General features: G+C 72.7%; 38 protein-coding genes (1 of these 38 only partly in view). 14 read left to right on the forward strand and 24 right to left on the reverse strand.

Features of this window, described 5'->3' with window-relative positions; all coding sequences use genetic code 11:
- From ACF09K_RS33070 to ACF09K_RS33090, 5 genes are all read right to left on the reverse strand, one after another.
- A protein-coding gene (locus ACF09K_RS33070) for a gamma-glutamyltransferase family protein (protein ID WP_392249028.1) crosses the window boundary here: on the reverse strand, positions 1-1,421 show its 5' portion. It extends 373 nt beyond the left edge of the window; the window shows 1,421 of its 1,794 coding nt (coding positions 1-1,421); the start codon lies at positions 1,419-1,421; the stop codon falls past the left edge of the window.
- A gap of 105 nt (positions 1,422-1,526) precedes the next feature.
- The gene (locus ACF09K_RS33075) at positions 1,527-2,402 is read right to left on the reverse strand and encodes a PhzF family phenazine biosynthesis protein (RefSeq protein WP_392249029.1); all 876 of its coding nucleotides are present in this window, start codon (positions 2,400-2,402) and stop codon (positions 1,527-1,529) included.
- Positions 2,399-3,298 (reverse strand): LLM class flavin-dependent oxidoreductase, encoded by a 900-nt coding sequence (locus tag ACF09K_RS33080; RefSeq protein ID WP_392249030.1) that lies wholly within the window; start codon positions 3,296-3,298, stop codon positions 2,399-2,401. Before ACF09K_RS33080 ends, ACF09K_RS33075 begins: the two co-directional genes overlap by 4 nt.
- 44 nt (positions 3,299-3,342) lie before the next feature.
- On the reverse strand, positions 3,343-4,293 hold the full coding sequence (locus tag ACF09K_RS33085; RefSeq protein ID WP_392249031.1) for a hypothetical protein: 951 nt from the start codon (positions 4,291-4,293) through the stop codon (positions 3,343-3,345).
- Positions 4,290-4,790: a VOC family protein gene (locus ACF09K_RS33090; RefSeq protein WP_392249032.1), complete on the reverse strand. Its 501-nt coding sequence runs from the start codon at positions 4,788-4,790 to the stop codon at positions 4,290-4,292. Before ACF09K_RS33090 ends, ACF09K_RS33085 begins: the two co-directional genes overlap by 4 nt.
- 254 nt (positions 4,791-5,044) lie before the next feature.
- Here ACF09K_RS33090 and ACF09K_RS33095 point away from each other — a divergent pair, with 254 nt between their 5' ends.
- Positions 5,045-5,713: an O-methyltransferase gene (locus ACF09K_RS33095; RefSeq protein ID WP_392249033.1), complete on the forward strand. Its 669-nt coding sequence runs from the start codon at positions 5,045-5,047 to the stop codon at positions 5,711-5,713.
- Between the two features lie 87 nt (positions 5,714-5,800).
- On the opposite strand, the gene ACF09K_RS33100 is transcribed toward ACF09K_RS33095, so the two are convergent.
- The 6 genes from ACF09K_RS33100 to ACF09K_RS33125 all read right to left on the reverse strand — a co-directional run bounded on the left by ACF09K_RS33100 (position 5,801) and on the right by ACF09K_RS33125 (position 17,820).
- Positions 5,801-7,372 (reverse strand): 4-hydroxyphenylacetate 3-hydroxylase N-terminal domain-containing protein, encoded by a 1,572-nt coding sequence (locus tag ACF09K_RS33100; RefSeq protein WP_392249034.1) that lies wholly within the window; start codon positions 7,370-7,372, stop codon positions 5,801-5,803.
- Positions 7,373-7,376: 4 nt separating this feature from the next.
- Entirely contained in the window at positions 7,377-7,979 is a 603-nt protein-coding gene (locus tag ACF09K_RS33105; protein ID WP_392249035.1) for a flavin reductase family protein, read from the reverse strand.
- Positions 7,976-9,976 (reverse strand): anthranilate synthase family protein, encoded by a 2,001-nt coding sequence (locus tag ACF09K_RS33110; protein ID WP_392249036.1) that lies wholly within the window; start codon positions 9,974-9,976, stop codon positions 7,976-7,978. The genes ACF09K_RS33105 and ACF09K_RS33110 overlap by 4 nt, the downstream gene beginning before the upstream one ends.
- Positions 9,973-11,196 carry a 3-deoxy-7-phosphoheptulonate synthase gene (locus ACF09K_RS33115; RefSeq protein WP_392249037.1) on the reverse strand — a complete coding sequence of 408 codons (1,224 nt, stop codon included), beginning with the start codon at positions 11,194-11,196 and terminating at the stop codon, positions 9,973-9,975. Before ACF09K_RS33115 ends, ACF09K_RS33110 begins: the two co-directional genes overlap by 4 nt.
- Before the next feature lie 117 nt (positions 11,197-11,313).
- Complete coding sequence (locus ACF09K_RS33120; RefSeq protein WP_392249038.1) at positions 11,314-15,918, reverse strand: amino acid adenylation domain-containing protein; 4,605 nt, start codon at positions 15,916-15,918, stop codon at positions 11,314-11,316.
- Positions 15,919-15,990: 72 nt separating this feature from the next.
- Positions 15,991-17,820 (reverse strand): amino acid adenylation domain-containing protein, encoded by a 1,830-nt coding sequence (locus tag ACF09K_RS33125; protein ID WP_392249039.1) that lies wholly within the window; start codon positions 17,818-17,820, stop codon positions 15,991-15,993.
- 651 nt (positions 17,821-18,471) lie between these two features.
- Here ACF09K_RS33125 and ACF09K_RS33130 point away from each other — a divergent pair.
- A complete protein-coding gene (locus ACF09K_RS33130) occupies positions 18,472-18,957 on the forward strand; it encodes a MarR family winged helix-turn-helix transcriptional regulator (RefSeq protein WP_392249040.1) in 486 nt (161 codons plus the stop codon).
- A 591-nt stretch (positions 18,958-19,548) separates the two neighbouring features.
- Here the strand turns inward: ACF09K_RS33130 and ACF09K_RS33135 are convergent.
- Positions 19,549-19,680 carry a hypothetical protein gene (locus tag ACF09K_RS33135; protein ID WP_392249041.1) on the reverse strand — a complete coding sequence of 44 codons (132 nt, stop codon included), beginning with the start codon at positions 19,678-19,680 and terminating at the stop codon, positions 19,549-19,551.
- Positions 19,681-20,026: 346 nt separating this feature from the next.
- Between ACF09K_RS33135 and ACF09K_RS33140 the strand changes: the two genes are divergently transcribed.
- Positions 20,027-21,070: an SGNH/GDSL hydrolase family protein gene (locus tag ACF09K_RS33140; protein WP_392249042.1), complete on the forward strand. Its 1,044-nt coding sequence runs from the start codon at positions 20,027-20,029 to the stop codon at positions 21,068-21,070.
- Between the two features lie 314 nt (positions 21,071-21,384).
- On the opposite strand, the gene ACF09K_RS33145 is transcribed toward ACF09K_RS33140, so the two are convergent.
- From ACF09K_RS33145 to ACF09K_RS33155, 3 genes are all read right to left on the reverse strand, one after another.
- Positions 21,385-21,873, reverse strand: a complete 489-nt coding sequence (locus tag ACF09K_RS33145) for a glutathione peroxidase (RefSeq protein ID WP_392249043.1) — start codon at positions 21,871-21,873, stop codon at positions 21,385-21,387.
- A 99-nt stretch (positions 21,874-21,972) separates the two neighbouring features.
- The gene (locus tag ACF09K_RS33150) at positions 21,973-23,172 is read right to left on the reverse strand and encodes a DegT/DnrJ/EryC1/StrS family aminotransferase (RefSeq protein WP_392249044.1); all 1,200 of its coding nucleotides are present in this window, start codon (positions 23,170-23,172) and stop codon (positions 21,973-21,975) included.
- A complete protein-coding gene (locus tag ACF09K_RS33155; RefSeq protein WP_392249045.1) occupies positions 23,169-24,875 on the reverse strand; it encodes a carbamoyltransferase in 1,707 nt (568 codons plus the stop codon). Before ACF09K_RS33155 ends, ACF09K_RS33150 begins: the two co-directional genes overlap by 4 nt.
- A gap of 274 nt (positions 24,876-25,149) precedes the next feature.
- Here ACF09K_RS33155 and ACF09K_RS33160 point away from each other — a divergent pair, with 274 nt between their 5' ends.
- Both ACF09K_RS33160 and ACF09K_RS33165 read left to right on the forward strand, forming a co-directional pair.
- Entirely contained in the window at positions 25,150-26,268 is a 1,119-nt protein-coding gene (locus tag ACF09K_RS33160) for a radical SAM protein (protein WP_392249046.1), read from the forward strand.
- 67 nt (positions 26,269-26,335) lie between these two features.
- Positions 26,336-27,406, forward strand: a complete 1,071-nt coding sequence (locus ACF09K_RS33165; protein WP_392249047.1) for a methyltransferase — start codon at positions 26,336-26,338, stop codon at positions 27,404-27,406.
- 43 nt (positions 27,407-27,449) lie between these two features.
- Here the strand turns inward: ACF09K_RS33165 and ACF09K_RS33170 are convergent, their stop codons facing one another.
- Genes ACF09K_RS33170 through ACF09K_RS33180 form a run of 3 tightly spaced genes read right to left on the reverse strand, consistent with a single transcriptional unit; the run spans position 27,450 to position 29,606 of the window.
- Positions 27,450-27,995: a hypothetical protein gene (locus tag ACF09K_RS33170; RefSeq protein ID WP_392249048.1), complete on the reverse strand. Its 546-nt coding sequence runs from the start codon at positions 27,993-27,995 to the stop codon at positions 27,450-27,452.
- On the reverse strand, positions 27,995-28,627 hold the full coding sequence (locus ACF09K_RS33175) for a transcriptional regulator (protein ID WP_392249049.1): 633 nt from the start codon (positions 28,625-28,627) through the stop codon (positions 27,995-27,997). Before ACF09K_RS33175 ends, ACF09K_RS33170 begins: the two co-directional genes overlap by 1 nt.
- A 55-nt stretch (positions 28,628-28,682) precedes the next feature.
- Positions 28,683-29,606, reverse strand: a complete 924-nt coding sequence (locus tag ACF09K_RS33180; RefSeq protein ID WP_392249050.1) for a PIG-L deacetylase family protein — start codon at positions 29,604-29,606, stop codon at positions 28,683-28,685.
- A 564-nt stretch (positions 29,607-30,170) separates the two neighbouring features.
- On the opposite strand from ACF09K_RS33180, the gene ACF09K_RS33185 reads away from it, so the two are divergent.
- Genes ACF09K_RS33185 through ACF09K_RS33215 form a run of 7 tightly spaced genes read left to right on the forward strand, consistent with a single transcriptional unit; the run spans position 30,171 to position 39,544 of the window.
- The gene (locus ACF09K_RS33185) at positions 30,171-32,072 is read left to right on the forward strand and encodes a KedN5 family methylcobalamin-dependent radical SAM C-methyltransferase (protein WP_392249051.1); all 1,902 of its coding nucleotides are present in this window, start codon (positions 30,171-30,173) and stop codon (positions 32,070-32,072) included.
- Positions 32,069-32,380, forward strand: a complete 312-nt coding sequence (locus tag ACF09K_RS33190) for an acyl carrier protein (protein WP_392249052.1) — start codon at positions 32,069-32,071, stop codon at positions 32,378-32,380. The genes ACF09K_RS33185 and ACF09K_RS33190 overlap by 4 nt, the downstream gene beginning before the upstream one ends.
- A 59-nt stretch (positions 32,381-32,439) precedes the next feature.
- Positions 32,440-33,342: a glycosyltransferase gene (locus tag ACF09K_RS33195; protein WP_392249053.1), complete on the forward strand. Its 903-nt coding sequence runs from the start codon at positions 32,440-32,442 to the stop codon at positions 33,340-33,342.
- Positions 33,339-35,069, forward strand: a complete 1,731-nt coding sequence (locus tag ACF09K_RS33200; protein ID WP_392249054.1) for a beta-ketoacyl synthase N-terminal-like domain-containing protein — start codon at positions 33,339-33,341, stop codon at positions 35,067-35,069. The genes ACF09K_RS33195 and ACF09K_RS33200 overlap by 4 nt, the downstream gene beginning before the upstream one ends.
- Positions 35,062-36,789: a B12-binding domain-containing radical SAM protein gene (locus tag ACF09K_RS33205; RefSeq protein WP_392249055.1), complete on the forward strand. Its 1,728-nt coding sequence runs from the start codon at positions 35,062-35,064 to the stop codon at positions 36,787-36,789. Before ACF09K_RS33200 ends, ACF09K_RS33205 begins: the two co-directional genes overlap by 8 nt.
- A gap of 48 nt (positions 36,790-36,837) precedes the next feature.
- Entirely contained in the window at positions 36,838-38,574 is a 1,737-nt protein-coding gene (locus tag ACF09K_RS33210) for a B12-binding domain-containing radical SAM protein (RefSeq protein WP_392249056.1), read from the forward strand.
- A gap of 4 nt (positions 38,575-38,578) precedes the next feature.
- A complete protein-coding gene (locus ACF09K_RS33215) occupies positions 38,579-39,544 on the forward strand; it encodes a Gfo/Idh/MocA family protein (RefSeq protein WP_392249057.1) in 966 nt (321 codons plus the stop codon).
- A 7-nt stretch (positions 39,545-39,551) separates the two neighbouring features.
- Here ACF09K_RS33215 and ACF09K_RS33220 read toward each other — a convergent pair whose 3' ends face one another.
- The 5 genes from ACF09K_RS33220 to ACF09K_RS33240 form a co-directional block, all read right to left on the reverse strand.
- Complete coding sequence (locus ACF09K_RS33220; RefSeq protein ID WP_392249058.1) at positions 39,552-40,322, reverse strand: alpha/beta fold hydrolase; 771 nt, start codon at positions 40,320-40,322, stop codon at positions 39,552-39,554.
- Positions 40,323-40,440: 118 nt separating this feature from the next.
- The gene (locus ACF09K_RS33225; protein ID WP_392249059.1) at positions 40,441-45,846 is read right to left on the reverse strand and encodes a type I polyketide synthase; all 5,406 of its coding nucleotides are present in this window, start codon (positions 45,844-45,846) and stop codon (positions 40,441-40,443) included.
- A complete protein-coding gene (locus ACF09K_RS33230; protein WP_392249060.1) occupies positions 45,843-46,904 on the reverse strand; it encodes a ketoacyl-ACP synthase III family protein in 1,062 nt (353 codons plus the stop codon). Before ACF09K_RS33230 ends, ACF09K_RS33225 begins: the two co-directional genes overlap by 4 nt.
- Positions 46,905-46,916: 12 nt before the next feature.
- Positions 46,917-48,374, reverse strand: coding sequence for a class I adenylate-forming enzyme family protein (locus ACF09K_RS33235; RefSeq protein ID WP_392249061.1), 1,458 nt, complete (start codon positions 48,372-48,374; stop codon positions 46,917-46,919).
- Positions 48,371-49,687, reverse strand: a complete 1,317-nt coding sequence (locus ACF09K_RS33240) for an aspartate aminotransferase family protein (RefSeq protein ID WP_392249062.1) — start codon at positions 49,685-49,687, stop codon at positions 48,371-48,373. Before ACF09K_RS33240 ends, ACF09K_RS33235 begins: the two co-directional genes overlap by 4 nt.
- Positions 49,688-49,864: 177 nt before the next feature.
- Between ACF09K_RS33240 and ACF09K_RS33245 the strand changes: the two genes are divergently transcribed.
- A complete protein-coding gene (locus ACF09K_RS33245) occupies positions 49,865-50,617 on the forward strand; it encodes an SDR family NAD(P)-dependent oxidoreductase (RefSeq protein WP_392249063.1) in 753 nt (250 codons plus the stop codon).
- Between the two features lie 38 nt (positions 50,618-50,655).
- On the forward strand, positions 50,656-51,336 hold the full coding sequence (locus ACF09K_RS33250; RefSeq protein ID WP_392249064.1) for a histidine phosphatase family protein: 681 nt from the start codon (positions 50,656-50,658) through the stop codon (positions 51,334-51,336).
- 138 nt (positions 51,337-51,474) lie between these two features.
- On the opposite strand, the gene rsgA is transcribed toward ACF09K_RS33250, so the two are convergent.
- Positions 51,475-52,572, reverse strand: coding sequence for a ribosome small subunit-dependent GTPase A (gene rsgA / locus ACF09K_RS33255; RefSeq protein WP_392249065.1), 1,098 nt, complete (start codon positions 52,570-52,572; stop codon positions 51,475-51,477).
- Positions 52,573-52,742: the final 170 nt, after the last annotated feature.

Below are 52,742 nucleotides of genomic sequence, written 5' to 3' on the forward strand. Positions count from 1 at the left end.
ACCAGGGTCGGGCTGAGGGTGGTGCGCGGCCGTTTGCCGGGAGCCAGCGCGTTGGCGTGCCCCCGGGTCAGCGTGGCCATCTGCCCCCGGGTGCCGAGCGGGAACCCGAGGCCCGGCACCACCGGCGAGCTCTTCAGCCAGCCTCCGCTGGGGGTCGCGACGACCATGTTCCCGCGGGCGTCGGCGGCCGTGACGCAGCAGGTGTCGCCCCGGGCGGCCGTGGAGCGCACCACGGCCGGGATGCCTTCCTCCAGCTCACCGAGCCATGCGGGACCGGCGGGGCCCGCGGACTCGTCGTGGACCGGGGGCAGCACCGGCGTCCGGCCGCCGGGCGAGCCCGGTCGCAGTGCGGTGGAGGCCTCCCGGCCGATCAGTTCGCGGCGGGCCGCGGTGTAGGCGGGGTCGAGCAGGTCGTCGACCGGCACGTCCGCGTGGGCGGGGTCGCCGTACCAGGCCTCGCGGTCGGCGAAGGCCAGTTTGGCCGCCTCGGTGACCGTGTGCAGGAACTCGGCGCTCACCGGTCCCATGGCGGCGAGGTCCAGGCCCTGGAGCAGCGCGAGCTGCTGGAGGAAGACCGGGCCCTGCGACCAGGGACCGGGCTTGTGCACCGACAGGCCGCGGTGGTCCAGGCTCAGCGAGGGCTCGACCGTGGCCCGCCAGCCGGCCAGGTCCGCCCCGGTGAGCAGGCCGCGGTGGCGGCGGCCGGTGGCGTCGATCTCCTCCGCCGTGGCGAGGTAGCGGTCGACGGCCTCGGCCACGAAGCCCTCGTAGAAGGCGCGCAGGGCCGCGTCGATCTGCTTGCCGCGGTCGGCGCCGGCCGCCCTGGCCTCGTCGAGGAGGCGCCGGTAGGTCCGGGCCAGGTCGGGGTTGGTCATGCGCTGACCGGGCCGGGGCGCGGCCCCGCGGACCAGGTAGGTGCGACCGGACTCGGTCCACTCCTCGCGGAAGAGCTCCTGCAGCGCCCCGATCATCGCCGCCGCCTTGGGGAGCAGCGGGTACCCGTGTTCGGCGTAGCCGATGGCCGGCTCCAGGACGTCCTCCAGGTGCAGGGTGCCGTACTCGGCGAGGACGCGCAGCCACGCGCCGAAGGCACCGGGCACCACCGCGGGCAGCAGTCCCGAGCCGGGCACCACGGAGAGGCCGAGCTGCTCGAACCTCTCGATGGTCGCCGCCCGGGGCATGGGGCCCTGGCCGCAGACGACGTCGACCCGGCCGGACCCGGCCCGGTGGGCGAGGACGGGGACGTCTCCGCCGGGCCCGTTGAGGTGGGGTTCCACGACCTGGACGACGAACGCGGCGGCGACGGCCGCGTCGAACGCGTTGCCGCCCTTGTCGTACATGCGGAAGCCCGCGGCCGAGGCCAGCCAGTGGGTCGAGGCGACCGCGCCCCGGGTGCCGCGCAGCTCTGGACGGAACAACACAGTCGGGTTCCTCTCCTCTTCGTACCGGTTCTTCTTCGGAGGGTTCTTCTTCGCCGAGCTCTCCGCGGCGAGCCCTCCGTACCGTGCGGTGCGTGGAGCGGTGGTTCAGCGGGCGACGGCCGCCGTGCGGGGCAGGTGCATGCGGCCGGCGCCGGTGGCCGCGACCTCTCCGGTCACCTCGGCCGCCGCCGCCCGGCCCCCGCGCACGGTCACGGCGCAGTCGAGCCGGGCCGGACGGCCCAGTCCCGCCCCCTGCCGGACCTGGTACGCGCTGGTGCCGTCCGCCGCCGGCACCAGGCCCGCACGGACGAGCCAGGCGCCCAGGCCCAGGGCCGCGGAGGCGCACGCCGGGTCCTCCGGCATGCCGTACCCGGGAGCGAACACCCGCACGTCGGCCCGCTGCCGACGGCTGTCGTAGGCGACGAGCACCGCGTCGGGGCAGTCGGCCCACACCGGGTGCGCCGGCCGGTGCACGGCGCGGGCGACCGCCCCGCTCGTGACGGGCAGCACGTGGAACGCCGGCCCGAAGCCGGTCACGCACGGCTCGGCCACCAGGTCGTCCCCGGTCAGTCCGCACGCCTCCAGCAGCGGTCCCGCGTCCCAGGCGGCGGGCGGTGCCGGCTCACCGCGCACGGCGAGCGTGGCCCGGTGGGCGCTCGCGCGCACCGCCATCAGCCGCCCGCCGCACTCCTGGACCAGCTCCCCCGCCCGCAGCCGGCCCAGGCGGACCAGGGTGGCGGCCGTGCCGACGGCGGAGTGCCCGCCGTACGGCGACTCCCGCCACGGGGTGAAGACCCGGACCCGGTGGGTGGCACCGGCCCTCCCGGGGGGCAGGACGAACGCGGTCTCCGTGAGACCGACCTCGCGGGCGACGGCCTGCATGCCGGCGTCGTCGAGTGCGCTCGCGTCCGGGACGACCCCGAGCGCGCAGCCCTCGAACGGGGTGCCGGTGAACATGTCGACGATCTCGTAGTCGATCACGGCTGCTCCTGGCTCCGGACGGTCAGCACGTCGCGTGCGATCCGCTCCAGCACCCGCACGCTGCCCCGGTAGGGGAAGGACGGCCGGGGCCAGTGCACGACGAAGTCGGTGATGCCGAGCTCGCCGAAGCGGCCGACGGCGTCGCGGTACGCCTCGACGGAGTCGAGGGTGCCGCCCACCGTGGCACCGGTGAGCAGCAGCCGGCGCAAGGTGGCGGGGTCGCGTCCGGTCCGCTCGCACGCCTCGTCCAGGCGGGCCAGCTGCTCCTTGATCTCCGGCAGCGTCTCCTCGTACGGCCGGGCGTCGAAGTCGCCGGGCCGCCCCGCGGTGACCCACAGGTCGGCGTGGCGGGCCGCCAGCCGCATGCCGCGCGGTCCGGTCGCCGCGATGGCGAACGGCACCCGGGGCGTGGTCAGGCAGCCCGGGTGCATGGGCACCTCCCGGACGTCGTAGTGGGTGCCCGTGTACGTGGTGCTGCGCCGGGTCAGCAGCTCGTCGAGCAGCTCCACGAACTCGGCGAAACGGTCGGCACGTTGCCGTGGGGAGTAGGCGGTCGGGTCCACGACGCGGTCGTCGAGGCCGCCGGCCCCGGCTCCCAGCCCGCAGACGAAGCGGCCGCCGGCGATGTCCTCGAGCGTCATCACGTCCTTGGCCAGCGTCACCGGGTGCCGGTAGGTGGGGGTGGCCACCATGGTGCCCACGGTGAGGGTGGAGGTGGCCCCGGCCGCCGCCGCCAGGGTGGGCACGGCACCGAACCAGGGTTCGTCGCGCAGCCACCGCCACATCAGCTGGTCGTAGGTCCAGGCGTGGTCGAATCCGAACTCCTCGGCGCGGACCCACTGTTCGCGGGCCCGTGACCAGCGCTGTTCGGGCAGGACGACGACTCCGTGCCGCACGGTCCGTCAGCTCCTCTCCTGTCGTGTGTCCGGGGGGGGCGGGCTCAGCGGGCGATGCTGCCGTGGAGCAACCGCTCGTCGAGCGCGGCGGCCAGGGCGTCGACGCGGGCGAGCACGGCGTCGAAGTCGCGTTCGCAGGCCCGGGCGTCCTCGCTGCGCAGTTCCTCGGGGAGCGCGGCGTCCTCGGGCTCGGTCAGTCCGGGGTACAGGCCGTTGACCGAGACGTCCAGGCGCACCGCGGTCAGCCGGCGCCGGAGCTGGTCGAGGATCTCGGCGGTCGGCACGTCGGCGCGCAGGGTGAGGAAGTAGTTGTCGTAGACCAGCGCCTGGAGCCGGGGGTCGTGGGGCCGGGCCGCCGGGACGGTGTCCTGGAGCAGGGACCTGCCGCCGGGCACGAGCTTCGCGGCGACGCCCGAGTGCACCAGGTGGTAGAGGCGGACCTCGTCGGCCAGCCGTCCGCCCTCGGGGGTGTCGTGCCACGGTGTCCTCCTGCCGCGCAGCAGCCGGCGGACGGGGGCGAAGTCCGGTGCCCAGGTGCCGCTGAAGCCGCGGTGCTGCAGGAACATGCTGGGCCGGATGACGTCGCCGTAGACGTCCTTGGGGCAGGAGCTGGTGTAGAGCAGCATCGCCGTGTAGGCCCGGGTGAGTTCCGTCATGGCCTTCAGCGAGGGGGCGGGGTCCGGCCGTTCGTGCGCCTGGTGCAGCGCGTGGCCGAGCAGCTGCCAGACGGCGAAGGTCACCTGGTGCCCGGTGATCCAGCGGAACCAGAAGAGCTGGTGGGCCAGTTCGGGGAGACCGGGAGCCGGTCCGGTGCGCGGGCAGGGCGGCCCGGCCGCACCGGCGGGCTCGGCGCACAGCACGTCCGGGACGTCGGCCGCGGGCCGGTGCGGGGGTTCGGGCAGGGTCAGCGGCTCCAGGCCGTAGGGGAAGTCCCCGAAGTCCCAGCCCTCGGCCACCGGCAGTTCGGTGACGGTCCTGCGCGGCCCGGCGCTCATGCGGCACCTCCCGGGACGTGGGTGAACTCGAACTCCAGGCCATTGGGGTCGAACAGGTAGCAGCTGTGCACCCCGTCGGCGTCGACCACGATGTCCGTGGGCTGCTCGTCGGTCGCGAAGTGGTAGCGGCCCGAGCGGTACAGGTCCAGCCAGCGGTCGCGCCAGGCCCGCAGCTCCTCGGGGGAGCCGGCGGCGAGGCAGACGTGCTGGAACTGGGCCTTGTTGCCGCCGGGCAGCACCGGCTCGTGCCCGGTGCGTTCGAACAGGTGGAAGCGGACGTCGGCGACGCCGACCTCGGTGAGCCGGGTGATGCCCGGGAGCCTGCTGCGGGTGAGGTCCGAGAAGGTGGTGAGCGTCCACGTCTCGGCGCAGCCGAAGAAGTCCTTGTACCAGGCCAGGCAGTTGTCCAGGTCGCCGGTCTGGACGCCCAGGTGGTGCATCGTCGGCACCAGTTTCGCGGGAGGTGCCTCCAGTGTGGAGGCCGAGCTTTCTCGCACGGTGTGACACTCCTTGGGGAGGGATGGTTTGCCGCAAGGTTCCGAAAAGAGAGGCTAGGGAGCGGAGAGGACCTCAGTCAATGTCGTACCCAGGGAATTGGCGGATACCCTCAAGAAACATTTCGAATTCACTGATCCGAAATCAAAGACAGCATTGATCAGGCCGTTGACCTGCTTTTTCGACAGATCAGCGACAGCATTGCAGCCGAATTTCACTCTTGCCATCCGCGGCGCTCTCGTGAATTATTGCGGTCATGGAACAAGAGCGATGGAACAGTGTCGACGCCTATTTCAGCTCCCTTCTCGTGAAGGAGGACGAAGCACTTTCGAAAGCCGCCAGGGCCCATGAGGACTTCGATCTGCCGGACCTGGCCGTCAGTGCCCCGCAGGGCAAACTGCTGCATCTGCTCGCGCGTGTCGGCCGGGCGCGGCGCATCCTGGAGATCGGCACCTTCGGCGGCTACAGCAGCATCTGGCTGGCCCGCGCGCTGCCGCCGGACGGCCGTCTGGTCACCATCGAGTGGGAGCGGTCCTTCGCCGACGCGGCAGCGTCCCGCCTCGCCGAGGCGGGGGTCGCCCACCTCGTCGAACAGCACGTCGGCCGGGCGCTGGACATCCTGCCCGCCCTGGACCGGCCCGGTACCGCCCCCTTCGACATGGTGTTCGTGGACGCCAACAAGCCCGACATCCCCGAGTACTTCACCTGGGCGCTGAAGCTGTCCCGGCCGGGCGCGGTGGTCGTCGTCGACAACGTCGTCCTGGGCGGCGCGGTGACCGACCCGGACCACCCGGACGCCGGTGTCCAGGGAGTGCGCCGGTTCCACGAGCTGCTGGCCGATCGCACGGACGTCACCGCCACCTCGATCCAGACCGTCGGCACCAAGGGGTACGACGGCTTCACGCTGGCCCTGATCACCGGTTGAGCCGGGGGGAGCGGCACGGGGCGGGCGGCCCTCCCCCGCCCCGTGCCGCACCGTCCGGCTCGCCCGGCGACCGGCGGACGGCGCCGCTCAGTCGATGTCGGGCGGCACCAGGTCCGGGGCCGTCCAGCCGTCCAGGTCGTACTCCGCCATGCACTGTTCGGCGAACCCCTTGTACCGGTCGACGAGGCCGGAGGCCGTCTGGGCGTGCAGCAGTTCGATGCGGACGCTCTCGTGGTTGCCGGAGTAGTTCCGCTCGTACAGCTCGTGCCGTCCGGCGAACTCCGTGCCCACCGAGTCCCAGATGAGCTTCATGAGCTTGGCGCGCTCCACCGCCTCGTAGCCGCCCGAGCCCCGCATGAAGCGGTCCAGGTGGGGCCGGAGTTCGGGTTCCTGGAAGTCCTTGGCGGACGAGGTGAGGTAGATCAGACCGCTGCTGAGGTCCTGCATGATGATCTCCCGCACCCTCGGGTAGCCGACGGTCATGAACCACCGGTACGCCATGCCGTAGTCGAGGTTGGGCAGCAGGGCGCCGTCGTGCCAGGGGTCCGGATGGTGCGCCATCGCGTCGCTCAGCGCCCAGAACATGTTCCGCCAGGCGAGCACCTCGCCGACCCGGGTCTGGACGCCCCGGAAGTCCTTGGTGCCGGTCACCTCCAGGCCCTTGAGCAACAGGCCCGCGAGGAAGTCGAGTTTGACGGCCAGCCGGGTCACGCCGTGGAAGGTGAGCCGGTGGGTGAAACCGGACGTCTGCAGGAACGTGCCGGCCCGCGCGGTGTCCCCGTAGATGAGGACGTTCTCCCAGGGGATCTTGACCTTGTCCAGGATGAAGATGGTGTCGTTCTCGTCGAGCCGGCTCGACAGCGGGTAGTCGAACGGGCTGCCCGTGCGGCTCGCGGCCAGCTCGTAGGACTGGCGGCAGACCAGCTTCACGCCGGGCGCCCCCAGGGGCAGGGTGGCGACGAGGGCGAACTCCTTCTTCTTCACGGGCAGGCCGTAGTGCGCCACGAAGTTGAAGTGGGTGAGCGCCGACCCGGTCGCCACCACCTTGGCCCCGCTGACCACCAGGCCGTCGTCGCACTCCTTCTCGACGTGCACGAAGACGTCGTCGACCTCGTCCGCGGGCCGGTGCCGGTCGACCGGCGGGTTGATCACCGCGTGGTTCCAGAACAGCACCTGCTCCTGGGCGGTGGCGTACCAGCGGCGGGCGTTGTCCGCGAAGTCGCCGTAGTACTCCGGGTTCGCGCCCAGGGTGACCAGGAAGCTGGCCTTGTAGTCGGGGCTGCGCCCCATCCAGCCGTAGGTCAGCCGGGCCCACTCGGCGATGGCGTCCCGGTCCCCCACCAGGTCCTGCACGCTGCGCGGCACCCGGTAGAACTTGTGGGTGAAGCCGTCGCTGCCGGTGTCGGTGGGCGCGGTGAGGGCGTCGTGGTGCTCGGGGTCGTGCAGGGCGTCGTACAGGCGGGCCGTCATCCGGACGGTGTTGCGGAACGCCGGATGCTTGGTGACGTCGTCGACCTTCTCGCCGTACGCCCAGACCTCCCGCCCGTCGCGGATGCTCTCGATGTACTCGTCCCCCGTCAGCGGCCGGGTGACCCGGGCGCCGCCGGCGGGCTCCCCGGCCGTGCCGGGTGCTGCGGACTGTCCGTTGTCGGGTGCCATGTCCCTACTTCCGTATCTCGTGATCGGTGACGAACTGCTCCATGGCCGGTCCGGGGCCGTCCAGACAGAGCGACCACACCGCGGCGGGCCCCTCCGGCTGCGGCTCCTCCGGCATCAGACGGGGGAAGAGACCGCGGTGGAACAGCAGCGGCCGGCCCCCGGCCGCGGCGAACTCCTCGACGCGGCCGACGTGCAGCGTGTGGTCGCCGCCGTCGTAGGTGCGCCACGGGCGGCACACCAGGTGGCCGAGCGTGCCGTCCAGCCGGGGCCGGTCGCCGTCGCCGTCCACCCAGGGCACGGCGTGCGCCGAGGGGCGGCCGGCGAAGTGCAGCGCCAGGTCCTGCTGGTGCTCGCCGAGCAGGTTGACGACGAAGGGGCCGTCGTCCAGCAGGGCCGCCAGGCGGGTGCGGCGGTCCAGGGCGACCAGGGCGAGCGGCGGGTCGAGCGACACGGAGGTGAAGGAGTTCACCGTCGCCCCGTGCAGCAGGGTGCCGCGCCGGCAGGTCACGACCGTCACACCGGTCGCGAAGTGGCCGAGGGTGCGGCGCAGTTCCCGCGGGTCGACGGCGGGGCCGGCCGCGGCGGGGGCGGTTCGGGTCGGGCTCACGCGTGCTCCTCCGTTCGGTGGGACGTCAGGACGCCGGTGCGCCGCCCGGTCCGGCGGGCCCGGTCCACCAGTTCGCGCAGGAGGTCCGGACCGTCCTCGGTGAGCAGCGACTCGGCGTGGAACTGGACGGTGGCCAGCCCCGGGCCGTCCAGCGCGACCACCTCTCCCCCGTCCTCGCGCCACACGCGGGCCGCGGCGTCCGGCCCGGGCAGCGTGCACCGGTCGGTGTCGCAGCGCGCGGTGAAGCTGTTGTAGAAGCCGACGTGCCGCTCGCGCCCCCACAGGCCGACCCGCATCCGCGCTCCCTGGCGGGGCCGTGCGAGCCGCACCAGGCGCAGTCCCAGCACCCCGCAGACGGCCTGGTGGCCGAGGCACACCGCGGCCAGGGGCAGCCGCCGGGCGAGGCGCCGGGCGGCCAGCGAGCGCAGCCGCGCCACCCGGGGGTCGGCCACGTCCCGGGGGTCGCCGGGCCCCGGCCCCAGGAGCAGGACGGTGCCGGGGTCGTCGGCCGCTTCCAGGGCGGACCACCAGGGGTGGAGGTCGACCCGGCAGCCCACCGCGCCGAGCTGCTGGGCGAGCATGCTGGTGAACCGGTCCTCCGCGTCGACCACCGCCACCCGCGGGCCGGGGCGGCGGGGCCGGGGCGGGCGCGCCCGGTCGCCGAGCCAGAAGGCGGCGACGGCGTCGTTGCGGGCGCGCAGTGCCGCGCGCACCGCGGGGTCCGCGTCCAGCGAGCCGCCCGGGCCCGCGGCGGCGGGGGCCGGGAGGCGGGCGCGGTCGTCGCGGGTCAGCGCGGTGAGCAGTCCGGCGGCCTTCGCCGTGGTCTCCGCGGCCTCCTCGGCGGGTACCGAGTCGCGCACCACGGTCGCACCGGTGGTCAGGCGTACGGCGCCGTCCGCGGTGATGTCGGCGGTGCGCAGCAGGATGACCGCGTCCAGGGCGCGCCGTCCGTCCTCCCGGCCGGCCAGGGCGAGCACGCCGCTGTGGTAGCCCCGGCCCGCGGGTTCGTGCCGGGCGATGACCCGGCAGGCGTTCTCCACCGGGCTGCCCGTCACCGTGGGCGCGGGCAGTGTGGCGCGCAGGATGTCGGTCAGCGGCAGCGCGGACTCGCCGTGCAGGTGGTACTGGGTGTGAGCGAGGCGCGACATCCAGGCGAGCGTGGGACCGCAGACGCGCACCCGGGGGCCGCACAGCTCGGTCATCATCTTCAGTTCCTCGTCCACGACCATGTACAGCTCGTGGATCTCCTTGGGGTCGGCGAGGAACCGCAGCAGGCCGTCGCGGTCCGGGCCGCTGCCGGGCGGGTAGCGGTAGGTGCCGCTGACGGGGTTCATCGACACCCGCGTACCGGTCGCCCGCACGTGCTGTTCGGGGGAGCTGCCGATCAGGTACCGGTCGCCGGTGCAGACGAGGTACGTCCAGTAGGCGCCGCTCTCCGCGGTCAGCAGCCGCCGCAGGGCGGCCAGTGCCCGGGTCCGGTCGAAGTCGCGGATCCGGCCGTGCAGGCTGCGGGCGAGGACGAAATTGGCGCCCTCGCCCCTCTGGATCTCCCGGCGGGTGAGCGCGTCGACGCCGGCCGCGTACCGGTCGTCGTCCAGGTCGAACCCCTCCTCCTCGACGTGCAGTTCCCGCTCCGGCAGGAGCGCCAGCAGCCGGTCCAGGGGGACGGTGTGCTGGGTGGTGATGTCCATGGCGAGCAGCGGGGTGCCGTCGTCGGGGGCCGCGAAGCCGCGTTCGGCGATCTGCCGGTGGGGCACCAGGGCGAGGACCCGGTGCGCGGGGCCGGGGCCGTCCAGTGGTGCGGCGGGCGCGTCCGGCAGGCCGGGCGCGGTGTCGAGGCGCAGGTCGGACAGGGTGGCGGCGGTGCGCACGGGCCCGCTGACGACGTCCACGGTGTCGGGGTGCCCGGCGCCCGGACGGTGCAGGAGGGCGAACGGGGCGCCGGGTGCGGGCAGCAGGGCGGCGAGGCCGTGGGCGGTGTGCGCGGGACCGTTCACGCGGCGGCCCCCAGGGCGGCGGGCAGTCGCCAGCAGGCGGTCGCCGCGACGGCCTGCACCAGGTTCAGCCGGGGATCGCACAGGGTGCGGTAGGCCGGTCCGGGCGCGGGGGTGAAGCCGGCGCCGCTGCACTCGACGATGTCGTCCGGGGACGCCTCCAGGTGCAGTCCGGTGCTGCGGCCCCCTTCGGCGGAGACGATGTCGACGAACCGGCCGATCTCCGTCATGACGGCGGTGAGCCGGCGCGTCTTCAGCCCGTGCCCGGTGCGTTCCCCGTTGCCGTGCATCGGGTCGCACAGCCACAGCACCGGGTGGCCGGCCCGCCGCACCGCGCGTACCAGGGGGGCCAGGCCGTGGATGCGGGAGGCGCCGAACCGGGCGACCAGGGACAGCCGTCCCGGTGAGCGCTCCGGGTCGAGCGCGGCGCACAGGGCGAGCACCTGCTCCACGGTCGTGGTCGGGCCGATCTTGCAGGCGACGGGGTTGTCCAGGTGCGCCAGCAGCCGTACGTGGGCGCCGTCGGGCTGCCGGGTCCGTTCGCCGACCCACGGCCAGTGGGTGCTGGCGAGGTAGCTGCGGCCCGAGCGGTGCCGGCGCACCTGGGGCAGTTCGTAGTCGAGCAGCAGCGCCTCGTGGCTGGTCCACACCCGTGCTTCGGCGGGCGCCCCCTCGCCGCGGCCGAGCCGGTCGAGGGAGGCGAGGGCCTGCCGGGCGGCCCGGTGGCAGCGGAGGATGCGGGCGGGGTCGGGGCGGCGCGCCGCGGGGTCGGGGGCGGGGGCGTTCACCAGGGCCCCGCGGAAGACCGGCAGCCGGACGCCGTCGTGCTCCTCCTCCGGCTGGGAGCGGGGTTTGGCGTACTGTCCGGCGATCCGGCCCACCCGGACGACGGGCCGTCCGGCGCCGGTGCGCACGATGTCGCTGAGGACGTCCAGCATCTCGGCCTTGCGGGCCAGCGCGGCCGGGTCGCACTCGGCGGGGTCCTCGGCGCAGTCACCGGCCTGCAGGACGCACAGTTCGCCGTCGGCGGCGCGGGACAGCAGCCGGCGCAGGGCGAGCACGCTGTCGTAGGTCACCAGCGGTTCGGCGCGGGCCAGTTCGGCGTGGACGCGGGCGAGGCGGCCGGGGTCGGGCCACCGCGGCTGCTGGGCGGCCGGCAGTGCCGCGACCACGGAGGGGATGAGGCTGTCGTATGCGGTGTCGGGGCAGGAGCTCGTTGGCATGGCTTGCTCGTGCTTTCCGGTGTCCGGCGACCGCCGCGGCGATTGCCGTGCTGATGGATGGTCGGTAGGCGCCGGGTCGGCGGCGCTGTCGGAAGGGCCCGGGACACAGGGGTCTCCTCAGTCGCCGGCCAGTTCTCCGACGGAGCGGAAGTAGCGGATCATCCGCGCGATCGCCTGCTGGTCGATGGCGGGCCACGCCAGGTCGAGTTCCGTCAGCAGGCGGGTGGTGGCGGCGTTGCCGTAGGTGTTGTCACCGAGTTCCAGTGCGCCCTCGCGGAAGAGGGGCACGGCTGCCGCCAGGGCGTTGCCGCCGGGGCGTCGGGCGGAGTCCTCCAGCCGTGCCAGCCAGGTGTCGGCCGGGACGATCTCGAGGCGGTGGCCGTCGGCGCGGAGGGCCGCGTGGACCGGGGTGAAGTCCGATCCGCTCGGGTGGAACACGTGCAGGGTGCGGTTGTGGGTGGCGGGGTGGCGGGCGAGGGCGACGACGGCGCGGGCGACGAAGTCGACGGGCAGCAGATCGGTGGTCAGGTCCTCGGCCGGCGGTGCCGAGCCGAGTTCGACGAAGCTCTTGATCTGCCGCCACAGGAAGTCGTCGCTCTGGCAGGCGCCGGTGACGCTGTCGCCCGAGATCCGCCCGATGCGGTGGACGGTGACGGGGACGCCGTGGGCGCGGGCCGCGAGGGCCATGCGTTCGGCGACCCACTTGCTCTGGGTGTAGCCGATGCCCAGCCTCTCGCACGCGTCGGGCACGTCGTCCTCGGTGAGGACCGCGCCGCCGGGCGACTCGCCCGGTGCGAACACGGCGATGGTGGACATGTACTGCAGGTGCTTGGGCCGGCCGGTGGCGGCGAAGCGCAGGACGTGGCGGAAGCCGTCCACGTTCGTCGGCTTCACCGAGGCGTACGGCAGCACGAAGTTGATGTGGGCGGCCGCGTGGTAGACGACGTCGACGGTGCCGGCCAGTGCGTCGTACTCATCGGCGGGCAGGGCGAGACCGGGCCGGGCGAGGTCGCCGGGCACGGCGCGCACCCGGTCCCAGTCGATCTGCCCGTCCAGCAGGTAGCGGTCGGCGGCGGCCCGCAGCCGGGCCGTGCCGGCCCGTGCGTCGGCCGCCCGCACCAGGCAGTGCACCCGGCCGCCGGGCCGCGCGGTCAGTTCCCGCAGCAGGTAGGCGCCGAGGAAGCCGGTCGCACCGGTGAGCAGCACGTCGCCGGCCCGGGCGACGGGCACGGGGGTGCCGGTGACGGCGGGCAGGCCGCCGGTGAGTTCCGCGTCCGCCCGCAGCGTGGCGGGGGCGGTGGTGGGCGGTGCCGTGCCGGTGCCGAGCCGGACGGCCATGCCCGCGACCGTGGGGTTCTCGAACAGGGCGCGCAGCGAGAGGTCCTGGTCGAACGCCCGGCGCAGCCGGTAGACCAGTTCGGTGGCGATGATGGAGTTGCCGCCGATGGCGAAGAAGTCCTCGTCCCGGCCCACCGCGGGCACCTTCAGCACGTCCGCCCACTCGGTGGCGATCCGCTGTTCGAGCCCGGGCCGGGGCGGTCGCGCGGGTTCGGGGGGTGCGGTGCGCGCCTCGGTCGCCCGTGCGGCGGCCAGGCCGGCGACGGCCCGGCGGTCGATCTTCCCGCTCGGGGCGGTCGGCATGCGCTCCACCGGGACGACCAGTGCGGGCACCATGTAGTCGGGCAGCGTGCCGGACACCGCGCGGCGCAGCTCGGCGGTCTCCCAGGTCCGCGCGGACTCCAGGACCGCGACGAGGCGGCGGTCGCCGGGGGCGAGGTCCACGGCGGTGACCGCGGCGGAGGTGACGCCGTCCAGGTCGTCGAGCGCGGCCTCGATCTCGGCGGGCTCGATCCGGTAGCCGCGGATCTTGATCTGGTCGTCGGTCCGGCCGAGGTACTCCAGCTCGCCGTCGCCGTTCCAGCGCACCAGGTCCCCGGTGCGGTAGAGCCGTTCGCCGGGACCGCCGAAGGGGTCCGGCAGGAAGCGGCGGGCGGTCTCCGCGGGCCGGTTGCGGTACCCGGGGGACAGCACGGGCCCGCCGATGTACAGCTCGCCCGGGACGCCGGGGGGTACGAGGCGCAGGTGGGCGTCGAGGACCAGCAGCCGTACCCCGTCCACCGGGCGGCCGATCGGCGGGGTGTCGGGCCAGGTGGCGGGCGCGCCGGTGAGGGGGTGCCAGCTGGCCAGGTGGGTTTCCGAGGGGCCGTACATGTTCACCAGCCGGAGCGCCGGGTGGCGGGTGGCGAACTCCCTGATCTGCGGGGAGACGACGAGGGCCTCGCCCACGGAGGTGACCTCGCGCAGGTCGTCCAGGCGCAGACCGGCGTCGGTGGCCAGCGAGGCCAGCTGCTGGAGCGCGATGTAGGGCAGGTAGACGCGGTTGACGCGGTGTCGCGCGAGGAAGCCGGCCAGGGCGTGCAGGTCCTTGCGCAGTTCCTCGGGGACGAGCACGAGGGTGCCGCCGACGCACAGGGTGCCGAGGATCTCCATGACGGAGACGTCGAACGACAGCGACATGTACTGCAGCGTCCGCCCGGTCGCCCCGCACGGTGAGCAGCGGTGCTGGGCGCGCACGAGGTTGGCCACGGTCCGGTCGGCGATGACGACGCCCTTGGGCAGGCCGGTGGAGCCCGAGGTGTGCACGACGTAGATCTCGTCGTCGGGTGTCTTGGTGCGGCCGAGTCCGGTGGCGGGTGCCGCGGCGATCCGTTCGGTGTTCCGGTCGAGGAGGAACAGCTCCTCACCGGGCGGGAGTTCACCGGCCAGCGTGCTGTCCGTGACGGTCACCAGGACGTCGGCGTCGCGCAGGGTGTGGGTGAGCCGCCGGCGGGGGTAGGACGGGTCGAGCGGGACGTACGCCGCTCCGGTCTTCAGGACGGCGAACAGGGCGACGACCATGTCGGGGGAGCGCGGCAGGCAGATGCCGAGCCGGGTGCCGGGCGCCGCGCCACAGGCGCGCAGGACGTGGGCGAGCCGGTTGGCGCGCTCGTCGAGTTCCCGGTAGGTCACGGCGGTGTCGTCGTCCTCCAGCGCCACGGCGTCGGGGGTCGCCCGGACCTGGGCCTCGAAGATCTCCATGACGGGGGCGTCGTGCGCGGCGTGCGCGGTCAGGTCCCCGCGGGCGAGCACGGCACCGCGCTCTTCGGCGCCGAGCGCCTCCAGTTCGTGCAGCGCCGCGCCGGGGTGCCGGACGAACTGCTCCATCAGGTGCCGCAGCCGGCCGCCCATGGCCCGTACGGTCGCCTCGTCGAAGAGGTCCGCGTCGTACTCGATCAGGCAGTGCAGGCCGTCGGGCGCGCGCTCGAAGACCAGGGACAGGTCGTACTTGGAGCCGTGCGCGGCACCGCGCTCGACGCGCAGTCCGGTGTCGCCGTGGCGGATCCCGGAGCCGTCCTGGGTGAGCACGAGCATGGTCTGCACGAGCGGCGTGTAGCCGTTGCTGCGCGGCGGCCGGAGGCGCTCGACCACCTTGTCGAAGGGGGCCCACTTGTGCCGCAGCGCGTCGCCGACCTCCTGGCGTGCCTGGCGGAGCACGTCCCGGACGGTCATCCGGTCGTCGATCTCCTGCCCCAGCACGACCAGGTTGACGAAGTAGCCGATCAGGTCGTGGGTGGCCGGGTCGTCGCGGAGCGAGACGGGGCTGCCGATCAGTACGCGCCGCTGGCTCGTGTGCCGGGAGAGGAACACCACGTACGCGGCGACGAGGGCCATGAACAGGGTGACGCCCTCGTCCCGGGCGAGCGCCTCGAAGTCGTCGGTCAGGGCGGCCGGCAGGTGCAGTGCGAGGCTGCCGCCGCGGTGCCGCTGCACCGGGGGGCGGGGCCGGTCGGTGGGCAGGTCGAGCACCGGGAGCTCCCCGGCGAGCCGGTCGGCGAAGTGGTCGAGGGAGCGGGTCAGGGCCTCGTCGGTGAGCCGGTCGCGGTACCACTGGCTGAAGTCCGCGTAGGTGGGCCGCAGCGGGTCGGCCTCGACCGGCAGGCCGCGGCCGGTGCGGTCGTAGGCGTCGAGGAGTTCCCGCACGAAGATGCCGGCGGAGGCCGCGTCGGAGGCGATGTGGTGGATGTTGCAGATCACGGCCGACTGCTCCGCGGGCCCCAGGGCGCACGTCACGGCGACGACGGGTCCGTGTGCCAGGTCGAGGCGGAGGTTGGCCACGCGGTGCACCAGGGCGTCGAGTTCCTTGTCGTCGCCGTACCGGGCGACGTCGAAGAGGACCGCGTCGTCGTCCTGCGAGACGGTCTGCCGGAGTGTGCCGCCGTCCAGGGTGTAGGTGGTGCGCAGGATCTCCTGGCGGCGCAGCACCCCGCGCACCGCGGCGTGCAGGCGTCCGGGGTCGGCCGGGAACGGCAGCCGGACGAAGAACGGGCCGTTGTAGGCGGCCGGGTTGGGCAGGTACTGGTCGATCAGCCAGATGCCGCTCTGGCCGTACGACGCCTCCACGGCCCGCCCGTCGCGTGGGGCGAGCCCGGCGCGCAGTTCCGGTTCCCGGGGCGCTCCGCGCCGGTCGGCCAGGCGTCGGGCCAGGTCGGCGACGGTGGTGCCGGCCGCCAGGTCGGCACCGGTCATCTCGACGGCGAACACCGCCGTCAGCGTGGCGGCGAGGCCGTCGAGCGCTTCCGGGCGCCCGCACCGGTCGGCGAGTGGTTCCTGCGCGGTGAGGTCGACGCTGCCGAGGGCGGTCCGGGCAAGGTCGAGTACGGCGGTTTCGAGGGGGGAGTTCACCGGTTCGTTGTCCTCTGCGGAGATCCACCGGCCGCCGGCGGCGGGCGCCGTACGGCCGCAGCCGGGTGATGCCTACCGGGTCCGGGCGGGGTTGCGTGCGGTGTCCCGCGCCTGCTCCACGAAGCGTGCCAGCTGCTCCACGGTGCCGTGCCGGAAGACGTCCTCGGTGCTGACCTCGACGCCGAATATCTTCTGCAGCCGGGAGGCGAGCTGCACGAAGTGCAGCGAGTTCCCGCCGTGGCCGAGGAAGGAGTCGGTGGTGGTGAAGTCCTCGGCGCCGGAGATGTCCTTCCAGGCCTGGAGCACGACGGTCTCGAGCGGGTTCTGCATGGTGGTGTCACCTTTCTTCGGCTTGTCCGGGGTCGTCGAGGGGTCCGTGAGGGCGGACCGGTCGACTTTTCCGTTGGCGTTCCTCGGCAGGTCGGCGAGGTGGTGGAACGAGGAGGGGACCATGTAGGACGGCAGTTGTTCGCCCAGTCGGCGTGCCAGGTCGGCGCCGTCGAGCGGCCGTCCGTCGGGGGTGGTGTAGAAGGCGGTCAGGGACTTGTCGCCGGCGTCCTCGGGGAACGCCTTGACCACGGCGTCGTGGACCCCGTCCAGCGCGCGCAGGGCGAGGGTGACCGCGGTGAGTTCGACGCGGTAGCCGCGGATCTTCACCATGCTGTCGGCGCGGCCGATGAGGACGACGTCCCCGTCCCCGGTGGTGCGGGCCAGGTCGCCGGTCAGGTAGCGGCGCCGTCCGTCCGGCCCGGTCACGAACTTGCGGGCGGTGAGTGCGGGCTCGTCCAGGTAGCCCTGGGCGAGGCCGAGGCCGCCGACGGCCAGTTGGCCGGGGGCGCCGGGCGGGCAGGGCCGCAGTGCGTCGTCCAGGACCTCCAGGGTGACCCCGGGCAGCGGGCGCCCCACCGGTACGCGTTCCTCGCGGGTGACGTCGTCGGCGCTGCGGACGGGGTGGAGGGCGGTGATGGAGGAGTTCTCGGTGCAGCCGTAGCCGTTGTAGACGACGGCGCGGGTCGCGCGGGTCGCGCGGGCGAGGTGCCGCGGCGACGGGAAGTCGCCGCTGAGCAGGATCAGCCGCACGCCGCCCAGGCACTCCGGCTCCTCGTCCACCAGCAGGTTGAACAGACCGCAGGGCAGCGAGAGGGCGGTGACGCCGTGCCGGACGATCGCGTCCTTGAGGACGGGCAGGCTGGGCAGCCCGTGCGGCATCACGACGAGGCGTGCGCCGTGCAGGAAGGCGAGCCAGATCTCGATGGTGGACGCGGCGAAGGAGAACGCCGCGGACTGGACCAGGCAGTCCCCCGGCCCCATCCGCAGGTCACCGCTGTACGGGCCGAGCCGTGCCAGCCCTCGGTGGGCGATGCGCACGCCCTTGGGCCTGCCGGTGGACCCGGAGGTGAACATCAGGAATGCGGTGCCCTCCGGGTCGGACACGGGCGGCAGCGGGATGCCGTCCCGCGGCTCCGCGGCCGCGGTCAGCTCGTCGGCCGGCACCCACAGCGGCGCACCGGTGAGGCGGGCCGCCGCTCGGGGCGCTCCCGCGTCGTGCACGACGGCGGTGGGCGCGGATTCGGCCAGCACCCGGTCGACGAACGGCGCGGGGTGGTCCGGATTGACCGGCACCACGCAGGCGCCCGCCTTGAGGATGCCGAGCATGACCGCGTACAGGTCGGGTGACCGGCGCAGGTACACGCCGACCCGGTCACCGGGCGCCACCTTCCGGGCGATCAGCGCGCGGGCCGTGCGCTCGGCCCGCTCGTTCAGTTCGCGGTACGTCAGGGTCCGTGTGCCGGAGACGAGGGCGACCTCGTCTCCGGCGGTCCGCACGACCCGGTCGAAGCCCTCCGTGAGGGTCAGGGAATCAGCGGTACGTGCCTCGCCTAATGCGTTCTCCGTGAGCACAGGTGCTCCTTGCCTCGCTGGCGGACGGCCACCGGGCGTCCTCAGGGACGAACACACCTGACGTCCAGTGACCGGCTTGTCAAGAGATAAGCACAAATCGCCTGAAAAACGATAGTTGCTGTTCGGAAATCACGTTAGGTCGACATTCTTCGGCGTGTCAACCTCGATCCCGAGGGGGCCGAACCAGCGCTCCACCCCCGCCGCAACTGCTCCTGCCCCGACTTTCGCCCGGCACGCCCGGGAAGTCGGACCCGCGCTCCGCCCGACCGGCGCGGCGGGAGGACCTCGCCGGCCGCCCCGGTCCCCCATCCGCGGAACGGACCCTTTCAGCCATCCGTTTTCCGCCGGGAAAGCATATGGACACCGATGACTTGTCACGCAAAATGCTTTCCCGTGGGAAATCACTTGGTTCGGGTGACGGCACGTCGGTACCCTCGGCGATGAATCCGGAGGGATTGCTTCCCCTGTCGTCGAAGAGGTGGGCCGCGACGCGCGACACCCCTCCGGACGGAGGGGGTTCCCCACAGGGATCACTGGTATATGATTTCCCTACAGAAACCACCCCATGTGGCGAAGTCCACATCGACACAGCTGGTGCCCCCCGGGAGCATCCTGGTCGTTGATGATGGGTAACCAACCGGAGGGGCGCTGATGACCCGAACCGACAGTCCACGACGCGCGAGCGAGGCCCCGGCCGTGCCCGGCGAACTCGAGGACGCGCTGTCCCACCTGCAGTGCATCCTGGTCGCCCGTCGCACCCGCTCGAACCCGGAGGGCGTCACCTGGCAGCAGTACGACGTCCTGGAACTGCTGCGCATCCGCGGCCCCATGACGCCCTCGGTGCTCAGCGCCTCGCTCGGGGTGTCCCGGGCGACGACCTCCAAGGCGCTGCGGGTGCTCAAGGACCTGGGACTCGTCGGACAGCAGACGCTCGGCGAGGACCGGCGCGAACTGACCACCTCGCTCACGCGGACCGGCGAGTCCTTCCTGACCCGGGTCGCCGAGCAGCGACGCGAGAACGCCCGCATCGTGGGGGCCACCTTGAGCCCCGGCGAGCGGGCGATGTTCGTCGAGCTGTGCAACAAGGTCGCCGACGCCCTGGAACCGCACCTGGAACCGGCGGAGGCACAGCCCTGAGCCGTCCGGTCCGCACGGGCGCCGGTACCGGGCGACGGACTTCCCCGGCCGCCGGCCCCCACCCGGCCCGCGGTGCCCGGCCGAGGCGACCGCCGCCCATCCGGACGAGGCCACCCGGCACGTGACCGGTGGCCGAGAACGGCCGGTCCGCTACCGTCCTCTCGCGCACCCGCGCACCCGCGCACCCGCGCACCCGCGCGCCCGTCTCCGGCCCGACACCGGCCACCGCTTCGTCCTGCCGGCCCCTCCGTGGGCACGTACGCACGCATGGACGTCCGTCCCCACGGCGGCATCTCCCGCCTGCGCCCGTCCGGTTCTCTCACGGAGGCGGGCGCGCACCGCCTCACGGCATGCCGCCGGAGGCTGGGCGGTCGACCTCTCCGCTACCGTGAACACCCCGTACTCAACGGGGTGTTCACGGGGAGGCGAGATGCCGGTTCTGCTCTACTACCCGCTGGTGAAGCCACCGACGGAAGTGCTCCATCAGGCGCTGTTGTACTGGGACGGGATCGCCACGCTCGCACCGCGCGCACGGAGGGTGTACGAGTTCGCCGTCTCCCCGGAACTGCGGGAATTGCAGGACCGCTCTCTTTACACGCCGCTGCCCTTCGACATGCGTTCGGTGGAGATGCTGGACGACCCGGGCCCCGGCACTGCTCGCAGCGGTTCCCTCGCGTCCCGCTCGAACTCCTCGGTGTACCGCTTCGTGCGCTTGCTTCCCACCCGGTACCGCTTCCTCCGGATCCTCGAGATCCCGGCCTCCGGGGGTCCGCGATCAAGGGGAAGCTTCGGCCACGGAACGGGGCGGCTCCTGGACGGTCATGGCGGGCCCCGAGGGCAACGGATTCCGCGTCCATCGCCCCGATCACCCCGTGTCGCGCGCGCGATTTTAGCAGGTCATGTAGGTAGTCGAAGCTAAAGGTTCGATCAATTGGTCCGATCGGGTGATGGCGAACCGTTTCGCCGGACAGGGCGGGGCGACGGCACGGATCATTGCGGCTGAGGTGTGCTCCGCCCCGGGCGTCGTGTTCCGGCCGTCCGGACGTCTTCCGCCGATCCTGGAGGATCCATGCGACACCCTGTCTCCCGCCCGCGCACGCGAGCCCTGGCCGTCGGGCTCGCGCTCGCCGCGGCCACGCTCTTACCCTCCGGCTCCGCCGGCGCGGCCGACCCGTACGAGTGGGCCGCACTCGGTGACTCGTTCACCGCCGGCGTCTTCGTCGGCGACCCGCAGCCACCGCTGGGGGATCCGTCGCAGGACGGCTGCGCCCGGACCAGCGACTCCTACCCCAGCGTGGTCGAACGGGAACTCGCCGAGTTCCCGCCGGGCAAGTACGTCCGCCTGACCAACGTCGCCTGCAGCAGCGCCGTCATCGCGAACATCGCCAAGGTCAAGCAGACGCCGATCAGCCCGGTCCAGACCCCTGCCGACGGCTGGCCCGCGGTGGACACGCAGATCGTGCGGGCCGGGCTCGACGACGAGACCGACATCGTCACCATCGCCATCGGCGGCAACAGCCTGCCCTTCGGCGACATCTTCCCCAAGTGCCTCGAGCAGGGCGCGATCGGCAAGTCCTGCCGCGAGTACTTCACCGACCCGCCCGAGGGGGTGGAGAGCGTCCGGGAGAGGCTCGCCCGGGTCCAGAACGAGTACGTAGAGATGCTGGCCGAGGTCCACCGGGCCGCGCCCAACGCCAAGGTGATCAACATCGGCTACCCGGCCATCATGCCGACCGAGGGCAGTGACTGCACCCGCGGGTCCCTCACCGAATTCGACACGACCACCCACGCCGACATCGACTGGCTTCGTGACGACGTCCTCAAGCCGCTGAACAAGACGATCCAGCGGGCCTCGTCGTTCTTCGGCGACCGCTACGTCAACGTCTACCCCTCCAGCGAGGGCCACGACGTCTGTCAGCCCGCGGGCACCAAGTGGATGGAAGGAATCTGCGGCGACGCCGCGGACTACTGGCCCACCACGTTCCCCGGCACGCCGGTGGACTGCGGTCCCATCGAGAAGCACGCCACGATGATCCACCCCAACGCCGCGGGGCACGCCAACACCGCGGCACAGGTCGAGCGAGCGATCCGCATCGCCCTCCGCCAACACTGACCCACCGGTCCGAACCCTGACGCCGGAGCCGTCGGCCCTCCCCCGGCCGACGGCTCCGGCGCCGGGGCGTCCACGCGGTCACGCCGAGTTCGCAACAGCCGTGGGTACGCGGTCAGGCGGGCCGGTGCTCCGCGTGAGGAACCGGCCCGGTCCTCGTACAGCTGCGGCCACCGGGTGGTGAAGGCCTTGCGGCCGACGGCGGGGGGACGCCGAGCAGTTCGCCGATCACGGCCGGCAGTTCACGACCATGGGCGGGGGGCATCGCGAAGCGCGTACGGGTGCTCTCCGTGGCGCGGCCCGGCGCGGGGCGGTGATCAGGACGGCAGCAGTGCTTCGATCCGGGCGATGACGTCGGGGGCGTCCGGCTTGACGCGTGACCCGATGCGATGGGCCACCACACCGTCGGGCGAGACGAGGAACTTCTCGAAGTTCCACTCGACGTCCCCGGCCACCCCGCGTTCGTCGTGGGCGGCGGTGAGGATCTCGTAGACCGGGTGCCGTCGCGGGCCGTTCACGTCCACCTTCTCGAAGAGGGGGAAGGTGACGTCGTACGTGGTCGAGCAGAACTCCCGGATCTCCTCGGGGCTGCCCGGTTCCTGCTGCCCGAACTGGTTGCAGGGGAAGCCCAGGACGGCGAACCCGCGGGGTCCGTAGCGCCGGTGCAGTTCCTCGAGCGCCGCGTACTGCGGTGTGCGCCCGCACTGCGAGGCCACGTTCACCACGAGAAGGACCTTGCCCCGGTAGGGGCTCAGGTCACCGGGCTCCCCGGCGAGTGTGCGAACGGGTATGTCGTACAGGGACATGTCGGCGCGTCGCTCCACTTGTGTCGGTGACGGTAGGTCGGATCGGTCGGTCACACCGGTCGGACGGTGCGGTCGGACGGTGCGGTCGGGCAGGATCGTTCAGCCGGTCCCGGTGACGTCCTGGTAGCTCTTGCGGAAGGCGGTGACGACGGCGTCGACGTCCTCGTCGGTCATGGCGGCGCCCAGACCGACGGTGACGGAACGGCCGAGGAGTCCCTCGCTGATCCGGTGGCGCGGGGGGCGCTCCCACTCCACGCCCCAGGGTGTCCGCCCCTCCCGTACGGCGCGGTTGGCCGTGACCGGCTGTCCCTGGTACATGGTGTGCGCCGGGACGCCGGCGGCGTTCAGGCCGGCGACGAAGGCGCGCGCCTGGAGACGGGAGTCAAGGAACAGCGTGAGATCGCCGCCCGATCCCTCCTCGTCCGGCAGCCTCCGCCAGCGGACCGGCAGGTCGGCGATCTCGCCGCGCACCTGGCGCGCCACATCCCGCAGACGCCGGCACATGGGGGCCAGCCGGGGGAGCTGCGCGGACAGGACGGCCGCGGTCAGCTCGGTCATGCGCAGGTTGACGCCGACGAACGGCGGGCTGTCGCCGGTTCCGCGCGTCGCGCCCTTGGAGGTGGTGAACTGGCCGCCCTGGTCCTGGTACCGGGCCACCCGGTCGTACACGTCGGCATCGGTCGTGGTGACCGCGCCGCCCTCACCGGCGGTGATGTTCTTGTCGAGCTGGAAGCTGAACGCGCCCGCGTCGCCGAGGCTGCCGACGGGCCGCCCCCCGTAGCGGACGCCGGCGGCCTGGGCCGCGTCCTCGATCACCCGCAGTCCGTGCCGCCGCGCGACCTCCAGGATCGGTTCCATGTCGGCGGCGGCGTTGTTGAGGTGCACCGGCATGACACCCCAGGTCCGCTCGGTGATCCGCTCCTCCAGCAGCGCGGGGTCCAGGGTCAGCGAGTCGTCGACCTCGGCGAAGACGGGGATGCCGCGGGCGGCGACGACGGCGCCGACACTGCCGACGAAGGTCACCGCGGGCACGATCACCTCGGCCCCGGCCGGGATCCCGAGGCCGATCATCGCGGCGGTGAGCGCGGCGGTGCCCGACGACACGGCGACGGTGTGCGGAACCCCCGCGGCCTCGGAGAACGCGGTCTCGAACAGGTCGGTCCGGTGGCGCAGGTCCGGCCCGTAGTAACGGAACAGCGACCGTGACCGGATCACCTCCAGGGCCGCGGCCTCCTCTTCCTCACCCCACAGCGCGAGGGCCCGCCAGGTCTCGTACCGCATCCCCGGGTCGCCCGTCACGCGTCCGCCTCCGTCACCGTGTCGAGGTCCGTCGCGCTGTGCGCCACCACGAAGTCCTCCAGGAAGAGGTAGTCGAGCCGGCTCGGTCCGAAGAAGGCCAGCGCCTGCTCGGGGGTCTCCACGATCGGCTCACCGCGGTCATTGAAGGAGGTGTTGAGCACCACGGGCACGGAGGTGAGCTCGCCGAACCGTTCCACCAGTTCGTAGAAGGTGCCGTTCGCCTCCGGCGTCAGCGTCTGGACCCGCGCCGTTCCGTCCACGTGGGTGATGGCCGGCACCTCCTGGCGCTTGTCGTCCCGCACCGGCGCGACGATCAGCATGTACGGCGACTCGATGTCGAGCTCGAAGTACTCGGAGGCCCGGTCGGCCAGGACGGCGGGGGCGAACGGACGGAACGCCTCGCGGTGCTTGACCTTGCTGTTGAGGATGTCCTTCATCTCCGCGCGGCGGGGGTCGGCGAGGATGCTGCGGTGGCCGAGGGCGCGCGGTCCGAACTCCGAGCCTCCGGTGAACCAGCCGATGAGCGCGCCCTGCGGCAGCAGGCCGGCGGCCAGCCGGGCCGGCCGCTCCACACGCCGGTGGGGCAGGCCCGAGGCGTCGAGCGCGCGCTGGATCTCCTCGGTGCCGTACCGGCGGCCGAGGTAGGTGTGGCGCTGCGGCCGGGGGGCCGTGCGCGGGGCCTTCGGTCCACGCGGCCGCGGCTGCTCGCCGAGGACGTGGTAGCCGTAGTAGGCGCAGCCGACCGCGCAGCCGTTGTCGCCCGCGGCGGGCTGGGCGAAGACGTCGGTGAACGGCGTGTTCCGCAGGATCTTGCCGTTGGCGACCGAGTTGAGGACGACACCGCCGGCCAGGCACAGGCGGGTGAGGCCGGTCTCCCGGTGCAGCCAGCCGGCGGCGTGCAGGACGGCGGTCTCCAGCAGGTCCTGGGCGGCCCAGGCGAGGTCGGCGCCGCGCGCGAAGCGCTCGTCCCCCTCGAGCCCGTCCAGGGCGTGCTCGACGAAGTGCAGCAGTCCGCCGTCCTTCAGGTGCAGCTCGAACCGGCCCTCCGGCAGCAGGTCGAGGTGGCGCCGGAACTCCGCCCGGTAGCGGTCGGTCCCGTAGGGTGCCAGCCCCATGGTCTTGCCGTCCTCGGTCAGGTACCAGGGGCCCTCCTCGTAGAGGGTGAAGCCGATGGCCCTGCTGACCGCCTTGTACATGAAGCCCAGCGAGTGGTCGCTGTCACCGGCCTGGTAGACCCGGGTCTCCCGCAGGCCGTCGGTGCTCCAGTTTGTCCCGTACACCTTGGAGATCTCGGTGATCTCCGTGCCGTTGCCGACCGACATGGTCATGGTCTCGACGCCCTGGCCCTCGAACAGGCTGCCGGCCCCGTCGACCACGAGGACCGCTGCCTCGGGGAAGGGCGAGGGAAGGAAAGCGCTGGCGGCGTGCGCCATGTGGTGGTGGATGAGCGTCGTCCGGCTGCGGAACGGGAAATAGCAGCTGGGCAGCAGGGTGTCGTCCGCGACGATCGCGTCCACCTCGGCGAGACGGACCCCCTTGGTCGTCAGGCAGTACCGCCAGCACTGGTTGGCCAGAGAATTCACATTGACCGCGTATTTGCGGCGGGTCAGCCGCTCTTCTTCAATACCGACGGCGATCTCACCGTTCTCGACGAGGCAGGCCGAGAAGTCGTGGTTGGAACCGCCGAGCCCCAGAGCGAGCATACTGCCGTCCTTACTCCCGTTGCAGGTCTGCGGATTTGGCGAGTACGTGGGGCGTAACGCTACCCGGTCGCAACGGGTCAGTCAGCAGGCGGATATGAGCCATCCTCAGGCCGGATCAAGTCGAGTTCCAGCCGAACGGCAGCACCCTCGGCAGCCCTCATTGACCCTGCCTTCGAGGTGAACTTAGGATCGTTGCCCAACGGAAGAGTCATGCGCGAATACGACCTGGGTGCGGTGATAAGGCATGGCCCTGAAAAGTCATTATCGTGATGCGATGTTCGCGCATCGCGATGGGCAGGACCGTCTCAAACTCCTGATGAACGACATGGTCATCGAGGAGCAACTCTGCCAGATGCGGTGCTCCTACTGCCTCACCGAGGACTTCAACCTCCTCATGGAGGTCCCGGACGCCCGACTGCGCCTGACCACCGACCGGCGAGCGGACTGGCACGAGATCCTCGACGCCTACCACCGTCAGGTGGACAGCCCCATCATGCGCCTGAGCGGCGGTGAGTTCTTCTGGCTGAAAGGCTCCACCGAGTTCGTCGCGGAGTGCAGTGAGAAGTACGAGGTCGTGCAGGTCATCACCAACGGTGTCTTCCTGACGCCGCCCCGGCTGGAGGCGCTCGCCGCGCTGGGCAACGTCCAGCTGTGCCTCTCCCTCGACGGCCACACGCTGGAGATGAACGGCCACCGGCTGCCGCCGAAGCAGCACCGGCTCTTCGACGTCATCATGCGGCACCTGGACCACGCGGTGGAGCTGGGCATCCCCGTCGAGATCCAGTCGGTGATCAGCGACCTCAACGCCACCGGCCAGGCGGACTTCGCCGAGTTCCTGCTCGAACGGTACGGGCGCGGCGTGATGCTCTACTTCTTCCCGGTGCGCGGCGAGACCAAGACCACCCACACACCACCCCTCGGCGACCATTTCGCGCCACTCCTCGAGCGTTACGACGAACTGTCCACGGTGCTTCCCCCGCGGGCCTTCGTGGAACACATCGGGAATCAACTGCGCACCGGCGTCCGCACCCTGCGGTGCTACGCGACGGCGACCATGGTGCAACTCTTCGGACAGGGAGACGTCTCCTGCTGCCCGTACGCCTGGCTCAAACCCATGGGCAACATAAAGGAGAGCCCCGAACTCATCCACGAACAGTTCGGGAAACACCAGCACTACGATATGTTCATGCAGCCCCGGCCGCGCTTTCCGTATTGCAAGAGCTGCACCGGACCGATCGACGTGGTCAACCTCTATCTGTTCGGCGGCATCTCCGAGCAGGAAATCGCACGCTGCGCCCCGTACGCCGGACCTCGCGCTCTGGAACGGCTACGAGAGTTGAAATCGGCGTTCACGCCGGTCTTCGAGCCGGCCGGGGAACCGTCATCCCACTGATCCCGTGGGCGGCGGAATGCCAGAAGACCAGAGCATACCGAGGCCTCGAGGAGACGTAATGATTTCCGTGGATGGGATTTCCGGCGACGATTTCGCGGGTGCCGGGCTGCAGAGGCTTCTCACGCTCCCGCAGCACGATCTGCTCACGCTCGCCGGGGACTGGCTCGGTGAGCTGGCGCCGTGGCGGAACCCCGAGACCCTGGCGGCGATCTCCACCACCCTGGCCGCCGAGTCCGTCCTGTCCTCCCTGTTCGTCTTCGGGGAGCGGGTGGCGGAGTCCGACGTCCGCTCGGAGGTCCCCGGGCCCCTGCTCGACCTTCTGCTCCGCGCCCGGGTGCTCTCCGAGGAGTCCGGGAAGGTGTCGGCCGACTACTGCCTGGTCCGCGGGGACGGCATGTCGCTGCTGGCCGCCTGGCGGGCGGCGGGACGGGACACGGGCTCGTACGCGCCCTGGGTCGGCACCGACTCGATGACGCTCTCCCGGCTGGTGGCGGCGCGCCGCGGCGCCCGGTCGGCCCTGGACCTGGGATGCGGCACCGGCATCCTCGGACTGTCGGCGGCCCGCAACGGCGCCGAGGTGCTGTCGGTCGACGTCAACCCGGAGTGCACGGCGGCCGCGACGGTCAACGCCCACGTCAACGGGCTGGCGGACCGGCTGACCGCCGTCGAGGGGGACATCATGTCCCTGTCGCTGGACTCCCGGTTCGACCTGGTCGTCTCCAACCCGCCCTGTCTCCCGCTGCGCCGCGGCTCGCTCGGCTGGCTGGCCGGCGAGGCGGGGCTGGACGGCCTGGAGTTCTTCTGGGAACTCCTGCGCCAGGTCCCCGGGCTCCTCACCCGGGAAGGTGAGGCGCTGCTGCAGGCCGCGGCCTACGGGGACGAGCACGGGCCGTTCTTCGTCCCGGAACTGGAGGCCGAACTGCGGCGCCTGGGGGTCTTCGGGCGGCTGCTGCTGCGGCCCTCCACTCCCCCGCGCTGGCCGGCCTTCGCGCCCCGCGACGAGGAGCAGCAGCTCACCGGCCCGCTCGGCGACGAGGTCCGGGAGTACGTCACCGGGATCGGTGCCACCCACTACTACGGATTCGTCCTCTCGGTGCGACTCGACGGCGAGGGCCTGGCGGTGGGCCGCTTCCGGTGACCCGGCACCGGGGGTGGAGCCGGTTCACGGCTCCACCCCCGGGTCATGCGGTGACGGTCGGAGGACCGGCCTCCCCGAACCACCGCGGCCCGAGCTCGGCGCGTTCCAGGGCCGCGACCGCGTCGGCCGCCTCCACCAGCGTCAGGTGCGTGGTGTCGACCAGCCGGACGCCGGGCACGTCGGACACCTCCGCGTCGAGGTGACGCTCCGCCAGCCGGCCCTCCACGAACAGCCGCCCGCCCGCGTCGTTCTCGATCCGGGTGGCCAGCGCCTCCGGGTCCGCCCGCAGGCCGTAGTAGACCGCTTCCGCGCCGAGTTCCTCGAACACCTTCTGGAAACGCTCGTAGGCACGGCCGGCGAGGACCACCCCGGTGACGATCACGACGCGGGCCCCCCACTCCCGGTAGACGGGCAGGGTCGCGCGCACGGTCGAGGCCATCAGGTCGTACACCTCCTCGCCGCCGTTCCACGGATGGACGATGGGATCGCAGTCCATGGCGGCGGCCGGGACGCCGTACCGCGTCACCAACTGGTGCCCCAGCCGGGTCTTGCCCACGCCCGGGGCACCGGTGATCACCACGGCGCGCATCAGCTGGCCCCCTCACGGACCGTGCCGACCAGGCGGAAGCCCAGGTGCGGGATCTTCAGGAGCTTCGCACCGGAGTCGATGTCCAGGAACTTCTGCTTCAGGACCGAGGTCACCTTGTTCACGTCCTCCCCGCCCGTGGCCTCGACGAGTTCCTCGCGGGAGACGATCTGGCCCGGCCGGTCGGACAGCAGGCGCAGCAGCCCCGCCTCGGCGTCGGTCACGGGCAACGACTTCGCGGCGGAGCTCAGCGAGCCGTTCGCGAGAGTGAGCACCTGGGTGTTCTCGGACGGCGTGACCGTCTTGAGGTAGCCGAGGGTCTCCACGAGCCGGGACCGCCGCAGGGGGCTGGCCAGCGTGAAGCTGTAGCCGGCGGTGACCGCCGCCAGGACCTCGGTGGCGGAGACGCCGTCCAGCACGGCGACGGCGTAACCGCCCCGGCGTTTGAGCTCCGCCACGGACAGGTCGTCCGGCCGGGCGGCGGCGACCCGGTGGAAGGAGACCAGCAGCGCGCCGGGCGGTGGGGCGTGGCCCGTCGCGGGGTCCGTGACATGCAGGGTGAGGCCCACCTCGGCGCATGCCTCCGCGAGGACCTCGAGGTCCTCCGGTGTCAGGGACTGAGCCAGTGCGTACATGGGAAACCCTTCACAGGGCGGCGGGGCCGCGGTCGCTTGTCGGGTGGGGAGGGGGTCAGGGGCGCATCAGCCAGATCCGCTCGGCGGCCGGGAACCCGGAGCCCTCCGCCAGGCGCACGCCGTGCCGGTGGACGCGCCGGATGATGCCCTTGCGTACCTGGATACGGTAGGCGCCGAGCGCCTCGCACTTGGTGAGCGCCGCCTCGTCGTCCACGGGCAGCAGCTCCGGGCGCAGCGCGCCGGGTCCCCGTTCGGCCAGGCGTGCGCCGAGGTTCTTCGCGGTCTCCTCCGCGGAGGAGAACAGGGAGTAGGGCTGGTCCTCGTAGAAGGCGACCCGCGCCGTGCCGAGCCGGCCGGTCCGGGCCAGTTCCAGCACCGCCTCCCGGCAGGCGACGTGGTCGACGTGGCCGCCGACGCCGAGGGGCGCGTAGATCAGGCCGGCGCCGTCCAGCAGGGGGGCGAGCCGTTCGGTGAGGGCGTCGAAGAGCTGGGGTTCCTCCCGCGCGAACCCGTCGGACCAGGCCGGGTCGGTGAAGAACCGGTCCCGTCTGAGGTCGCGGTCGGCGGCGTCGACGAATCCCAGCAGTTCCACCCGGGCGCGCAGCACACGGGCGGCGACCCCCTCCTCGTCCAGCAGCAGGCGCCGGGTCAGCGCCGGGCGTTCGGCGTAGTACGGGTCCTTGGTCCAGGTCTCGACACTGAAGACGTCGAGGAACCGGGCGCCCCGCCCGGCCACCGTCCCGCCGAGGGCCAGCGCGGCGTCGTCCGGATGCGGGGACACGACCACCGCGGGTTCGGTGGCCGGGGGGCCGGGCGTGAGCGGGGGTGCCATGAGCAGCAGCCCGTGCCGGCGCCACAGGCCGATGGTCTCGCGGTCCGCCGCGGGGAACCCGTCGAGGGGCCGGCTGCCGTCGCAGTGGGACAGCAGGGCGGCGTCACGGTCCGACAGGTGGCCGCACCCCTCGACCTGACGCCCCATGAAACGGAGCTTCCCGTCGGCTGTTTCCACGTGCGGCAGGGCCGTCGGGCACCAAGTGCCGGGAATCTCCGTCATGTAACTCCGAGCCCGCGGTGACGAATGACAGACGCCATACGGCCGGAGCATACAGATCGTCTCCGCGCGCGCCCAGAGCCAGATCCGAAGAGGCAGAAAATGGGGGGACGGGTGGCCGAAAATACCTTGTCCGGGTGATCGCCGTCTTCTTCGGTAATCACCGGGACGACAACTTTCCGGTCATTCGTTTCGCTGCGCAGGTCACTTCCGCGGCCCCGTCCCGGACCGCGGCGGCGGCCGGGGCCGGACCGGCGCGGGCGCTACGAAATTACCATGTCAGCTCCCCTGTCTCCGGAGGTGCCGCGAGCGGCCGGCCCGGGCCCGGACGGTGGCCGCCATCAGGCCGTCGGCACGGCGGCACACAGGCGAAACGCAGGAAATAGGCCATGCCGACGGCCCGGTCCCGGAGGCGCCATTGCGCCGGGGATCTTCTGCTGTAGCCTCAAAGGGCGATTTGACCTGTCGGGCGATTAGAGGACGAGGCAGGGAATGGAGACTCGCGTACTGCTTGTTCAGCAAGGAGTCTGGGGGAATTCCGCGGCCTCCATGCCGCTGGCGATCGGCTACCTCAAGGCCTACGCCGAGGCGGACGACCGCATCCGGCGCCGTATGGACATCTCCATCAGGAACTACCCGGGCGACGCCGGCCTGAACGCCATGGCCCGGGACCTGATACGGGACGGCTGCCCCGACATCCTCTGCTTCTCCGTCCTCGGCTGGAACTTCCGCGCCTTCGGCACCCTCGCGGAGACGTTCAAGCAGATGAACCCGCAGGGCTGGGTCGTCTTCGGCGGCAACCACGTGGCCCACCAGGCCGAACGGGTCCTCCGCATGTTCCCCCAGGTCGACGTGGTGGTGAACGGCGAGGGAGAGCTGATCTTCCGGGACCTGCTGAACGGCTACCTCGACGGCGCCCGGCGCGGCGAGCTCCACGAGATCAGCGGCATCTCTTTCCGCGAGGCCGACGGGAACCTGGTCACCACCGCCGAACGGGAGCGCATCCAGGACCTCGAGATCCTGCCGTCCCCCATTCTGACCGGGGCGGTACCGCTGGTCGACGAAAAGGGTCGTTTCCCCTACGACTACGCGTTGATGGAGACGAACCGCGGATGCCCTTACAAGTGCGCCTTCTGTTATTGGGGAGGCGCCACCGGGCAGAAGATGCGGGCGTTCTCCCGGGAGCGGCTGCGTGAGGAACTCGAACTGCTGGGACGGCACGGCGCGGAAATACTGATGCTCGCCGACTCCAACTTCGGGCTCCTGCGCGAGGACGAGGAATTCCTGGACGATCTCCTCCGGGTGCGCCGCAAATACGGGTTCCCGAAGAGACTCGAAACCTCCTGGGCCAAGAACAAGTCTCCCGGTTTCTACCGCATCATGGAGAAGATGAAGCAGTCCGGGATGCACAGTGCCTTCATCCTCGCCCTGCAGACGATGGATGATTCCGTGCTGGATCTCATGCGCCGCCGGAACATGAAGCTGAACGACTGGGAAAGCCTGGTCGCCTGGCTGACCGACCACGGGATCACACCGTATCTGGAACTGATCTGGGGGGCACCGGGCGAGACGGTCGCCTCGTTCCTGGACGGTTATGACCGGGCGGCACAACACACGCCGTTCATCGCGGTCCACCCGCTGATGCTGCTGCCGAACACCGAATACCACGACAAGCGCGAACAGCACGGACTGGTGACCGTGCGCGGCGAGCAGGACGACTTCGACTACGTGCTCGCCCACAAGACGATGACGCTCGCGGACAACGAGCGCATGCTCCGCTTCATCTGCTGGAACCGGGTCCTGGCCCGGAGTCTGTTCCTGCACAACATCTGGGTCGCCCTGCGCACGCTCGCCGGCGTCCCCCAGTCGCAGGTGCTCCTCAGCTTCTCCGACTGGATCGAGGGGAGCGAGGACCCCGAGGCCAGGGCACTGCACGCGGTGGCCAGGCCGACGAGCTCCGCCAGTGAACTCGTCGACCCCAACGTCTGGCGGCTGCTCACCAAGCGGCTGCTGCGGCAGTGGTGGGAGGAGGCCATGCGTCCCACGCTGCCCGAGCACCTGCTGCCGGTCCTCGACGAGGTGTTCCGCTACGACCTGCTGTGCCAGCCGGTCCGCCCGCTGCCCGACGGATCGGGTCCCGAGGAGGACCTCCCGGTCGTCACCAAGTACGGCGAGAGCTGGTACCTGCGCAGCGACACGGAATTCACCCACCCCGTGCCCCGGCTGATCGCCGCGCTGCGGCGCGGGGAGACGGTGAGCATGGAGCCGGAGCGCCACACCGCGGACTTCTACTACCGGACCGAGTTCGGCGGTGACCTCCAGCACTACTTCCGCATGGACCGCTTCCGCGGGCTGACCGAGCAGCAGCTCGACGAACAGTTCACCAAGGTTTGACCGAGATCCTTCACCACGGGAGACAAGAGACGATGGACCGCGCCGAGCTGATTCGGGACCTCCACGAGATCGCAGCGGGCATGACCAAGGGCGAGCACCGGCCGGCACCCCAGGAGGGCGACGCCAGCCTCGTGGACCAGTACGGGTTCAGCTCCCTCGACGCCCTGGAGTACCTGCTGATCCTCGAGGAGAAGTTCGATGTCGTCTTCGAGGACGAGGACCTGACGGAGGAGACGCTCTTCTCCATCGAGGGCCTCGCCACCTACATCCTCCAGCAGAGGGCCGGCGAGAGCCGCTCCCTGACGTGACGGCCATGACACCGGCGGCCGCGCGGCCGGGGGAAGCACCCGGGGAGGTGGCGGTCAGCGTGGTCGTTCCGACCCGCGACCGGACCACCCGGCTCCTGCTCACCCTGACGGCCCTGGGACACCAGACCCTGGACCGTGAGCGGTTCGAGGTCGTCCTGGTCGACGACGCACCGGAGCGCGGTGCGGTGGAACAGGTGCTGTCCGCCCTTCCCGCGGGCCTGCCGGTCCGGCAGGCCACCACGGGCGGGCGCGGGGTGGCCTGCGCGCGCAACACCGGGGCCCGGCTGGCGCGCGGGGAGCTCCTGCTCTTCCTCGACGACGACACCATGGCCGCACCGGGACTCCTGGAGGCGCATCTCGCGGCCCACCGGGGGGCCGGTGCCACCGTGGTGCACGGCACCGTCACCGACCTGTCCGCGTTCGCGCTGACGCCCGAACCCCGGCCCCTGCGGACGGCCCTGACCGGTGCCCGCGGCCGCACGGTCGAGCCCGCCACCGTCGCCGACCTCGGCTCCGCCGTCCCCCTGCTCGGGCCGCGCCGCTCGTTCATCGAGAGGACCGCCCGGCAGGTGACGCGGTCGCCCGAGTACGCCCCGCTGCGCTGGCTGAGCTGCATCGGCACCAGCACCAGCGTCCGGCGCACGGTGTTCGAAGGGGTCGGCGGCTTCGACGAGCACTACGGACGGCTGTGGGGCGGCGAGGACCTCGAACTGGGACTGCGGCTCGCCGCCGCGGGCGCCGCCTTCGAACTGCTCGACGAGACCGCGTACCACCTGCCGACGGCCCGCCGGGACACCGGCGACCTCCTGCCGAGGTTCTGGCGGCGGGTCGCCGACCGGCACGGCGACCCGCGCCTCGCGGACGTCGGTCCCTTCCTCGCCGGCCGGCTCTCCCTCGACGAACTGGCCGCGCGGCTCGGTTCCGCGGACCGTGCCCTGTCACCCGGAACGGCGGTGTCATGACGCACCCGAAGGCAGGCGCGGTGATCGTGGGCGGTACGGCGCCGCGGTCGCTGGACGGTCTCCGCTCCCGGCGGGACCTGTCCGTCCTCGCCGCCGGAGATTCCCTGTCCGCCGCCTTCGTCGACGTGCTGTCCGCGGCGCTGGACCGCCTGCCCGCCGCCCTGCGCGGCGGTGTGCCCGTGGTCATGGCGGCCACGGACTACTGCGTGTCGGCCACCTCCCAGTACGTCGGCCGGTGCGTGGAGGCGGAGGCGGGGGGCCGCAGGCTGCGGCCGTCCGAGGCCATGACCCCGGAGCCGGCGCAGCTGATCCAGGAGCTGGCGGAGGCCAGTGGCTGGAACGGGACGGGCCATGTGCTGATCAGCCCGCGCGCGGCCACCCTGCAGGCGGTGCGCTGGGCGTGGGGCGCCGTCTCCGCGGGGCTGCACGAGGCGATGGTCGTGTGCGAGGTCGTACGGGCCGCGCACGAGGACGGCTACCGGGTCGCGGCCGTCCCGGTGACCGCCGCCGACGGCGCCCGCGCACCCCGGACCGGCGGACCCGGCGGACCCGGCGGACCCGGCGGACCCGGCGGATCGTCCGTGGTCGTCTCCGGCACCGGCCTGGTCACGGCCTTCGGTGACGGGGGGACCGCGTTCTGGCAGGGCCTGCTGGACGGACGGCGAGAACTGTCCGAGCTGACCCGGTTCGACACGTCCCGCTTCCGCAGCAGGACGGTGTGCCAGACGCGGGTGGAGGCGCCGCCCGGGCGTCCGGCGCGCCGTGCCCTGCTGGAGCGGGCGCGCGCGGAGGCGCTGCGGGAGGCAGGACTCGACGAGCTGCCGGGCCGGACCCTGCTGGTGTCGGCCGGGGTGGTCCCGCACCTCCCGCGGGTCGGCGACGCCCCCCGGATCGACGAGATCGCGGTGGAGCCCGACTGGGACGGAGACGGATCGGGTGTCGCCCCGCCGGACGCGGTGCTGATGGCCCACGCCTGCGCGTCGGGCGCCTTCGGGCTGGCCATGGCACGCGAATGGCTGCTGTGCGGCCTGGCGGACACGGCCGTCGTCACCGGGGTGTCGTCCCTCAACCCCTACGACTACGCCTGCCTCGACGTGCTGCGCGCGACGAGCACGACCGTCGCCCGCCCGTTCGACGAGGACCGCTCCGGCGTGACCGTCGGGGAGGGCGCCGGGGTGATCGTGCTGGAGACCGCCGAGCGCGCGGCGGCCCGCGGACGGACGCCCCTGGCGACGCTCAGCGGGATCTCCTGCCGGGTGGCGGGGCAGGGCACCAGCCGGCTCGACGCGCACATCGGCGCCGCGTGCATACGCGACGCGCTGGCCATGGCCGGCCTCACCACCGTCGACTACGTCCACGGTCACGCCCCCGGCACCCGGCAGGGCGACGAGGCCGAGCTGCTGGCGCTGGACCAGGTCGGCGCCGAGCACGACTGGCGGGGCGTCCCGGTCAGTTCGTACAAGGGGGCGGCCGGCCATCTGCTGCACGCCTCGGTGTTCCCCGGTGTCGTGGCGGCGGTCCGGGCCCTGCGTCATCAGGTGCTTCCGGGAACCCCCGGGCTGCGCAAGCCCCTCGACGCGCGGCATGTGCGGGTGCTGCGCGATCCGGAGCCCTGTGACGGGATCCGTTCCGTGCTGGTGAACAACTTCGGGTTCGGCGGCAACAACGCCGCGTTCCTCCTGACGGGGGGCGCGGCCGGGCTCAGGGAGTGGAGTACGGATGGCTGACGCGGTGCTGATGACACCACGGGAGATCCTCACCGGGTTCTCCAGTGTCAACAACCAGAACGTCCTGATCAACGACGAGGAGTACCTCCGCCTGGACCCGGCGATGCGCCTCTTCTACGAGAAGGTCCGGGAGAACCTGGGGGTGGCCTGCATCGCCGGTCACCTGAGGTCGTGCGGCTACTCGGTGCGGGCGCTCAACCTGCACGGGCGCAACCCCAGCGACGAGGTGATCACCGACCTGATCCGGCGTGAGCGGCCCAAGTTCGTCGGGATCAGCATCATGTACGACCTGCACATCGTCGACGCGGTGCGGTTGCTGCGCTGCGTCCGCGAGGCGGACCCCTCGGTGTTCGTGGCGATCGGCGGCGCGTTCTGCACGTACAACGCCAAGCTCATCGCCGAGCGGATCCCGGAGGCCGACTGCGTGGCCTTCGGCGAGGGCGAGCTGACGGTCGAAGGCCTGATGGAGTGCCTGGCGGCCGGCCGCGACTGGCGGGGCGTGCCCGGACTGTGGTTCTGGCAGGAGGGCCGGGTCCGCAGCAGCGGCCCGCCCAAGCTCCCCGACCTCGCCCACGAGCCCTGGCCGGCCCGGGACCTGCTCGTGCACCACCGCAAGAACGGCATCCCCACACCGGTGGCGTCGACCTACACGAGCCGCGGCTGCCACGCCAAGTGCACCTTCTGCTACGTGCCCCGGGCGCCGGGGGTCGTGACGGGCAACGCCTGGCGGGTCCGCTCGCCGGTCGACGTCGTGGACGAGATCGAGTACCTGCAACGGGACTTCGGCACCCGGTTCCTGTGGTTCAACGACGACAACTTCGGCGGCGCCTTCCAGGACGGCTACCACCACGCCGTCGGCTTCGCCGAGGAGATCCTCCGCCGCAACCTGGACATCTCCTTCCACTGCGAGTTCCGCGTCGACACCGGCCTCGTCGACCGGGAGGCCCTGCACACCCTGCGCAGGGCCGGCATGGCCTCCGCGCTGCTCGGCATGGAGACCGGGGCCCCGGGGATGGCCAAGCGGTTCCGCAAGGGAACCATGGTGGAGTACAACTTCGACGCCGCCCGCCTGTTCAAGAAGGAGGGCATCGAGCTCGAACCCGGCTGGATCATGGTCGAACCGGGCACGACCCTGGACGAGCTCTGGGAGAACCTGAAGTTCATCGTGGCCGCCGACATCGCCGTGAGCGAGAACCCGTTCTCCTTCATCAGCCGCGCCATCGCACTGCGCGGCACGGAGATGTACGACAAGATCGCCGACCCGACCCCTCCGGAACTCCCGGGCGTCGAGGGACCGGCCAGGGACGTCCTGCTGGAGGCCCGCCGGGAGTACCGCATCCCGGACTCGCGGGTCGAGGACGTGTGGGCGGCCTGGAGCAAGGTGAGCGCGGAGGTCGCCGACCGCAAGGAGGAGCTGCCTTTCGTCGCCCAGATCATCGTCGACGCCACCAGGGCGCGCAGGTCCCGGGGGGAGCAGGGGCTGCGCCCGCTGCTGAGCCGGCTGCGCGGGTGGGCCGACGGCCTGCCGGACCTGCTGGTGGCCTTCCTCAACGTCGGGCTGCTCCTCGCGGACGAGAACCCGCCGCGGCTCGCCGAGCGGCTCGAGGCCGAGCTGCGCACGCTGGTCGACGCCTACGACCGCAGGGTCCTGGGCGAGTCCTACCAGGTGTTCGTCGAAGAGACCAGGAGGCTGTGCGGAGAGCAGGCCATGGCCGGCTGACCGGCCGGTGTCGGGACGCGCACGTGAAGACGAGAGAGGAGACCGGTCATGGCGGATGTGGTCCTGCTGACCCCCCGGGAGATCCCCACCGGCGCCGCGAGCCTGAACAACCAGAACGTCCTGATCAACGACGAGGAGTACCTGTCCCTGGATCCGGCGATGCGGCTGTTCTACAAGCGGGTCCGGGAGAACCTGGGGGTGGCCTGCATCGCCGGTCACCTGAGGTCGTGCGGCTACTCGGTGCGGGCGCTGAACCTGCACGGGCGCAACCCCAGCGACGAGGCCATCATCGACCTGATCCGGCGTGAGCGGCCCAAGTTCGTCGGGATCAGCATCATGTACGACCTGCACATCGTCGACGCGGTGCGGCTGCTGCGCTGCGTCCGTGAGGCCGACCCCTCGGTGTTCGTGGCGATCGGCGGCGCGTTCTGCACGTACAACGCCAAGCTCATCGCCGAGCGGATCCCGGAGGCCGACTGCGTGGCCTTCGGCGAGGGCGAGCTGACCGTGGAAGGCCTGATGGAGTGCCTGGCGGCCGGCCGCGACTGGCGGGGCGTGCCCGGACTGTGGTTCTGGCAGGAGGGCCGGGTCCGCAGCAGCGGCCCGCCCAAACTCCCCGACCTCGCCCACGAGCCCTGGCCGGCCCGGGACCTGCTCGTGCACCACCGCAAGAACGGCATCCCCACACCGCGCGCGTCCACGTACACCAGCCGCGGCTGCCACGCCAAGTGCACCTTCTGCTACGCGCCGCGGCAGCCCGGAGTGGTGGACGGGCCCTGGCGGGTGCGGCCGGTGGAGGACGCGGTCGACGAGATCGAGTACCTGCAACGGGACTTCGGCACCCGGTTCCTGTGGTTCAACGACGACAACTTCGGCGGCGCCTTCCAGGACGGCTACCACCACGCCGTCGGCTTCGCCGAGGAGATCCTCCGCCGCGACCTGAAGATCACCTTCCACTGCGAGTTCCGCGTCGACACCGGCCTCATCGACCGGGAGGCCCTGCGCACCCTGCGCAGGGCCGGCATGGACCTGGCCCTCCTCGGCATGGAGAGCGGGTCGCCCGGCATGATGAAGCGGTTCCGCAAGGGGACCACCGTCGAGTACAACTTCGACGCCGCCCGCCTGTTCAAGCAGGAGGGCATCGAGCTCGAACCCGGCTGGATCATGATCGAACCGGGCACGACCCTGGACGAGCTCTGGGAGAACCTGAAGTTCATCGTGGCCGCCCGGGTGCACGAGAGCGAGAACCCGTTCTTCCTGATCAACCGGGCCATCGCGCTGCGCGGAACCGAGATCTACGACAAGGCCACGCGGTACGAGGAGCCGGACATCCCCGGGGTGGAGGGCGCCGCCTGGGAGGTGCTACGGCACGCCCGCCGCGACTACCGCGTCGAGGACGAGCGGGTGGAACACCTGTGGACGGCCTGGAGCCGGGTCTCCTCGGAGATCAACGACCGCAAGGAGAACGAGGTCCCGTTCCTCGCGCAGAGCATCGCGGACGCCGTCCGGGCCCGGCGCGGCACCGGCGCCGAGTCCCTGCGCCCCCTGCTGGGCCGGCTGCGCCGCTGGGACCAGGGGCTCGCCGGGCTGCTGATCGCCTTCCTCAACGCGGGGCTGCTGCTCGCGGACGAGAACCCGCCCGGACTCGCCGACCGGCTGGAGACCGAACTGCGCGCCATGATCACCGCGTACGACCGCGAACACCTCGGCCACGCCTTCCCCGACTTCGTCGTCGAGACGGCGAGGGCGTGCGGCGAGCACGCCCTCGCCCAGGTGAGGGGCTGAGGCGATGGCCCGCGAGCGCATCCGGTTCGCGGCCGTGGGCTGCGGCAGGGTCTTCCAGCGCTACCACCTGCCCTGCGCCGACGAACGGGACGCCATGGAGCTGGTGGGTCTGGTCGACGCCGACGTCGAACGGGCCCGGTCGCTGGCGGCGGACCGTCCGCGGGTGTGGACCGGCACCTCCGTCGACCGCCTCATCCACGAGACGCGGCCGGACCTGATCAGTGTCTGTACGCCCAACGACGCCCACGCCGAGCCGGTGCTGGCGGCGCTGGACGCCGGGATCGCGGTGCTGTGCGAGAAGCCCCTCGCCGCCACGGTGGAGGAGGCGCGGCGGATGGCGGCCCATCCGGCGGCCGAGAAGCTGCTGGGGGTGAACATGCCCTTCCGTTCCCATCCGCTGCTGGAAGCGTTCGCCGACGCGGCACGGCCCGGCGCGCAACGCGTCGACTTCTCCTTCGCCACCCCCGGCAACAGGGTGTGGCGGGCCTGCACGCCCTGGTACGGCGACGCGCGACGGGCCGGCGGCGGCGCGCTCATGGACCTCGGGCCGCACGCCCTCGACCTGCTCATGACGGTCTTCGGACCGCCGGACGTGGAAGCCTGCGAGGTGGACGCGCCGGGCGTGGAGGAGCGGGTCCGGCTGGACCTGTCGTTCGGGGGCGTGCCGGCGACGCTGCGCATCGACCGGGCCGCGCGCCGGCTGGAGACCTCGGTCACCGTCACCACCGCGGACGGTGACCACGTCCTGGACCTGCGCCGCAACGAACTGCGCCGGGCGGACGGCACGGTCGAATCGGCCGGGCAGAGACCCGAACTCACCGCGATATCCGCCTACTTCGACCTGATGACGGGCGCTCCCGCCCCGCATCCGAAGGTGACCGCCCGGGACGCCCTGGAGGTCCAGCTCGTCGTGGAGTCGGCCTACCGGCGCGCCAGGACCGCGACGGCACCCCTGTCGCAGGGCGGGTGACGGGCGGTCATCGGAGGAAGCGGGCCACTTCGGCGCAGAAACGCTCTGGTTCGGTGCGATGCACGTAGTGGCCCGCGTCGATGGCCAGCAGCCGTCCCCGGGGCACCCTCCCGGCGACCTCGGCCAGCAGGGAGCGCGGGACCGGGCTGGACAGTCCGCCGCTGATCACCAGCGTCTCGGCGGTGACGTCGGCGAGCCGCCGCCACCACACGGGGTCCGCCTTCCGGAGGCCGTCGATGACGGGGCGTACCGCGGCGCCGTCCAGCTCCCCGGCCCGGCGCAGCTCGCGGAACTCCTGGTACAGCGAGATGACGTGTGCCTGTCCGCCGGCCGCTCCGGACCGCGCCCGCAGCTCCGCCTCCGCCGCCGCGTCCCGTGGCGGCGGAGGCGTGTCCTCGATCACCAGCCTGCGGACCCGTGAGGGATGGCGCTGGGCGACGAGCCAGGCCACGTGACCCCCCATGGAGTGGCCCACCAGGTCCACCTCGGCCAGGCGGTGCCGGTCCAGCAGGGACAGCACGTCCCGGTACATCAGCTCGAAGGTGTACGCGTCCGCCCGGGGGCTGCGCCCGTGTCCGCGAAGGTCCGGTACGACCAGCCGGTGTCCCCGGGGCAGCAGCGCGGAGACGAGCCGGTCCCAGCTCCGTCCGGTGTTCCCCAGCGCGTGGAGCAGAACCGCCGGTCTCCCCGCCGGATCACCGGTGACCCGGCAGTTCAGCGGCAGCGGTGCCTCGCTCGTCCCACCCCGGCCCGGCGTCCGATCCACGTCACGCAGCACCCCGTGATGCTATCCGCCGGGGGCCGTGGCAGACAGGGGCCGAGAGCGGGGCCCGGCCGGCCGTGCGCGGGTTTCGGCCGGTCGGCCGGGGCGTCCGCCCGGCCGGCCGATCCGTCCTTCAGGAGCGTGAACTGGTCACGAGGTAGTCCACGATGGCCGTGACCGTCTGCTGGTGCCAGACCAGGTTGGCCGGCAGCTTGCGCTCCAGCAGCCGTTCCAGGCGGCGGCGGATGACGATCGCCATCACGGAGTCCAGGCCCGTCTTCAGCAGCGACCGGTCGGGGTCGAGTTCGGCCGGGTCCAGCTTCATCTCGCTGACGATGACGGAGACCGTCTGCTCGTGCAGCAGAGCCCGCAGCGCCTCCTCCGACAGTTCCTCGGACGGCCGGGCCCCGGCCGCCCCCTCCCGCGCCGGCCCCGCCGGGTCCTCGTCGGCGAGGTCGCGCAGCAGACCCGTACGGCGGACCCCGTCCGGGAGCGGCACGGTGCGCAGCACCGCGAGGGACGCGGCGCCGGTCCGGCCGGCGAGGTCCCAGGCGGCGAAGGCCTCGGGTGCCGTGATGTCACCGACGCCGTGTGCCTGGAGTTCGGCGTCCACCGCCGCGTTGGCCCCCATGCCCATGCCCCGCCAGGACGTCCACGCCAGGCTCATGCTGCCGACGGCGCCGAGGGTGTGGTCGTACCCGGCCATGGCGTCGAGGAAGGCGTTGGCCGACGCGTAGGCGGCCTGGCCGGTGAGGCCCAGGTACTGTCCGCACGACGAGAAGTGGACCAGGAAGTCCAGGGTCCCCGGCGGGAACAGCCGGTGCAGGGTCAGGGCACCGCCGGCCTTCGGCCGCATCACCGCCGCCAGGGCGTCGGCGTCGAGCCGGTCGACCAGTTGGTCCTGCAGCACGCCGGCCGCGTGCACCACCCCGCGGACCGGGGGCATGCCCAGCGCGTCCGGGGTCAGGGCGGCGGCCGCCGCCTCGGTGTCGGACAGGTCCAGGGACAGCACCCGTACGGTCGCCCCGAGGTCCTCGAGCCCGCGGACGGTCGCGACGCGGCGGGCCTGGACCTCGTCGGTGACGGCGTCCCACTCCGAACGGGGCGGCAGGGCACCGCGTCCGGCAAGCACGAGGCGGCGTGCGCCCCGCTCCACCAGCCATCGGGCGATCTCCCCGCCCAGGCTGCCCAGACCGCCCGTGACGAGATAGGTGCCGTCCTGCCGGCAGCGCAGCGGGGCGCGGTCCGCATCCGCACCCGCACCCGCGGAGCGGACCAGCCGGTTCGCCCAGGCCTTGCCGTCACGGACGGCGACGACGTCCTCGCCCGGGTTCGCGGCGACCACGCGCAGCGCGGCGACCAGGTCGTCCCCGGTGGGCCGTGGGCCGAGATCGACCGTGCCGCCCCACAGTCCGGGGTGCTCGCCCCCGACGACCCGGCCGAGACCCCACCGGGCCGCCTGGGCCACCGCCTCCAGCCGGTCCGCCTCGCGGACACCGCGGGTCAGTGACCAGAGCCGCGCCGTACCGGGTGGCCACGCGCCCAGCCGCCGCGCCGCCGACGCGAGCTGCCACGCCTCGCGCACGGCACGGTCCGCGGCCTCGGTCTCCTTGGCCGGACGGTCCGTCAGGGGCAGCAGGAGCACGTCCACGGGACCGGGGACCTGCCCGCGCAGGCCGTCGAGACCGTCCGGATCCTCCACCGCCAGGCACGGGATCCCGTGCTCGTCGGCCGTGGCCCGCAGTGCCGCCGTCAGCTCCCCGTCCGCGCCGACCAGCACCAGGGGCCGGTGCGGGCGGGGGGCGCCGGAGCCGTCGAGGGGAAGGGGCTTCCAGTCCGTCCGGAACAGCAGTTCCCCGGGCGGGGCCGAACGCGCCCCGGCCTCGCCGTCCGCGTACCGGACCCCGGCCAGCACGGCCACGGTCCGTTCGTCCTCCGCCGTGATCCGCACACCCACCGATCCCCCGCTGTCGGCGTGCGCCTCGAGGCGGGCGCGGGACGGGGGCTCGCCCGTGGTCCACACGCGGCCGACGCCGGCCACCACCCGTAGCGCGGCGGGTCCGGGGAAGGCCACGGCCGCCATGGACAGCGCGGCGTCGAACAGCGGGGCCCATGTCGCCGGGGCGGACGCCGGCTCGTCGGCCGTGACGACGTCCGCGCGCAGCCCGTCCGGGACCCGCTCCAGGCGGTCCACGCGCCAGGGGAAGGCCATGCTCGGCACGCCGACCGACGCGAGGTCGGTGGTGATCCGGTCGGGGGGCAGCGCCGTCCCCGGTCCGGCCGCGGCCGGCGGAAGGGGTGGCGGCGAGGCGTCGCCGGACACGGACGCCACCGCGTGGGTCAGTGACGACCGCTCGTCCCCGTCCGGCCCGTCCGGCCCGTCCGGCCCGTCCGCGCCCGGATCGCCGGGACCCGGCTCCTTCGGGCCGGCGGTCCGGGACAGCAGGCGGATCACGCCGTCCTGCGCGGTCACGTCGACGTCCTGGGCCGTGGACAGGGTCAGCGGCAGCTCGAACGACACGTCGGAGAGACCGCCCGTCCCCCGGCTCCCCCCGGCCGCGTCCAGGAAGGTCTGGAGGACGACGGCCGCCGGGACGATCTCCACGCCGTGAATGGTGTGGCTGCCCGGGTACGGCCGGGACTCCGGGTCGACGCGGGTGCGCCAGAGGTCCAGCGGCGTGGTGCCGGCCAGCGTGGTACGCGGCCCCAGCAGGGTGCGGCTCGCCGGGTCGTGCCGCCCCCGGTCGGCCCGGTGGACCGGCAGGTCGCGCCAGTACCGCTGGCGCCGCCAGCTGCGGACCGGCAGCGACAGGGGCCGCGCGCCCGGGGCGGAGGGCCAGTCGAGGGGGACGCCGTGGCAGTACAGCAGTCCCGCGTTCAGCAGCAGGTGTTCCCGCTCCCCCGTGTCGCGGCGCAGGGAGGCGGCGAGACAGTGCCGGTCGGCCCCGACCGTGTCCAGCGTCTCCTGCACGGAGTGCCGGACTACCGGATGGGCCGACACCTCCAGGAAGGTGCGGAACCCGTCCTCGGCCGCCGCGGCCACGGCGCCGGACAGCCGTACCGGGCTGCGCAGGTTGGCCGCCCAGTAGGCGCCGTCGCGGACGGCAGCGTCGCGCGGGTCGTCCAGCGCGGTGCTGTAGACGGGGATGCGGGGGGCGTGCACGGTGAGGTCGGCCGCGGCCTCGGCGAGCTCCTTCATCAGGGGCTCCATCTGCGGGCTGTGGAAGGCCACGTCACTGTCGACGCGGCGCACCAGCAGGGACGGGTCCGCGGTCAGCTCCCGGGCGAGGGCGTCGATCTCCGCGACCGCGCCGGCCACCACGGTCGTGGTGGGCGAGGCGAGGACCGCCGGCACCACGGCGTCGGTGCCGCCGAGCCGTGCCGCGGCCTCGTCGGCGGGCAGACCGATCATCAGCATGCCGCCCGCGCCGGCCACCCGCCGCAGCAGGACACTGCGCCGGCACACCAGCCGGGCGCCGTCCTCCGGCGACAGGATCCCCGCCGTCGCGGCGGCCGCGATCTCCCCCATGGAGTGGCCGACGACGGCCGCGGGCCGGACCCCGAGCGACCGCCAGACGGCGGCCAGGCCCATCTGCACCGCGTAGATCATCGTCTGGGCCACGTCCACGCGGGTGACGTCGCCGTCCTCGATCAGATCCCGGGCCGTCGTGCCGAACTCCTCGGCGAAGACCGGCCCGATCCGGTCGATCATCTCGGCGAAGGCGGTGTCCGTGGCCAGCAGTTCGCGGCCCATGCCCGGCCACTGGGCGCCGGTCCCGGAGAAGACCCACACCACCTTGTCCGGGCCCCCGTCCGCCACCGTGCCGTCGGCGAGGCCGGGCGCCGGGTCACCGGCGGCGAAGCGGCGCAGCCCGTCCCCCAGCTCCGCGCGGTCGGCGGCGACGACGGCGACCCGGTGTTCCAGGTGGCTGCGCCGGGTTCCCAGGTGCTGCGCGAGGGAGGCGAGCGGAACGCCCGCGCCCGGCCCGTCCAGCCAGTCGGCGAGCCGGGCGGCGTCCTCCCGGACGGCCGCCCCGGACCGGCCGGAGAGCGGGAACAGGCGGGGCGGCGCCGGGGCGGCCCCGGACGCGGCGGACGGCTCGCGCCGTGCGGGCACCTCCCGCGCGGCCGGCGGTGCGCCCTCCAGGACCGTCCGCGCGTCCTCGGGGACCGCCGGTGCCTCCTCCGGAACCGTCGGTACGTCCTGCGCGGACGCCGGTGCCTCCTCCAGGACGACGTGGGCGATGGTGCCGCCGTAGCCGAAGCTGGAGACACCCGCTCGGCGGGTACGCTCCCCCCGGCGCCACGGGGTGCGCTCCCGCGTCACCCGCAGCCGTGACTCCGCCCAGGGAATGCGCGGGTTGGGGGTGGAGAAGTGCACGCTGGGCGGGATCTCCTCATGGACGAGCGCGAGGATCGTCTTGATCATCCCGGCGATCCCCGAGCCGGCCTCCAGGTGCCCGATGTTGCCCTTCACCGAGCCGATGAGGCACGGGCGGTCCGCCGGCCGGCCCGCGCCGAAGACCGCGGCGAGCGCACCGGCCTCCAGCGGGTCGCCCGCGACGGTTCCGGTGCCGTGGGCCTCGACGTAGTCGACGGTCTCCGGAGCGATGCCGCACCGCGCGTACGTCCTGCGCAGCAGGTCCGCCTGGGCCTCGCCGTTGGGCGCCATGATGCCGGCGGTCCGGCCGTCCTGGCTCACCCCGCTGCCGCGGATCACCGCCAGGACCCGGTCCCCCGCCCGCTCGGCGTCCGAGAGGCGCTTCAGGACGAGGACGCCCGCCCCCTCGCCCCGGCCGTAGCCGTCCGCCGAGGCGTCGAACGGTTTGCTGCGGCCGTCCGGCGAGGTGGCGCCCGCACGGGCCAGGGTGACCGAGAGGCCGGGCGCGACCATGAGGTTCACGCCCGCGGCCAGCGCCACGTCGGACTCCCCGGAGAGCAGGCTCCGGCACGCCAGGTGGACTCCGACCAGGGAGGCGGAGCACGCGGTGTCCACGGCGAGGCTGGGGCCGCGCAGGTCGAGGCTGTGGGAGATGCGGTTGGCGGTGGCGCACAGGGCCGCGCCGATACCGGACCAGGGCTCGATGCGGGCGAGGTCCTCCAGCAGCCGGCGCCCGTAGTCGTCCGAACCGACGCCCACGAAGACCCCGCAGTCGGTGCCGCCCAGACCGAGGGGCGGGATCCCCGCGTGTTCCAGGGCCTCCCACGCCAGTTCCAGCAGCAGCCGCTGCTGGGGGTCCATCAGTTCGGCCTCGCGCGGCGCGATCCCGAAGAACTCCGCGTCGAAACCGGCGATGTCGGCGAGGAAGCCGCCACGGGTCGGGGTCTCCCGCACGACGGCCGCGTGCCCGTGCCCGGTGTCCGCGTACGGAGCCCAGCGCTCCGCTCCGTCGCCGATGCCGTCCCGGCCCTGGACGAGGAGGTCCCAGAAGGCGTCGGGGGAGTCGGCGTCGCCGGGGAACCGGCAGCTCAGCCCGACGACCGCGACGGGCTCCCCCGGCCCGCCTGCCTGCCCCCGCGGGGCCACCGGGCTCGTCACACCGGGCTCCCCTCGGCGTCCGTGGCGCGCCGGGCGGGAGGCTCCAGCAGCGTGACCACGGCCGCGGTGATCATGAGTCCGGGGCCGGCGCTCAGCAGCAGGAGGTGGTCGCCGGCGTCCACCTGCCCGTCCTCGACGAGGTGGTTGAGCTGCAGCCCGACATCGGCGGCGCCCGCGTGGCCGACGTCGCGGAAGAAGTCGACCGCGCCCAGCGACGCGTCCAGGCCCATCGGCCGCAGATGGCTGTCCAGGAAGTCCGTGGTGCCCGCCCCGAGATGGAGCACCTTCGACAGGTCCGCGACGGCGATCCCCGCCTCGCCCGTCACCTGCTCGACCAGCTTGGCGCCGCTCGCGCCGTACTCCTGGCCGATCTCGGACGCCTTCGGGCCCAGTTCCTCGACCATCGCCTCCAGGTGCTCGTTCATGTCGAGCGCGCGCCCGGCGGTGACCGCCGGGGGGAAGATCGGCTCGTGCCCGCGGTTGAGGATCTCGTACTGGGGCAGCGACACCGACTCGACGGAGCGCAGCGCGGCCCAGCCGGACCGCTTCGACAGGACGACCGCCGCGGCCGCGTCGGCGAGCACCGCGTCACGGTGGGCGTGCCACCGGTCGACCGAGGGGGCGCCGAAGTTGTCCGCGCTGCTCACCACGGCGCCGGTGCGGGACGGCGCGCACAGCAGGTACTGGGTGGCCATCTCCAGGGCGGCGAGGAACGCGTTGCACCCCTGCTCCACCGTCAGCGCCGGGACGCGGGAGCCGAGGGTGGAGCGCAGGATGTAGTGCGGTGCCGACCAGCCGTCGGGGCCCTGGTGGTACGCACAGGAGTGGACGAGGATGTCGATGTCCTCGGGGCCGAGGCCCGAGCGGTCCACCGCCTGCCGGACGGCCGCCACCGCCATGTCCGGCGCGGAGGTGCCGTCGGCCACGGCGATGTTCCGCCACCCGCAGGACTCCATCCGCTCCCGGTCGTACACGCCGCGCCGGACCGCCTCCTCCACGCTCACCCTGGGCGGAATGAACGCCCCGGTCCCTGCCAGGAAGATGTTCTCTGTTCTCACTCTCACATGTCCTCACTGACCGGTCCGGGGCCTGATGACCTTCCCGGTCTCGGTGGTCGGCAGTTCCGCCCTGGAGGCGAAGGCGTGGGGGACCCAGGAGGGCGACAGCCGCTCCCGGCAGAAGCGCTCCAGCTTGTCGAGGTCGACCGTGTCAGGCGTCACCGTCGCGCTGATCCGCTGTCCCAGGACGGGATCGTCCACACCGGACACCAGACAGGTGGCGACGTCCGGGAAGGCGAGCAGGACGGCTTCGATCTCCTCGGGGCTGACCTTGGCGCCCGCGACGTTGATGCTGGTGGACAGGCGCCCGGCGAGGACGAGGTCCCGTCCTTCCCAGCGGGCCAGGTCGCCGGTGGTGAACCCGTCCCGCAGCGGGGTCGCGTCGACTGCCCCGCCCTCGGCGTACCCGAGCATCATCGACGGCGACCTGACGGTCACCAGTCCCGTCACGGCGTCGCCGGCACCGCCCCCGGCCCCGGCCCCGCCCCCGGTCCCGGGGACCGGGGAGAGTTCGACCCGCACACCGGGCAGGGGGGCGCCGGGCCCGGAGACACCGGGCCGCCACGGGGCGGGGCGGCTCACACAGATCGGTCCGGTCTCCGTGGTGCCGTAGACCTGGCCGACGTGCCCGCCGAGCCGGGTCGCGACCAGTTCGGCGGTGTGCGCGTCCAGCGCCATTCCGGCGGAGAGGAAACCGATCGCGGGGCCGTCGTGCGGGCGGGTGCGGGCGGCCTTGGCGAGCAGCCGCAGCATGGGGGGCACACCGACGAACAACGTCACGTCCCCGGCGGCGAGTTCGCGCAGCAGCAGGCGCGGCTTGTCCGGCGTCGTACAGCGCACGGGCGCGCCCGCCAGGGTCGCGGCGAGGGCGCACAGGCCGAAGCCGTACGCGTGCTGGAGGGGTACGGGGCAGAGCAACCGGCTCTCCGGCCCCAGCCCCAGAGCCGTACGGTAGTGCTCCGCCTCGGCCAGCAGAGCGGCGGCGGAGCGCAGCGCGACCTGGGGGTACCCGGTGGTGCCCGACGTGATCTGCGCCGTCGCCGCCTCCTCGAAGGCGGGCCGGCGGGCTCCTTCCCGGCCGACGCTCAGGATCCTTCCCCCCCAGTCCGCGGCCGTGACCGGGAAGGCCGGCGACGAGGCCGGGGCCGAGAGGAAGTCGAGCGGACAGCGTTCCTGGATCCGCTGGAGCTCCCACGGCGTCAGCCGGCGCGAGAGCGGCACCGCGACCGCGCCGGTGGAGATGATCGCGAACACGTCGCCGACGAACTCGGCCGCGGGCCAGGCGACGGTTCCCACCAGGGTGCCCGGCCCGACGCCGGCCTCCCGCAGGGCACGGGCCCTGGCGTCGACGCGCTCGGCCAACTGCGCCGCGCTGGTGGTCCCGGAGCCGTCGCTGATCAGCGGCGCGTCCCCGGCACGGGCGCCCCGGGCGCGCAGCAGGGAGAGCAGCTCCGCACGCGCGGCGGTCATCCGAGACCGGTCAGTGCGCGCCGCAGCGACCCCACCGCCTTGTCCAGGACGTCCCCGGTGTGCGCGGTGCTCAGGAACCACGGCTCCAGCGGGTTCGGGTGGAAGTAGACGCCCTCCTGCTGGGCGAGGGTCTGGAAGCGGCGGTGCCGGGAGAAGTCGACGGCCTCGGCGAGGTCGCGCAGGGTGTCGGCCTTCTCCAGCGGTTTCCTGAGCAGGGCCACGCACATCAGGGTGCCGACCCGGTTGATGTGCACGGGCCGCTTCTCCGCGGCGAAGACCTCGCGCACGGCGTCCTCCGCGCCGGCGCCGATGGCCTCGAGCTCCTCGTAGAGGCCGGACAGCGCGCGGATCTTGGTCAGTACGGTGACGACCGCGCGCAGGGCCGCGTGGTTCCCGGCGTAGACGCCCGCGTGGTGCGCCTCGTTCGTGGCGAGCATCCGCATCGCGGCCTTCCGCCCGCCGAAGGCGGCGACCGGGAACCCCCCGCCCATGACCTTGGACAGGACCGTGAGGTCGGGCTCGACGCCGTACAACTCCTGCGCCCCGCCCCGGGCGACCCGGAAACCGGTGATCACCTCGTCGAAGATCAGCATCGCGCCGCTGCGCGCGGTCAGGTCGCGCAGCAGCTGGAGGAAGCCGGGTACCGGGGGGATCACCCCGGCGTTGACCAGAACCGGTTCCAGGACGACGGCCGCGATCCGGTCACCGTCGCGCGCGAAGAGCTCCTCGACGGCCTCGGCGTCGTTCCACGGCAGCTGCGCGGTGTGGGCGAGGGCCTCGGGGATCATGCCGGGCGCGCCCGCGACGACGTCCGTCGGCCGGGTGCCCTGGATCCGGAGCGTGGTCTTGCCCGCGCGCAGGACGGTCTCGCTCCAGCCGTGGTAGTGGCCTTCGAAGGTGACCACCAGGGAGCGGCCCGTGGTGGCGCGCGCCAGCCGCAGCGCGGAGGCGACCGCCTCCGTGCCGGAGTTGGCGAACCTGACCTGCTCCACGCCCGGCACCAGTTCGGCCACCAGGGATCCGGCCTCGGCGTCCAGTTCGTGCGGCAGGCCGGTCATGTGGCCCTTGGCGAACTGGTCGGCCACGGCCTCGGCCACGTCGCGGTCGGCATAACCGAAGAGATGCGGACCGTAACCCATGTTGAAGTCCACGGTCTCGCCGTCCTCGACATCGCGGATCAGGCAGCCTTCGGCACGCCGCACGACCAGGGGCACGGGGATGGCCGCCGCACGCATGCTGCTGCTGACACCACCGGCTATGACCTCTTTGATGTCCTCCAGAAAATCAGCATTCGTCCGACGTCCGGCGTCCATGGCACCCACTGAAATCCTCCAGCTTCGTCGGCCTGATCCGGCACCACAGAATGCCCCAGGGATTTCGGGCCCGACAGCGGGCGTTGCCGGAATGGCCGGATCACGGGGGGTGTTCGGCCTGTCTTGGATGGCAGTATCGGACGGGCTGATCGGCACGCGCCGCGGAGGGGGAATGTGATGTCGTCTCGGGGCGTCGCCGTGGTCACGGGGGCGGGCTCGGGCCTCGGGGCCGCCATCGCCGTACGGCTGGCCGCCACCCACGACCTGGTGCTGACCCATCTGACCCGGGACACCGGGCTCGCCGACACCGCCGACCAGGCGTCGGCGGCCGGCGCGGACGTCGTCGCCACCGTGGTCGGGGACCTCGCACGCGAGGAGACCGTGGACCGTCTCGGACAGGCCATGGACTCCTGCGGACCGAGACTGGACGTCCTGGTCTGCAACGCCGGGGCGTACACGTACACCCCCTGGCAGGACACCACGTGGGACGACGTGCGCTCGGCCGTGGACGTCAATCTCCTGGCGCACATCGCCTGCGTCCGTGCCGCCACACCCCATTTGGTGGCGCGCGGAACCGGCCGGATCGTGGCCGTTTCCACGGTGCTCACGCGGATCGGGCGCGTGGAACTCGCCCCGTACATCGCGGCGAAAGGGGGCCTGGAGGCATTCGTTCGCGCCCTGGCCCGCGAACTCGGCCCGCACGGCATTACCGTGAATTCCGTCAGACCGGGTCCGATCGAACTGAGTCCCGAGCAGAGATCCCACCCGGATTACCCCTCCTGGCGGCAACGGGAATTCGCCCGGCAATGCATCAAACGGCATGGGTCCCCCGAGGACGTGGCCGCGGCTGTTACGTTTCTGACTTCTCCCGGAGCCGGTTTCATCACGGGCCAGAGTCTGACCGTCGACGGCGGCTGGGATCTCCACTGACCTGCCCGCGCAGGCCGAGCCGAGGGACCATGACGCGCATGGCGCACGAACAGGAACAGCACTCCACCACCCGGGTACTGCTGGTGCGGCACGCCCAGTCGCACGCCAGCGTGAAGAAGCTGATCGCCGGGTCCGGCACCTGTCCCGGTCTCACGGAGCAGGGGCGGGAACAGGCCGCCCGGCTCTCGGCACGGCTGGCGGCCGAGCCACCGCGGCCGCACGCGCTGCTGACCAGCCCGGTGCCCAGAGCCCGCGAGACCGCCGAGATCCTGGCGAGCGGGCTGGAGTTCGGGGCACCGGTCGTCGAGGCGGAGGCGCGGGAACTCGACTTCGGGGCGGCCGACGGTCTCTCCGTCGACGAGTACCGGCGTGCGTACGGGGCGTTCGACATGACCGCCCGTCCCGACCGCCCGTTCGCCCCCGGCGGTGAGACCTGGAACCGGTTCCGGGCCCGGGCCGGCCGGGTCGTCGGCGACCTGGTCTCCCGCCACCGGGGCGGAACGGTCCTCGTGGTGTGCCACGCCGGGCTCATCGTCGCGGTGATGTCCGCGCTGCTGGACGTCGTCCCGCCCGTGCTGTTCACGGACTCGACACCCGCCGCGACGTCGATCAACGAGTTCGTCCACGACGGTTCGCGGTGGCGCCTGCTCCGGTTCGACGACGCGCGGCACCTCGACACGGCCGTACGAGGAGAGCGGCACCTCGACGTGACCGGGTAACGGAAACGGCACCTCGGCGGGGCCGTACGAGGACGGCGGCACCTCGTCCCGGCCGTACGAGGACAGCCGGTCCGTCCGGCCGGCGACCGCCCCGGAAGCGGACGGCGGCGCCCCGGTCCGCCGACGGGCGGACCCGATTCACTGCTGCGGGCCGCGTTTGCGTTCCATCATGTGGCGGCCCAGCTCCTTCTTCCGCTTCCAGCTCCGCAGGATCTCCGCGTTCAGCCGCGCGTCGCTCCGGGCGGCGATCCGCTCGTTCTCGCGGAGCAGCTTGTGGTAGTTCTCCAGCCGCCGCAGGGGCAACTCGCCCTCCTCGACCGCCGCGAGCACGGCGCACCCGGGCTCCGTGCGGTGCGAGCAGTCGGGGAAACGGCAGTCCCGGGCGAGGGACTCCACATCGGTGAAGGCCTGGGCGACGCCGTCGTCGGCCTCCCACAGTCCCACCCCGCGCAGCCCCGGGGTGTCGATCAGGACACCGCCGCCCGGCAACGGCAGGAGGTCGCGGGCCGTCGTCGTGTGCCGCCCCTTGCCGTCACTGTCCCGCGTGGCGTCGACGCACTGCGCGTCCGCTCCCGTGAGCGCGTTGACGAGGGTGGACTTGCCGGCACCGGACCGGCCGAGGAGAGCCGCGGTGCCGTCGACGAGGGCCACGAGGGCGTCCATGCCCTGCCCCGTGGCCGCGCTGACGGACAGCACGCGCGCTCCGGGGGCCACCCTCTCGGTGTCCTCGACGAGATGGGACAGCGTCACCGGGTCGGGAACCAGATCGGCCTTCGTGAGGACCACCACCGGCTGCCCGCCGCTCTCCCAGGCCAGGGAGAGGAAACGCTCGACGCGCCCGAGATCCAGCTCGTCGGCGAGCGAGACGGCGATGAGCACCTGGTCGACGTTGGCGGCCAGGACCTGGCCGTGGGAGCGCTGCGAGGAGACGGCACGCACGAACGCCGTGCGCCGCGGCAGCAGCGCCCGGACGACCCCCTGGTCCGGGTCGAGCGCCACCCAGTCCCCGGTGCAGGGGGTGAGCAGGGGATCGGAGGAGGCCACGGGCCCTGTGCCCGCCCGAACGGTCGTCACCCGCCCGTCCTCGGCGGCGGTGACGGTCTCGCAGCTCCCGCGGTCGACCCGCGCCACACGGCCGGGCCGGAGGCCGTCGGCCTCGTGGGGGGCGAAGGCGGTGGCCCACGCGTCGTTCCAGCCGTACCGGTGGAGCGGGTGGGAGGCAGTGGACGCGGTCAAGCTCGTCCCTCCAGAGGGGTGTGAGGGCAGCGGAACCGGCGAAGGGGGCGTGCACCGGCCGCTCGGGCCCGCAGTCTAGGGCGTGTTTCGAAAGTAGCGTCGTCTGCCCGAAGGGCAGGCCCGGCGGCGTCTGGTGCGTGCGATCGCAAGGCGGAGGGTCGCCCCGATAC

It is taken from the genome of Streptomyces sp. NPDC014882 (genome assembly GCF_043081325.1).
Classification (GTDB): domain Bacteria; phylum Actinomycetota; class Actinomycetes; order Streptomycetales; family Streptomycetaceae; genus Streptomyces.

Coding starts and splice junctions, on each gene's coding strand:
- ACF09K_RS33130 (WP_392249040.1), top strand. CDS start 18,472: ATGACCCGAACCGACAGTCCACGACGCGCGAGCGAGGCCCCGGCCGTG.
- ACF09K_RS33160 (WP_392249046.1), top strand. CDS start 25,150: ATGTTCGCGCATCGCGATGGGCAGGACCGTCTCAAACTCCTGATGAAC.
- ACF09K_RS33235 (WP_392249061.1), bottom strand. CDS start 48,374: ATGACCGCCGCGCGTGCGGAGCTGCTCTCCCTGCTGCGCGCCCGGGGC.
- ACF09K_RS33200 (WP_392249054.1), top strand. CDS start 33,339: ATGACGCACCCGAAGGCAGGCGCGGTGATCGTGGGCGGTACGGCGCCG.
- ACF09K_RS33175 (WP_392249049.1), bottom strand. CDS start 28,627: ATGTACGCACTGGCTCAGTCCCTGACACCGGAGGACCTCGAGGTCCTC.
- ACF09K_RS33085 (WP_392249031.1), bottom strand. CDS start 4,293: ATGAGCGCCGGGCCGCGCAGGACCGTCACCGAACTGCCGGTGGCCGAG.
- ACF09K_RS33140 (WP_392249042.1), top strand. CDS start 20,027: ATGCGACACCCTGTCTCCCGCCCGCGCACGCGAGCCCTGGCCGTCGGG.
- ACF09K_RS33240 (WP_392249062.1), bottom strand. CDS start 49,687: ATGGACGCCGGACGTCGGACGAATGCTGATTTTCTGGAGGACATCAAA.
- ACF09K_RS33215 (WP_392249057.1), top strand. CDS start 38,579: ATGGCCCGCGAGCGCATCCGGTTCGCGGCCGTGGGCTGCGGCAGGGTC.
- ACF09K_RS33250 (WP_392249064.1), top strand. CDS start 50,656: ATGGCGCACGAACAGGAACAGCACTCCACCACCCGGGTACTGCTGGTG.
- ACF09K_RS33180 (WP_392249050.1), bottom strand. CDS start 29,606: ATGGGGCGTCAGGTCGAGGGGTGCGGCCACCTGTCGGACCGTGACGCC.
- ACF09K_RS33210 (WP_392249056.1), top strand. CDS start 36,838: ATGGCGGATGTGGTCCTGCTGACCCCCCGGGAGATCCCCACCGGCGCC.
- ACF09K_RS33095 (WP_392249033.1), top strand. CDS start 5,045: ATGGAACAAGAGCGATGGAACAGTGTCGACGCCTATTTCAGCTCCCTT.
- ACF09K_RS33185 (WP_392249051.1), top strand. CDS start 30,171: ATGGAGACTCGCGTACTGCTTGTTCAGCAAGGAGTCTGGGGGAATTCC.
- ACF09K_RS33205 (WP_392249055.1), top strand. CDS start 35,062: ATGGCTGACGCGGTGCTGATGACACCACGGGAGATCCTCACCGGGTTC.
- ACF09K_RS33245 (WP_392249063.1), top strand. CDS start 49,865: ATGTCGTCTCGGGGCGTCGCCGTGGTCACGGGGGCGGGCTCGGGCCTC.
- ACF09K_RS33170 (WP_392249048.1), bottom strand. CDS start 27,995: ATGCGCGCCGTGGTGATCACCGGTGCCCCGGGCGTGGGCAAGACCCGG.
- ACF09K_RS33145 (WP_392249043.1), bottom strand. CDS start 21,873: ATGTCCCTGTACGACATACCCGTTCGCACACTCGCCGGGGAGCCCGGT.
- ACF09K_RS33115 (WP_392249037.1), bottom strand. CDS start 11,196: ATGCCAACGAGCTCCTGCCCCGACACCGCATACGACAGCCTCATCCCC.
- ACF09K_RS33155 (WP_392249045.1), bottom strand. CDS start 24,875: ATGCTCGCTCTGGGGCTCGGCGGTTCCAACCACGACTTCTCGGCCTGC.
- ACF09K_RS33100 (WP_392249034.1), bottom strand. CDS start 7,372: ATGGCACCCGACAACGGACAGTCCGCAGCACCCGGCACGGCCGGGGAG.